The sequence below is a fragment of the Nocardioides panacisoli genome (assembly GCF_019448235.1).
Taxonomy (GTDB): domain Bacteria; phylum Actinomycetota; class Actinomycetes; order Propionibacteriales; family Nocardioidaceae; genus Nocardioides; species Nocardioides panacisoli_A.
The window spans coordinates 57,672-115,342 of record NZ_CP080409.1 but is presented as its reverse complement, the minus strand read 5'-3'; the positions used below and the strand labels follow the sequence as shown (position 1 = coordinate 115,342).

General features: G+C 70.1%; 46 protein-coding genes and 1 pseudogene (1 of these 47 only partly in view). 15 read left to right on the top strand and 32 right to left on the bottom strand.

Going from position 1 to position 57,671, the window contains the following annotated elements; genetic code table 11:
• Nucleotides 1-988, bottom strand: the 5' portion of a protein-coding gene (locus KUV85_RS00585; protein ID WP_219961283.1) for a lipopolysaccharide biosynthesis protein. It extends 566 nt beyond the left edge of the window; only the first 988 of its 1,554 coding nucleotides appear in the window; the start codon lies at nt 986-988; its stop codon lies beyond the left edge, outside the window.
• Nucleotides 985-2,418, bottom strand: a complete 1,434-nt coding sequence (locus KUV85_RS00580; RefSeq protein ID WP_219961282.1) for a hypothetical protein — start codon at nt 2,416-2,418, stop codon at nt 985-987. The genes KUV85_RS00585 and KUV85_RS00580 overlap by 4 nt, the downstream gene beginning before the upstream one ends.
• A gap of 376 nt (nt 2,419-2,794) precedes the next feature.
• Between KUV85_RS00580 and KUV85_RS00575 the strand changes: the two genes are divergently transcribed.
• The 5 genes from KUV85_RS00575 (at nt 2,795) to KUV85_RS00555 (ending at nt 7,386) form a co-directional block, all read left to right on the top strand.
• Entirely contained in the window at nt 2,795-4,159 is a 1,365-nt protein-coding gene (locus KUV85_RS00575; RefSeq protein ID WP_219961281.1) for a sensor histidine kinase, read from the top strand.
• A 9-nt stretch (nt 4,160-4,168) separates the two neighbouring features.
• Nucleotides 4,169-4,849, top strand: coding sequence for a LuxR C-terminal-related transcriptional regulator (locus KUV85_RS00570; RefSeq protein WP_219961280.1), 681 nt, complete (start codon nt 4,169-4,171; stop codon nt 4,847-4,849).
• A 103-nt stretch (nt 4,850-4,952) separates the two neighbouring features.
• Nucleotides 4,953-5,402, top strand: a complete 450-nt coding sequence (gene pssD / locus KUV85_RS00565; RefSeq protein WP_219961279.1) for a PssD/Cps14F family polysaccharide biosynthesis glycosyltransferase — start codon at nt 4,953-4,955, stop codon at nt 5,400-5,402.
• The gene (locus tag KUV85_RS00560; RefSeq protein WP_219961278.1) at nt 5,399-5,959 is read left to right on the top strand and encodes a glycosyltransferase; all 561 of its coding nucleotides are present in this window, start codon (nt 5,399-5,401) and stop codon (nt 5,957-5,959) included. The genes pssD and KUV85_RS00560 overlap by 4 nt, the downstream gene beginning before the upstream one ends.
• Nucleotides 5,956-7,386 carry an exopolysaccharide biosynthesis polyprenyl glycosylphosphotransferase gene (locus tag KUV85_RS00555; protein WP_219961277.1) on the top strand — a complete coding sequence of 477 codons (1,431 nt, stop codon included), beginning with the start codon at nt 5,956-5,958 and terminating at the stop codon, nt 7,384-7,386. Before KUV85_RS00560 ends, KUV85_RS00555 begins: the two co-directional genes overlap by 4 nt.
• Nucleotides 7,387-7,432: 46 nt before the next feature.
• Here KUV85_RS00555 and KUV85_RS00550 read toward each other — a convergent pair whose 3' ends face one another.
• Nucleotides 7,433-9,253, bottom strand: coding sequence for an aminotransferase class I/II-fold pyridoxal phosphate-dependent enzyme (locus KUV85_RS00550; protein WP_219961276.1), 1,821 nt, complete (start codon nt 9,251-9,253; stop codon nt 7,433-7,435).
• Between the two features lie 185 nt (nt 9,254-9,438).
• On the opposite strand from KUV85_RS00550, the gene KUV85_RS00545 reads away from it, so the two are divergent.
• On the top strand, nt 9,439-10,194 hold the full coding sequence (locus tag KUV85_RS00545) for a CDP-alcohol phosphatidyltransferase family protein (RefSeq protein WP_219961275.1): 756 nt from the start codon (nt 9,439-9,441) through the stop codon (nt 10,192-10,194).
• Nucleotides 10,191-11,099: a glycosyltransferase family 2 protein gene (locus KUV85_RS00540; RefSeq protein WP_219961274.1), complete on the top strand. Its 909-nt coding sequence runs from the start codon at nt 10,191-10,193 to the stop codon at nt 11,097-11,099. Before KUV85_RS00545 ends, KUV85_RS00540 begins: the two co-directional genes overlap by 4 nt.
• A gap of 18 nt (nt 11,100-11,117) precedes the next feature.
• Here the strand turns inward: KUV85_RS00540 and KUV85_RS00535 are convergent, their stop codons facing one another.
• The 4 genes from KUV85_RS00535 to KUV85_RS00520 form a co-directional block, all read right to left on the bottom strand.
• Nucleotides 11,118-11,753, bottom strand: coding sequence for a MazG nucleotide pyrophosphohydrolase domain-containing protein (locus KUV85_RS00535; protein WP_219961273.1), 636 nt, complete (start codon nt 11,751-11,753; stop codon nt 11,118-11,120).
• Nucleotides 11,750-12,415 carry a hypothetical protein gene (locus KUV85_RS00530; protein ID WP_219961272.1) on the bottom strand — a complete coding sequence of 222 codons (666 nt, stop codon included), beginning with the start codon at nt 12,413-12,415 and terminating at the stop codon, nt 11,750-11,752. Before KUV85_RS00530 ends, KUV85_RS00535 begins: the two co-directional genes overlap by 4 nt.
• Before the next feature lie 18 nt (nt 12,416-12,433).
• Nucleotides 12,434-15,991: a transcription-repair coupling factor gene (mfd, locus tag KUV85_RS00525; RefSeq protein ID WP_219961271.1), complete on the bottom strand. Its 3,558-nt coding sequence runs from the start codon at nt 15,989-15,991 to the stop codon at nt 12,434-12,436.
• Nucleotides 15,992-16,057: 66 nt separating this feature from the next.
• Entirely contained in the window at nt 16,058-16,957 is a 900-nt protein-coding gene (locus KUV85_RS00520; protein ID WP_219961270.1) for a LysR family transcriptional regulator, read from the bottom strand.
• Between the two features lie 71 nt (nt 16,958-17,028).
• Between KUV85_RS00520 and KUV85_RS00515 the strand changes: the two genes are divergently transcribed.
• A complete protein-coding gene (locus KUV85_RS00515; protein WP_219961269.1) occupies nt 17,029-17,991 on the top strand; it encodes an EamA family transporter in 963 nt (320 codons plus the stop codon).
• Here KUV85_RS00515 and KUV85_RS00510 read toward each other — a convergent pair.
• The 5 genes from KUV85_RS00510 to KUV85_RS00490 form a co-directional block, all read right to left on the bottom strand.
• Nucleotides 17,922-19,184, bottom strand: coding sequence for an ABC transporter permease (locus KUV85_RS00510; protein ID WP_219961268.1), 1,263 nt, complete (start codon nt 19,182-19,184; stop codon nt 17,922-17,924). The genes KUV85_RS00515 and KUV85_RS00510 overlap by 70 nt on opposite strands.
• The gene (locus KUV85_RS00505) at nt 19,181-20,062 is read right to left on the bottom strand and encodes an ABC transporter ATP-binding protein (protein WP_219961267.1); all 882 of its coding nucleotides are present in this window, start codon (nt 20,060-20,062) and stop codon (nt 19,181-19,183) included. Before KUV85_RS00505 ends, KUV85_RS00510 begins: the two co-directional genes overlap by 4 nt.
• A gap of 55 nt (nt 20,063-20,117) precedes the next feature.
• Nucleotides 20,118-20,777 (bottom strand): response regulator, encoded by a 660-nt coding sequence (locus KUV85_RS00500; protein WP_219961266.1) that lies wholly within the window; start codon nt 20,775-20,777, stop codon nt 20,118-20,120.
• On the bottom strand, nt 20,774-22,150 hold the full coding sequence (locus tag KUV85_RS00495) for a sensor histidine kinase (protein WP_219961265.1): 1,377 nt from the start codon (nt 22,148-22,150) through the stop codon (nt 20,774-20,776). Before KUV85_RS00495 ends, KUV85_RS00500 begins: the two co-directional genes overlap by 4 nt.
• A gap of 63 nt (nt 22,151-22,213) precedes the next feature.
• Nucleotides 22,214-22,987 carry an isoprenyl transferase gene (locus KUV85_RS00490; RefSeq protein WP_273543995.1) on the bottom strand — a complete coding sequence of 258 codons (774 nt, stop codon included), beginning with the start codon at nt 22,985-22,987 and terminating at the stop codon, nt 22,214-22,216.
• Between the two features lie 116 nt (nt 22,988-23,103).
• Here KUV85_RS00490 and KUV85_RS00485 point away from each other — a divergent pair, with 116 nt between their 5' ends.
• Entirely contained in the window at nt 23,104-24,132 is a 1,029-nt protein-coding gene (locus tag KUV85_RS00485) for an AIM24 family protein (RefSeq protein WP_219962827.1), read from the top strand.
• 72 nt (nt 24,133-24,204) lie between these two features.
• On the opposite strand, the gene KUV85_RS00480 is transcribed toward KUV85_RS00485, so the two are convergent.
• Genes KUV85_RS00480 through KUV85_RS00465 form a run of 4 tightly spaced genes read right to left on the bottom strand, consistent with a single transcriptional unit; the run spans nt 24,205 to nt 28,253 of the window.
• Nucleotides 24,205-25,263: an iron-siderophore ABC transporter substrate-binding protein gene (locus KUV85_RS00480; protein ID WP_219961264.1), complete on the bottom strand. Its 1,059-nt coding sequence runs from the start codon at nt 25,261-25,263 to the stop codon at nt 24,205-24,207.
• A gap of 49 nt (nt 25,264-25,312) precedes the next feature.
• Nucleotides 25,313-26,113 (bottom strand): ABC transporter ATP-binding protein, encoded by an 801-nt coding sequence (locus tag KUV85_RS00475; protein ID WP_219961263.1) that lies wholly within the window; start codon nt 26,111-26,113, stop codon nt 25,313-25,315.
• Complete coding sequence (locus KUV85_RS00470) at nt 26,113-27,189, bottom strand: FecCD family ABC transporter permease (protein ID WP_219961262.1); 1,077 nt, start codon at nt 27,187-27,189, stop codon at nt 26,113-26,115. Before KUV85_RS00470 ends, KUV85_RS00475 begins: the two co-directional genes overlap by 1 nt.
• Nucleotides 27,186-28,253 carry a FecCD family ABC transporter permease gene (locus KUV85_RS00465; protein ID WP_219961261.1) on the bottom strand — a complete coding sequence of 356 codons (1,068 nt, stop codon included), beginning with the start codon at nt 28,251-28,253 and terminating at the stop codon, nt 27,186-27,188. The genes KUV85_RS00470 and KUV85_RS00465 overlap by 4 nt, the downstream gene beginning before the upstream one ends.
• Before the next feature lie 110 nt (nt 28,254-28,363).
• Between KUV85_RS00465 and trhA the strand changes: the two genes are divergently transcribed.
• The gene (trhA, locus tag KUV85_RS00460) at nt 28,364-29,092 is read left to right on the top strand and encodes a PAQR family membrane homeostasis protein TrhA (RefSeq protein WP_219961260.1); all 729 of its coding nucleotides are present in this window, start codon (nt 28,364-28,366) and stop codon (nt 29,090-29,092) included.
• A 9-nt stretch (nt 29,093-29,101) separates the two neighbouring features.
• On the opposite strand, the gene KUV85_RS00455 is transcribed toward trhA, so the two are convergent.
• Together KUV85_RS00455 and KUV85_RS00450 are read right to left on the bottom strand one after the other, a co-directional pair.
• The gene (locus KUV85_RS00455; RefSeq protein ID WP_219961259.1) at nt 29,102-29,971 is read right to left on the bottom strand and encodes a DUF1353 domain-containing protein; all 870 of its coding nucleotides are present in this window, start codon (nt 29,969-29,971) and stop codon (nt 29,102-29,104) included.
• A 1-nt stretch (nt 29,972) separates the two neighbouring features.
• Nucleotides 29,973-32,033 (bottom strand): thioredoxin domain-containing protein, encoded by a 2,061-nt coding sequence (locus KUV85_RS00450; RefSeq protein WP_219961258.1) that lies wholly within the window; start codon nt 32,031-32,033, stop codon nt 29,973-29,975.
• A 112-nt stretch (nt 32,034-32,145) separates the two neighbouring features.
• Here KUV85_RS00450 and KUV85_RS00445 point away from each other — a divergent pair, with 112 nt between their 5' ends.
• The gene (locus KUV85_RS00445) at nt 32,146-33,555 is read left to right on the top strand and encodes a site-specific integrase (RefSeq protein WP_219961257.1); all 1,410 of its coding nucleotides are present in this window, start codon (nt 32,146-32,148) and stop codon (nt 33,553-33,555) included.
• 42 nt (nt 33,556-33,597) lie between these two features.
• Here the strand turns inward: KUV85_RS00445 and KUV85_RS00440 are convergent, their stop codons facing one another.
• From KUV85_RS00440 to KUV85_RS00410, 7 genes are all read right to left on the bottom strand, one after another.
• Nucleotides 33,598-34,863: a DUF6414 family protein gene (locus tag KUV85_RS00440; protein ID WP_219961256.1), complete on the bottom strand. Its 1,266-nt coding sequence runs from the start codon at nt 34,861-34,863 to the stop codon at nt 33,598-33,600.
• An 85-nt stretch (nt 34,864-34,948) separates the two neighbouring features.
• Entirely contained in the window at nt 34,949-36,178 is a 1,230-nt protein-coding gene (locus tag KUV85_RS00435) for an ATP-binding protein (protein WP_219961255.1), read from the bottom strand.
• A complete protein-coding gene (locus KUV85_RS00430; RefSeq protein ID WP_237690170.1) occupies nt 36,175-36,504 on the bottom strand; it encodes a M48 family metallopeptidase in 330 nt (109 codons plus the stop codon). Before KUV85_RS00430 ends, KUV85_RS00435 begins: the two co-directional genes overlap by 4 nt.
• Nucleotides 36,504-39,449: a type I restriction endonuclease subunit R gene (locus tag KUV85_RS00425; protein WP_219961253.1), complete on the bottom strand. Its 2,946-nt coding sequence runs from the start codon at nt 39,447-39,449 to the stop codon at nt 36,504-36,506. The genes KUV85_RS00430 and KUV85_RS00425 overlap by 1 nt, the downstream gene beginning before the upstream one ends.
• Nucleotides 39,446-40,735 (bottom strand): restriction endonuclease subunit S, encoded by a 1,290-nt coding sequence (locus KUV85_RS00420; protein WP_219961252.1) that lies wholly within the window; start codon nt 40,733-40,735, stop codon nt 39,446-39,448. Before KUV85_RS00420 ends, KUV85_RS00425 begins: the two co-directional genes overlap by 4 nt.
• The gene (locus tag KUV85_RS00415) at nt 40,732-42,711 is read right to left on the bottom strand and encodes an N-6 DNA methylase (RefSeq protein ID WP_219961251.1); all 1,980 of its coding nucleotides are present in this window, start codon (nt 42,709-42,711) and stop codon (nt 40,732-40,734) included. The genes KUV85_RS00420 and KUV85_RS00415 overlap by 4 nt, the downstream gene beginning before the upstream one ends.
• Nucleotides 42,712-42,829: 118 nt before the next feature.
• A complete protein-coding gene (locus KUV85_RS00410; protein WP_219961250.1) occupies nt 42,830-43,291 on the bottom strand; it encodes a hypothetical protein in 462 nt (153 codons plus the stop codon).
• 68 nt (nt 43,292-43,359) lie between these two features.
• On the opposite strand from KUV85_RS00410, the gene KUV85_RS00405 reads away from it, so the two are divergent.
• From KUV85_RS00405 to KUV85_RS00390, 4 genes are all read left to right on the top strand, one after another.
• A complete protein-coding gene (locus KUV85_RS00405; protein ID WP_219961249.1) occupies nt 43,360-43,698 on the top strand; it encodes a hypothetical protein in 339 nt (112 codons plus the stop codon).
• Nucleotides 43,699-43,785: 87 nt separating this feature from the next.
• Nucleotides 43,786-44,499 carry a hypothetical protein gene (locus KUV85_RS00400; RefSeq protein ID WP_219961248.1) on the top strand — a complete coding sequence of 238 codons (714 nt, stop codon included), beginning with the start codon at nt 43,786-43,788 and terminating at the stop codon, nt 44,497-44,499.
• Nucleotides 44,486-44,809 (top strand): hypothetical protein, encoded by a 324-nt coding sequence (locus tag KUV85_RS00395; RefSeq protein ID WP_219961247.1) that lies wholly within the window; start codon nt 44,486-44,488, stop codon nt 44,807-44,809. Before KUV85_RS00400 ends, KUV85_RS00395 begins: the two co-directional genes overlap by 14 nt.
• A 13-nt stretch (nt 44,810-44,822) precedes the next feature.
• Complete coding sequence (locus tag KUV85_RS00390; protein ID WP_219961246.1) at nt 44,823-49,409, top strand: sacsin N-terminal ATP-binding-like domain-containing protein; 4,587 nt, start codon at nt 44,823-44,825, stop codon at nt 49,407-49,409.
• Nucleotides 49,410-49,441: 32 nt separating this feature from the next.
• Here KUV85_RS00390 and KUV85_RS00385 read toward each other — a convergent pair whose 3' ends face one another.
• The 7 genes and pseudogenes from KUV85_RS00385 to KUV85_RS00355 all read right to left on the bottom strand — a co-directional run bounded on the left by KUV85_RS00385 (nt 49,442) and on the right by KUV85_RS00355 (nt 57,583).
• Complete coding sequence (locus tag KUV85_RS00385) at nt 49,442-52,387, bottom strand: DEAD/DEAH box helicase (RefSeq protein WP_219961245.1); 2,946 nt, start codon at nt 52,385-52,387, stop codon at nt 49,442-49,444.
• 74 nt (nt 52,388-52,461) lie between these two features.
• The gene (locus tag KUV85_RS00380) at nt 52,462-53,154 is read right to left on the bottom strand and encodes a hypothetical protein (protein WP_219961244.1); all 693 of its coding nucleotides are present in this window, start codon (nt 53,152-53,154) and stop codon (nt 52,462-52,464) included.
• A 252-nt stretch (nt 53,155-53,406) separates the two neighbouring features.
• Nucleotides 53,407-53,580 (bottom strand): annotated as a pseudogene (locus KUV85_RS00375) (DUF255 domain-containing protein); the annotation flags it as partial.
• Nucleotides 53,561-54,688: an ABC transporter ATP-binding protein gene (locus KUV85_RS00370; protein WP_219961242.1), complete on the bottom strand. Its 1,128-nt coding sequence runs from the start codon at nt 54,686-54,688 to the stop codon at nt 53,561-53,563. The gene KUV85_RS00370 and the pseudogene KUV85_RS00375, both read right to left, overlap by 20 nt.
• Nucleotides 54,688-55,503, bottom strand: a complete 816-nt coding sequence (locus tag KUV85_RS00365) for an ABC transporter permease subunit (protein WP_219961241.1) — start codon at nt 55,501-55,503, stop codon at nt 54,688-54,690. Before KUV85_RS00365 ends, KUV85_RS00370 begins: the two co-directional genes overlap by 1 nt.
• Complete coding sequence (locus KUV85_RS00360; protein WP_219961240.1) at nt 55,500-56,348, bottom strand: ABC transporter permease subunit; 849 nt, start codon at nt 56,346-56,348, stop codon at nt 55,500-55,502. Before KUV85_RS00360 ends, KUV85_RS00365 begins: the two co-directional genes overlap by 4 nt.
• Nucleotides 56,345-57,583: an ABC transporter substrate-binding protein gene (locus KUV85_RS00355; RefSeq protein ID WP_219961239.1), complete on the bottom strand. Its 1,239-nt coding sequence runs from the start codon at nt 57,581-57,583 to the stop codon at nt 56,345-56,347. Before KUV85_RS00355 ends, KUV85_RS00360 begins: the two co-directional genes overlap by 4 nt.
• Nucleotides 57,584-57,671: the final 88 nt, after the last annotated feature.

The following is a 57,671-nucleotide window of genomic DNA, read 5'->3' as shown; positions in this document are numbered from 1 at the left end:
AGGCCAGCACGATGCTCCAGGCGCTGGCCACCCGGTGCACCTGTCGCAGTGTGGTGGTGTCCTCACTGATCAGGATCGCGGTGAACTGCGGCTGGAGCACCTGCTGGATCGCCTGCACCGCGAGCTGGCCGAGCGGCACGAACCGTGTCGCCGCCGTGTAGACCGCTGCCGTCGCGGGAGAGATCAGCGCGGCGACCAGGATGATGTCGAGCTTCTGCATGCCCAGCTGGGCGACGCGGGAGATCCCCGGCAACCAGGTGAAGGACCAGAACTCCCGCGCCACGCCGGAGGTGTCCGCGTCGGTCACGCTCGCTGGGGGCGCCACCTCGCGGCGCCGCCGCAGGGTGCGCCGCAGTGCCGCCAGCGCCAGTGCCGCGGCGACCAGGTACGCCGCCGCCCAGGCCGCGGCGAGCCAGGCGAGGCCACCACCGAGCGCGAGCACCAAGCAGGCCAGCAGGAGCTGGAGTCCGGATCGCACCACGCGGTCGACCAGCACCGTGCTGCGGATCTCGCCGAAGGCCCGGGCCGCCGCGAGGGCGAGCTCGGCCGCTGCGGCACAGGGCAGCACCGGCGCGACCACACGCAGTGGCGCGACGCCTGCCTCCCCGAGCCCGGCCCAGGCCGCGATCGGCCCGGCGAGCACGAAGAGGGCGGCGCCGGCGACCGTGGCCGTGAGGAGGACCGGGACCGCCGCCGTCCGCAGCGTGGCCGCCACCGCCTCCGGGCGACCCGCGGCCTCGTGGCGCAGCAGGAATCGTCCCAGCCCGGCGCCGGTGCCGAGCGCGGCGACGCCCTCGACGATGAGGAACATCGAGGTCACCGCGAAGAACGTGCCGGCTACGTCGGCGCTCACGCCACGGGTGATGACCGCGACCAGCGCGAAGCCGGACAGCGCGGCCGCGACCGCGCCCAGCAGTCCGAGGAAACCGCCGCGGGCCACGCGGTCCAGGTGGGTGCGTGCCGGTGCCGCACGTCCCAGGGTGGTCACCGTCCACCCCAGCGCGCGGGTGACCGGCCGGCGTCGTACACCGCACCGACGACGGGGACGCCCGCGGCGCTCGCCACGGTCGTCGCCGCGTCGAGCTCGCCCAGGGTCGAGCAGCGCCGCACGATCCACGGCAGGACGCAGTCCACGTGCGCCAGGAGCTGGTGGGCACCGGGGTCGGAGAGGTCCGGGCCGGAGACGAGCACGAAGTCGGCGCGCTTGCGCAGCTCGTCGAAGATCGCCCCCATCGTCGGGCCGCCGACGAGGTCGGGCAGGTCCTCGGGGACCACCCCGGCGCCGACGTGCAGCCGGTGCAGGTGCGGTCCCTGCACCGCGAGGGCGTCGTCGATGCTGGCCTCGTCGCGAAGCACCTCGCGCAGTCCGAGGAGCCGCGAGGGCAGCACGGAGGCCGGGTCGGTCCCGGCCTGCGGGTCGAGGTCGACGTGGATGGTCTCCCACCGCGACCGTGCGAAGCAGGCCGCGAGCTCGGCGGCCTGCGTCGCCGTCATCGGAGAGCCCGCGCTCGTGCCCGCGGCGAGGCACACCAGGGGTCGCTGGGGTGCGGCGACCAACAGTCGCGCGCGGACCTGGGTGAGGTCGTCGGGCGTGCCGAGCACCTCGTGGTCCGCGGCCTCCAGGTCGGCGCGACCGTCGACGACGTCGCGACGGCGTACGCGCGCGGCGGTGAGGCCGACCGCCATCGCCACGCCGAGCAGGGCTCCCGCGCCGGTCGCCCACACGGTCGCGGGCAGCGGACCGGCCGCGGCCGCAGCCGCGGGGGTGATCACCTCACCCGGCTCCACCGCGGCCGAGCGCACCGTGGCCTGGTCGGTCCGCAGCTGCGCCAGCTGGGCGCTGAGCACGTCGATCTGCTGCTCGACCCGCGCCCGGGCCGGCGTGCTCGGCGTGAGCGACGCGAGCTGGTCGAACGCGGCGGCGAGGCTCTTCTCCGCGGTGCGCTCCTGCTCGGCCAGGTGCGCACCCTGGTCGAAGAGCGCCGAGGTGGTGCGCGTGGCGCGGTAGTCCAGGTAGGAGTCGGCGAAGGCCTGGGCCCGCGCCGTCGCCACCTGCTGGTCGGGGTGGGTGACGGTGATCCGGATCAGCTGGGTGTTGGCCGGCACCACGGTCGAGACACTCGCCAGGACGTCGTCGGCCGTCACCCCGGTCTCCTTGCGGGCCACGGCCTCGGCCACGGCGTCGGCGGTGACCAGTTCCGACTCGGTGGTCAGGTTGACCAGGTCGTCACCAGTCCCCGGGCTGAACGGGTTGCCCTCGCTGGGATGCACCAGCACGACGGCCTCGGCCTCGTGCATCCGGTCCGCCGAGCGGCCGTAGACGTAGCCCGCGCCGGCACCGGCGACCCCCAGGAGCAACGTCAACACCGCCCCCCAGCGGATCCACCGGGCGGCGCCGGAGCTCACGGACGATTCCATGCTGTCCCCCTACTGAACGTGAGGGCGACATGGTGACCACGACGGCGGCGGCCACGGGTCGCCCGTCGGGAGAAACCCCACAAATTGGGGACAACCCGCCGGGGCACCGGGCGCAGGGCGCACGCATCCGGCCGAGAGGGAGAACAACGATGCCGGCCGTCCCCAGTTATGGGTATGACCCCCATAAGTGGTGACAGATCGCCGATATCGTCCTAATATCTCTCGGGTGGACAGGGGAAACCCGCCACGGGGGGAACAGAAGACCACGGCTCAACTGGGAGTGATCCACCGGCGATTCGGGCCACGCCGGGCACTGCGGAACGTCTGTGTCCGCGGTCTCCGCACCCTTCGTCAACGGCGGAACAAAGTCATTCTCATGGCAGGAGCGCCCGTAGCGCTCCTGATCACCATGCTCGTGTGGGCGAGCCAGGAGACGACCACGGGTCTCTCCGATCCGGGCCCGGTGTGGATGTGCTTCAACCTCGCGGTGCTCGCGAGTGCGGTGATGCTCATCTGCCGGTGGTTCCTGCTCGGTGAACCCGGATCGGCCTGGGCTGCCGCGGCGCTGCTGTGCATGGGGGTCTACCTCCAGCCGCTGCTCGCGCCGCCGTCGAGCTCGTGGTCGACACCACTCTCGGTGGTCGACCTGCTCGCGATCGTGGCGATCGTGGCGATGGTGCGCGCCGGCGTACGCCGCGTGCCGGCGATGGGCTGGCGCCAGCCGCTCATGGTCGGCATCGGCGGCGGCCTGGCACTGGCCGGGATCCGGGACCTGTGGGAGTGGTTCGGCCCGACGGTGCCGGTGTGGGCCACCTTCACCCTCATCGCCGCCGCCTTCCCGGTCGCGGCGGGCGTGTGTGCCAACGCCGCGCCGCACACGCTGCGGAGCATCCCGCGGACGAAGGCACGCGTCTTCATCGCGCTGAACCTCTTCGGGGTCTTCTGCTACCACCTGCTGCCGCACGCGGCGCTGTCGCCGCCGGCCGCGACGATGACCGTGGCGCTGTCGGTCGGCATCGGCTCGGCGCTGCTCGTGGTGCTCTCCTCGCAGTTGCTCCACGACGCGTTCCGGATCCACGCACGGCGCCTGGTGGCACTGACCGATCGGGCCGCGAGCGCGGAGACCGCCGCCCACCAGGGCGAGGAGATGCTCCACGAGTTCCGTGCGACCGTCGCCGGCATCGACTCCGCGACGCGCCTGCTGTTGCAGTCCTCCATCCACCTGCCGCCGGAGCACCGCGACTCGCTCCAGCGCATGCTCGAGGCCGAGCTCACGCGGTTGCAGGCGATGATGCAGAGCGATGCCGCACGGGCCGCGGCGGAGATCGAGGTCGTCGAGCTCGACCAGCTGCTCGAGCCGCTCGTCGTCGCCCAGCGCAGCCAGGGCGCCACCATCGAGGTGGCACCGACCGGCCTCACCGCCACCTGCTCGGCACTCGAGCTGGCCAAGGCGGTCCACATCGTGCTGTGCAACGCCCGCCAGCACGCTCCCGGCGCCACCGTCACGATCACGCCCGAGGCGGACCACGAGACGGTGACGTTGCACATCCGCGACGACGGACCGGGCATCGCGCCCGACGTCCGGTCGACGCTGTTCACCCGCCGTGGCAAGGCCAAGGACTCCTCCGGTGAGGGGTTGGGCCTGTTCTCCGCCCGTCAAGCCATCCGGCAGCAGGGGGGCGAACTGGTGCTCGAGCACTCCTCGAGCGGCACCTCGTTCGCCATGGTCCTGCCACGTTGAGGAGTCAGCATGGGACGACACACCGGTAGCCGCATCACGATCGTGGAGGACCACGTCCTCTTCGCCGAGACCCTCGCGGTCGCACTCCAGGTGGAGGGACACGAGGTACGCCGCATCGCCCTGGAGGGCGAGCACCGCGACGTGTCGAGCCTGTTGCCGCTCGTGCTGCGCACCCGACCGACCATGGTCCTGCTGGACCTGGACCTGGGCAGCCACGGCAACGGCATGCGCCTGGTCGAGCCGCTCGTCGCCGAGGGCATCACGGTCATCATCATGACCGGCAGCGGGGAGCCGGCGCGGTGGGGCGAGTCGGTCGCGCTCGGGGCGCGCAAGGTGATGTCGAAGGCGACGCCGCTCAACGACGTCCTCGCCACCATCCGCCGCATCAACGAGGGCCTGCCCGTGACCACGGTCGAGGAACGCGGCCAGATGGTGCGGGCATGGCACCGGGAGCGCCACGAGGTGCGCGATGCACGGTCCCGGATGGAGCGCCTCACCCGGCGCGAGTCCGAGGTGCTGGCGCACCTCATCGAGGGACGCCAGGTGCGCGAGATCGCCCGCCACAGCGTCGTGTCCGAGGCGACCGTGCGCACGCAGGTCAAGTCGATCCTGGCCAAGCTCGAGGTGTCCTCCCAGGTCGCCGCCGTGGGCGTCGCGCGACGCGCCGGGTGGGTGGCAACGCCCCACTGAGTCGGCCTTTTCGCCGATTTCGGGCATGCCTGTCCGCACCGCCGATTCCTAGGGTTCAGGTCATCGGCAATCCCGCCGTCGCGCGAACGTTGGGACCTGGGACATGAAGATTCTGCTGGTCTGCTCCTCCGGGGGCCACCTGGCGCAGTTGATGCGCCTGGAGCCGTGGTGGGCTCCCCACGAACGACGGTGGGTCACCTTCGAGACCGGGGACGCGACGAGCAAGTTGCAGGGCGAGGACGTCACGTGGGCGCACCACCCGACGACCCGCAACGTGCCGAACCTGGCGCGCAACACCGCCCTGGCCTGGCGCCTGCTGCGCACGTGGCGGCCGGACGTGATCGTCTCGACCGGCGCCGGCGTCGCGGTCCCGTTCTTCTGGCTGCACCGGATGTTCGGCGCGACCACGGTCTACCTCGAGGTCTTCGACCGCATCGACTCCCCCACGCTGACCGGGCGGCTGTGCCAGCCGGTCACCGACCTGTTCCTGGTCCAGTGGCCCGAGCAGCAGCGGCTGTACCGGTCCTCGGTCCTGTTGGGCGGTGTGTGGTGATCGCCGTGGAGTGGGACCGGCCGGGCACCGACGTACGCCGTCCCCTCGTCGCGGTCTTCGTGGGCACCGACCACCACCGCTTCGACCGGCTGCTGTCGTGGGTGCGGGACTGCGCCGCCGAGGGCTGGGCGGAGTGGTTCGTGCAGCACGGCGCGACCCCGTGGCACCCCACGGCCGGCACCGGGGGTCAGGACTACCTGGACCAGGCGACGTTGGACGGGCTGCTGGAGCGTGCCGCCGCCGTGGTGACGCACGGGGGGCCGGGGATGATCATGGACGCCCACCTGGCCGGCCACGTGCCGGTGGTGGTCCCCCGCGACCCGCACCACGGCGAGCACGTCGACGACCACCAGGTCCGGTTCACCGAGCGCCTCGCGCTGGGTGGCGGCATCCACCGCACGCTCACGGAGACCGACTTCCGCCGCGAGGTGCACGCCGCCATCGGCGCGGGACACGCCTCGGTGCTCGACCGCGGCCCCGACGCCACCACGTGTCGCCGCTTCGGCGAGCTCGTGGCGGCCACCCAGCAGCGACGACTCACCCACGCGGGCCGATGACCCTCGCCGGCCTCGGACCCCAACTGCTGCCGGGTGCGCCGGCGGTCCCGCGGGTCTCGATGCCGCGACCGTCCCGGCGCCTGCGCACCAGCGGGGTCCGCACGCGGTCGACCGAGCGGGTCCTGGCCGACGTGGTCGCCGCCGCGACGGGCAGTGTGGTGCTGGTCTGGCCGGGCTGGGTCGCGGCCGTGTCGGCGACCGCGGTCGTCCTCACCGTCTCACTCGTGATCGGCTGGGTCGCCCTGGTCGCCAGCGTCGGCGGCTACCGGGACCGGCTGGTCGACGCCTGCCGCGGCGAGACCCGCACCGTGCTGTGTGCGGGGGTCCGGCTGACCGTCCTCGCCGCCGCGGCCGCCTGGTTCCTGCTGCCCACGGTGCCCCGCCCGGCCGTCATCGGGGCCGTCGCGATGACCGTTGCCGTGTCGACCGCGCACCGACTGGTCGTCGGTGCGACCGACCGCGCCCGGCAGCGCACCGGCCGCGCCACGTCGCGGGTGCTGGTCGTCGGCCACGACACCGCCGCACAACGCCTCGTCCGGGAGCTCTCGCGCAACGCCCGCGGCCCCGTGGGAGTGGTCGGGGTGTGCGGCCCCGACCCCGAGCTCATCCCCGTCCAGGCCGAGTCCCTCGAGGTCGACGGCGTGATCGTGCTGCCGTGCCCGCACCTCACGCCGGCGGCGACCCGCCGGCTGGCGTGGCGCCTCGCCGAGGACGACCGCCACCTGCTGCTGTCCCCCGGCCTCACCGGGGTCGGCGTCCAGCGCGCCTCGGTCGCGACGTTGGAGGAGCTGCCGCTGGTGCACGTGCGCCACACCGAGCTCACCAGCGTGCGTCGCACCGTGGCGCGGTGGTGTGGCCGTGTCGCCGCGGCGAGCGCGCTGGTGCTGCTCTCACCGCTGCTGCTCGCCGTCGCCGTCGCGATCCGGTGGGACTCCGCCGGTCCCGCGGTGTTCCGGCAGACGCGCGTGGGCCAGCACGAGGTGCCGTTCACGATGTACAAGTTCCGCACCATGCGCACCGACGCGGTGCAGCAGCGCGACGACCTGGCCGACCTCAACGAGAACGACGGCGTGCTGTTCAAGATGCGCCAGGACCCCCGGATCACCCGGCTGGGTCGCTTCCTGCGCCGCTACTCCCTCGACGAGCTGCCGCAGCTGCTCAACGTCGCGCGCGGCGACATGGCACTGGTCGGTCCCCGGCCGCCGCTGCCCGAGGAGGTCGCGCAGTACGCCGACGACGTGCACCGGCGCTTCGCCGTGGCGCCGGGCATCACCGGCCTGTGGCAGGTCTCGGGCCGCTCCGACCTCGACTGGGACGAGAGCGTGCGCCTCGACCTGTCCTACGTCGACAACTGGTCGCCGCTGCTGGACCTGAAGATCCTGCTGCTCACCGTGTCCGCCGTCTGCGGCCACCGCGGCGCCTACTGACCGCCGTTGAGCCCCGGATCCGCCGATCCGGGGCTCAACGGACCGCTCAGCGGACCGAGGCCAGCACGCCGCGGAGGGCGCCGATCATGACCTCGTTGTCGACCTCGTCCCGCACCGCGATGCGCACGTACGCCGCCCCGTCACCGAAGCCGGGCTTGCCCCCGCAGTCCTTGACCAGGATGTCGTGCTCGTTGAGCAGCCGGGTGACGACGCTGCGGCTGGAGACCCCGTCGGGCAGCCGGCAGAGGAGGTAGTTGGCCTGCGAGGGCACGACGTGGAGGTCGCGGATGTCGTCGAGCGCCTTGGCGAAGCGCTCGCGTTCCGCACGCAGCTCCGCGCAGGCGTCGACGTACTCACCGCGGTGGCGGCCGATGACCTGGAGGAAGTGCTCCCCCATGGAGTTGATGTTCCACACCGGCAGCCGCTCCACGACGCGGCCGAGCAGGTCCGCGTCGCGGGTGGCCATGACGCCCAGCCGTGCCCCGGGAACCCCGTAGCTCTTGCTGATGCTCTTGAGGACGACCAGCGAGGGGTGGTCGTCCAGGACGCCCTGGCGCAGCAGGCTGGTGCAGTGGGTCGGGTCGGTGAAGTCCACGAAGGACTCGTCAAGCACGATCCGCTTGCCGGTCTCCTCGGCGAGCTCCAGCAACGCCACCACCTCCTCGGCGGTGAGGCAGCGCCCGGTCGGGTTCTCGGGGTTCACCAGCACGAGTGCGTCCACCCGCGCCAGCAGCTCGGCATGGTGGTCGAAGCCGGTCTCGAAGTCGGCGCCGCCTGCCTCCTTGGTCACCACCTGGGCATGCGGGAAGCGCTTGAGGTACTCCTCGAAGGTCGGCACGGTGACGCCGACGCGTCCGGCGTCGAGCACCTCGCCGAGCGTGGCGATGAGCTCGGCGGCCCCGTTGCCGACGGTGAAGCAGGCGGGGTCGCCGTCGAACATCTCGGCCGCGAGCTGGGCCTGCACCTGCAGGCTGGAGGGGTAGTCGGCGAGCAGGTGGCGCATCGAGCGGCCGAAGTCCTCGTACATCGCCTCGGTGGGGAACCAGGGGTTGACCAGGTAGCAGTAGTCCAGCACCTGCGGGAACCGCCAGAACCCGCCGTGACGGCGCAGGAAGTATTCGTAGCGCTCCTCGTGCGGGGCGAACAGCGTCTCGGCGATGCGGTAGTCCTGCAGGTCGTCGATCTCGTACCAGCGCTCGTCCACCGGCATACCGACCAGGCCGCCGTGGTCCAGCCCGGCGATCACCCGGAGCACCTGCTCGTAGTACTCGTTGACGCCCACGGACCGCACGTAGGCCTGGAGGAAGGGGAGGTACTGGTCCTCGAGGAAGCGACGGGAGAACTTGTAGATGTTGACGGTCTTGTAGAGGTCCTCGGCCGAGCGTGGGTCGACCCGGTGGGCGGGCACGAAGGACTCGATCTGCCGGTCCGGCCCGAGGGTGACCATGGTGCCGTTCATCCAGGACTCGCGCGCCGCGACCGCCACCACGTCCGGCGCCGGGTGGTTCACCAACCGCTCGATGATGCGGGCGTCGTAGATCAGGTCGCTCTCCAGCAGCAGCGTGTCGTCGCTGACCAGCTCGGCCGCGGCCAGGTGCAGGGAGTGGATGTTGTTGGTGGTGGCGTAGTCGGGGTTGTCGACGTAGTGCACCGGCACGCCACGGTGCTCGGTCCCGACGGCCTCGCGGACGCCGTCCGCGCGGTGCCCCACCACCAGCACGATGCGCTCGACGCCGTGCTCGACCAACGCGTCCATGCTCCGGTGCAGCAGGGTGCGCCCGTGCACCTCGACCATGCCCTTGGTGCGGTCGCCGGTGAGGCGCCCGAGTCGGCGCCCCATCCCGGCAGCGAGGATCACAGCTTGCATGAGAGGCCCCCGTGGGGTGGTGGGTCGATGGCTGACTCCCGTGACGCTAGGTCCGCCCGAGGACGCCGAACATCGCCCAAATCGGTGAGTACAGCGCCACGGGCGGTCGGGTTCGATGGCGTGGTGGCCCTGCGACGACCAGCGGCGCAGCGCGGCCACGGACACCACACGGAGGCGATTGGGCGATGAGTGCTGAGGCCCCTCGGATCGGCCAGCCACTGACGGAGTTGTGGACGCACTTCGCCGTGGACCCGCTCGGGCAGCCCCTGGCCCGGCGCCTCGCCGGCATGGGGGCGGTGACCCCCAACCGGCTGACCGCGGTCGCGCTCACGCTCGGCGTCGCGGCGGCCGCGTGCTTCGCCACCGGACGCCTCCGCACCGGCGGTGTGCTCTTCCTCCTCCGGTTCTTCGTCGACTGCCTCGACGGTGCCGTCGCCCGCCTCCAGGGCACGTGCAGCACGCGAGGCGCGTTCTTCGACCTCGGCGCCGACGTGATCGGCGTGACGGCGGCGTACGCCGCGCTTGGGTGGTACCTGGTGGACGCCGGACACCTCGCGTTGCCGTGGCTGCTCGTGCTGCTCGGCCTGCTCGGGATCTACAACTGGCAGCTGGGCTACCGCAAGCGCCTCGCGGCGCGCGCCGGCCTCGGCACCGGCGGCTCCGCACACGCGTGGAGCCCGTCGTGGACGCCGCTGCGGCAGTGGGTCGGCTACTGCGAGCGTCACTCGGTCTCCGCGGTGCCGTGGGCGGTGGAGGCGGAAATCGCGACGCTGGGCCTCGCCCCGCTGCTGGTGCCGACGGCGCACCTGCCGTGGGCGATCGTGGTCGCGCTCGCCTTCTACGTGGTGGCCGACCTGCTCAACGCCCGCCGGATCTGGCGCATCGCCGACCACCTGGACCAGCACCCACCGAGCGTGGCGACCGAAGGAGTGGCCCCATGAGCCGACCGAGGATCGACGTGGTCATCGCGACCCGCAACCGTCCCGAACTGCTGCGCCGCGCCATCGCCGGCGTCCTCGCGCAGGACGTGGACCGTGACCTCACCTGTCACGTGGTCTTCGACCAGTGCGAGCCCGACCAGGGCATCGCCCACGAGTCACCCGGCCGCTCGGTCCGGGTGCTGACCAACACCCGTTCCCCGGGTCTGGCCGGCGCCCGCAACAGCGGGATCCTCGCCGGCGACGGCGACCTGGTCGCCTTCTGCGACGACGACGACGTCTGGGCGCCGGGCAAGCTGGCCGCACAGGTCGCGCTCCTGGACGCCGAGGGCACCGACTGCTGCGTCACCGGCATCACCGTGGAGTACGACGGCCACGCGGTCGACCGGGTCCCCGAGCCGCACGAGCTCGAGCTCGCCCACCTCGCCCGGCACCGGGTCATGGCGGCCCACCCCTCCAGCGTGGTGGTCCGGCGCCCGGCGCTCCTCGGCCCGATCGGCCTGGTCGACGAGGAGATCCCCGGCAGCTACGGCGAGGACTTCGACTGGCTGCTGCGCGCGGCCGAGGTCGGCCGGGTCTCGGTCGTGCCGCGACCGCTGGTGCGGGTCCACTGGGGCGGGTCCCAGTTCTCGCGGCAGTGGCAGACCATCGTGGACGCCATCGAGTACTCCCTGGACAAGCACGCGGTCTTCCATCGCGACCCCCACGCCCTCGGTCGGCTCTACGGGCGGCGCGCGTTCGCACTGGCCGCGCTGGGCCAGCGCGCCGAGGCGCGGCGAGCGGTGGTCTCCACGCTCCGGGTCGCACCCCGCGAGCCGCGCGCCTACCTCGCCGCATCGGTGGCACTGCGGATGGTCAGCGCCGAGCGGCTGCTGGACCTGGCCCACCGGCGGGGCCACGGCATCTGAGCCGGGACCCGCGTCGCGTCAGAGGCGACGGCGTACGGCGTCGCGCAGCGCCTGCTCGGGATCGGTGCCGGCGTGGCGGGCCTCGGCCACCAGCGCGAGCAGGCGTTCGCCGAGGTCGTCGCCACCGTCCACGGCGGCGTCGCGTCCGGCACGGTCGAGCCGGTCGAGCACCTTGTCGGCGTAGAGCAGGGCCGGGAGGGTGGGCGGCAATCCTTTCGTGATCGGGTCCCCCGCCCCGGGGGCCTCGGTGCGCTCGGTGGCCTTGGCCCGCTCCCAGAGGTCGTTGACCGCGGCCGCGTCCAGCGGGGCACCGTCCTCGGAGGCGGTCGCGCCGGCCGCGAACACGTGGGGGTTGCGGCGGCGCATCTTCGCGGTGATGCCGGCGGCGACCTCGTCGAGGTCGAAGCGGCCGGCCTCCTCGGCGATCACGGCGTGGAAGACGACCTGCAGCAGCAGGTCACCGAGCTCCTCGCGGAGGTGGTCCCAGTCGCCGCTGGCCTCGCCGGCGTCGATCGCCTCGACGGCCTCGTGCGTCTCCTCCAGCAGGTAGCGCGTCAGCGACCGGTGGGTCTGCGCCGCCTTCCAGGGACACTCCGCCCGCAGCCGTCGCATGACCTCGAGGAACTCCTCGACGGCCATGCCGTCCGCGGTCATCCCGCCACGCCGGCCTCGGGCCGCGCGCCACACAGCTGTGCCTCGGGCAGCGAGGCGAGGTAGTCCGGGCTCAGCTCCTGGCCGCGGGTGGCCTCGACGCCGACGGGGGTCGAGAGGTCGCCGGCGCCAGTGATGGCGCCGTCCTCGACGGTGATGCCGAAGCGCGGGTTGACCGTCACGTCGATGCCGGCCTCGGTCGAGCGCCGGGCGAGCTCACCGAGACCGCTCTGGGCCGCCGCCTGGGGGTCGGCCTCGTCCGGGTCGCCGATCTCCTGGAGCACCGCGCGGAGGCGGGCGTCGGCGTCGAGGAACTCCGCGAGCTCGCGCTGCTCGTCCTCGGTCATCTCGGCCCAGCCCGGCACCTGGTCGGTGTCGACGGGGTCCTCGACCGAACCGGCGAGGCCGAGCTCGTCGGCGATCGCGGCCTGGGTCAGCGCCCCGAGCACGTCGCCCTGCATCTGGCTGCGGGGGCGCGTGTAGCGGGCGTCGCCGGTGGCGGCGTTGGACGTGCACAACGCGTCGGTCAGCACGTCGACGTCCTCGAGGGTGATGGTCTGGTCCGCCACCTCGGCGGCGACGCCGCCCGTCTGCGGTACGCCGTCACTGCTGCAGGCGCTCAGCGCGAGGCCGAGTGCGAGCACCCCGGCTGCCGGCCACTTCACCGAAGACACGATCGCGGATCACTCCTTGGGGTCGATGATGGCGTCGATCACACCACGGGCCCATTCAAGCAGGGCGATGCCCTCCAGCGGACGCCCCACCTTGCCCGGCGTGGGCGGACGCGGCACCAGCACGGTCTCGGTCTGCGGCTTGGCGAGCGCCTTGGGGTGGAGCCGCTGGAGCCGGACGGTGCGGGAGTCGGGCAGCACGACCGGCGCGAAGCGCACGTTCTTGCCGACGGTGCTGATCTCCTTCAGCCCCGCCTGCCGGGCCCGGGCACGGAACCGGGCGACCAGCAGCAGCGCGGCGACCGGCTCGGGCTGCTCGCCGTAGCGGTCGGTCATCTCCTCGCTGAGCTGGTCGACGTCGGCGTCCTCGCGGACCTCAGAGAGCCGCTTGTACATCTCCAGCCGCAGGCGCTCGCTGGGCACGTAGTCGTGCGGCAGGTGGGCGTCGACCGGGAGCTCGACGCGGACCTCCTCCAGCTGCTCCGGTGCGTCGTCGCGGAAGTCCCGCACGGCCTCGCCGACGAGGCGGACGTAGAGGTCGAAGCCGACGTCGGCGATGTGGCCCGACTGCTCCCCGCCCAGCAGGTTGCCGGCGCCGCGGATCTCCAGGTCCTTCATCGCGATCGCCATGCCACCGCCGAGGTCGGAGTGCTGCGCCAGCGTGGCCAGCCGCTCGTGCGCGGTCTCGGTGAGCGGCTTCTCCGGCGGGTAGAGGAAATAGGCGTAGGCGCGCTCGCGGGAGCGGCCGACCCGCCCACGCAGCTGGTGCAGCTGCGAGAGCCCGAGGGTGTCGGCCCGCTCGATGACCATGGTGTTGGCGTTGGAGACGTCCAGGCCCGACTCGACGATGGTGGTGCACACCAGCACGTCGAAGCGCTTCTCCCAGAAGTCGACCATCACCTGCTCGAGCTGGGCCTCCCCCATCTGGCCGTGCGCGGTCGCGACGCGGGCCTCGGGCATGAGCTCGCGCAGCCGCGCCGCGGCCTTCTCGATGGAGCTGACGCGGTTGTGGATGTAGAAGACCTGGCCGTCGCGCAGCAGCTCGCGGCGGCAGGCGGCGACGACCTGGCGGTCCTCGTAGGCGCCGACGTAGGTCAGCACCGGGTGCCGCTCCTCGGGCGGCGTGGTGATGGTCGACATCTCCCGGATACCGGTGATGGCCATCTCCAGCGTCCGCGGGATCGGCGTCGCGCTCATCGCGAGCACGTCCACCGAGGTGCGCAGGCGCTTCATCTGCTCCTTGTGCTCGACACCGAAGCGCTGCTCCTCGTCGACGATGATCAGGCCGAGGTCCTTGAACCGGGTCTCGGGGTTGAGCAGCCGGTGCGTGCCGACGACGAGGTCGACACTGCCGTCGGTGAGCCCCGCGAGCACGGCCTGCGCCTCGGACTCGGTCTGGAAGCGGCTGAGCCCCTTGATGGTGACGGGGAAGCCGGCCATCCGCTCGGTGAAGGTCGCCAGGTGCTGGCCGACCAGCAGCGTGGTCGGGACCAGCACGGCCACCTGCTTGCCCTCCTGGATGGCCTTGAACGCCGCCCGCACCGCGATCTCGGTCTTGCCGTAGCCGACGTCGCCGCACACCAGTCGGTCCATGGGGACGACGCGCTGCATGTCGCGCTTGACCTCGTCGACGGTCGTCAGTTGGTCGGGGGTCTCGTGGAAGGGGAAGGCGTCCTCGAGCTCGTGCTGCCACGGGCTGTCGGGGCCGAAGGCGTGGCCGCGGGTGGCCTGTCGGGCGGCGTAGAGCTTGATCAGCTCGGCGGCGATCTCCCGGACGGCCTTGCGGGCGCGGTTCTTGCGCTTGGTCCAGTCGCCGCCGCCCAGGCGGTCCAGGCTCGGCTGCTCGCCGCCGACGTAGCGGGTGATCTGGTCCAGGGTGTCGGCGGGCACCATCAGCCGGTCCGCCGGCTGCCCGCGCTTGGAGGCGCCGTACTCGATGACGAGGTACTCGCGGGTGGCTCCCTGCACCTCGCGTTGGCGCATCTCCACGAAGCGGCCGACGCCGTGCTGCTCGTGGACGACGTAGTCGCCGGCCTTGAGCTCCAGCGGGTCGATCTGCTTCTTGCGGCGGGTGGGCATGGCGCCCTTGTCGCGGGTCGCGGCCTTCTGACCCAGCACGTCCTCGCCGGTGAGGATCGCCAGCCGGCGGCCCTCGTCGACCAGGCCGTGGGTGAGGGTGCCCTGCACGACGGTGACGACGTCCGGTCCGGGCACCGTGCCGGCCGGGAGGTCCTCGACGAGCCGGGCGGGGACGTCGCGCTCCCCCAGCGCCTCGACCATGCGCTCCGCCGGGCCGTGGCCGGGGTGGACCACCGCGACGGTCCAGCCCTCCGCGCGCCACTTGGCGATCTCGCCGAAGGCCCGCTCGACGTCACCGCGGTAGTTGGGCGCCGGCGTGAAGCCGGTGCTGGGATCCGTGGCGTCCGCCGCGGCGTCGAGGGAGGGCTCTGCCTCCGCGGCGTCGCCGGCCAGCCCGAACGGGCTGAGCGTCCACCACGACTGACCGCGGTCCAGCGCGTGGGTGCGGACGTCGGCGAGCGTGCGGTACGACGCCGCCTGCAGGTCGATCGGTGCGTCGCCGCCGCTGGCCGCGGCCGCCCACGAGGCACCGAGGAACTCCTCGCTGGTGGCGACGAGGTCGTGGGCACGGGCGCGGGCGCGCTCGGGGTCGAGGACGACGACCTGGGTGTCCGGGGGCATCAGGTCCACCAGCAGCTCGAGCTCGTCGACCAGCGCCGGGATGAGGGCCTCCATGCCCTCGACGGCGATGCCCTCGGCGAGCTTGTCGGTGATCTCGACCAGCTCGGGGTGGGCCCGTCCCAGCTCCGCGGCCCGCCGGCGTACGTCGTCGGTGAGCAGCAGCTCCCGGCACGGCGGTGCCCAAACGCGGTCCAGCGCGTCGATGGTGCGCTGGTCGGCCACGGCGAAGGACCGGATCTCCTCGACGTCGTCGCCGAAGAACTCCACGCGCAGCGGGTGCTCCTCGGTCGGCGGGAAGACGTCGACGATGCCGCCACGGACGGCGAACTCGCCACGGCGCTCCACCAGGTCGACGCGGGTGTACGCCGCGTCGAGCAGGCCGGCCACGACGTCGTCGAGGTCCACCGAGTCGCCCACGGCGAGCTCGACCGGCGTGAGGTCACCCAGGCCCTTCACCTGCGGCTGCAGCAGCGATCGCACTGGTGCGACCACGACCGACAGCGGGCCGGTCGAGCCCGTCGAGGGCCCGGGGTGGCACAGGCGCCGCAGCACCGCCAGGCGACGGCCGACAGTGTCGCTGCGCGGGCTGAGCCGCTCGTGCGGCAGGGTCTCCCAGCTCGGGTAGTAGCCGACGGTGGCGGGGTCCACCTGGTCCTCGAGCTCGGCGAGGAGCTGCTCGGCCTCACGGGTCGTGGCGGTGACGGCGAGCACCGGGCGCCCCGCACGGGCCAGGCCGGCGGCGACGAACGGCCGCAGCGACTCGGGACCGGTGAGCTCGCGGGCGGTCACGGCGCCGCCGGCGGCCTCGGTCAGGGCAGCGGACAGGTCCGGGTCGGCGAGGACGGCGTCGGCGAGGCCGGCAAGGGTCACGGGTCACCTTCAGGGGCAGCATGAGAACCCCCGGTCGAGCGCGACAGGGGGCCGAACACGGCCAGATTACCCGGCGCCGACGACACCGCCGACCCGGACGAGCGCGTCGAGCACCCGACGTACGACCAGTCGCTCGGCCCGGTCGGGGCGCGCCGTCGCGTAGACGTGTCGCCCGGTCGCGATGCCGGCCAACGGCCGCAGTGCGACACCGCCCTCGTGGGAGGGCGTGGTGAAGCGCGGGAGCACCGCCACGCAGTCGCCGGACGCGACCAGTGCCTCGACCAGTCGGTTGTCCCGGATGCGCTGTCGGACCGTCACGGCACGACCGGTCACCTCCTCGACGGCAAGCCGGACGGTGTCGAAGGGGAACCCGACCGGCACCCCGATCCACTCCTCCTCGACGACGTCCTCGGGACGGACCGTCGTGCGCCCCGCGAGTCGGTGGCGGGGCGCCATCGCGATGTCGAGGGGCTCGCGGGCCAGCTCGACGGTGACCAGCCCGGCCTCCTTCCCGGGTGGCCGGAGCAGCGTGTGCGCGACGACCAGGTCGTGGTCCGCGACGAGGTCGGGGTAGGACGACTCGGCGAGGTCGACGTCGGTCACCGCCAGTTCGATCGGCAGGCCGGCGAGCTCGCGCAGGACACCCGGCAGCAGGAAGGCCGCAGCGCTCGGGAGCGCGGCCACGGTGACGGTGCCGACCGGTTCGCCGCGGAACTCCTCCCACCGTGCCTCCGCACGTGCCAGCGCATGGGCGACGTCCCGGCCCGCCGCGGCGAGCACGCGCCCGGCGTCGGTCAGCCGTACGCCGCGCCCCACCGGCTCGACCAGGGCGAGGCCGAGCGTTCGCTCCGCGCCCTTGAGCTGCTGGGACACCGCCGAGGGCGTGCGGTGGGTCGCCGCGGCCACGGCGGTGATGCTGCCACGGTCGGCGAGCTCGCGGAGAAGGTCGAGGTGACGCACGTCCATGTAGATACGCTACAGAAACACTTGAGCACTTTTCGCTTGTCCTTGATTGTCTGGCGACCCACCATCGAGGCGTGCCCACTCCTCACCGCATGCTTGCCGCCGTCGTCGCCGTCTGTTGGGGCCTGAACTTCATCGCCATCGACGCCTCGCTCGACCACTTCCCGCCGTTCTTCCTCGCCGCCCTGCGGTTCGCCGTGATCGCCGTCCCGACCGTGCTCCTGGTGCCCCGACCGGCGGTGGCGACGCGGTGGCTGGTCGGCTACGGGCTGGGGTTCGGGACGTTCCAGTTCCTCTTCCTGTACTGGGGCATGACCGCGGGCATGCCGACCGGCCTGGCCTCCCTGGTCCTGCAGGCCTCCGCGCCGTTCACGGTGCTCCTGGGCACCGTCCTGCTGCGGACACCGCTCACCTCGCGGGCTGCCGGTGGGGTCGGCCTCGCCTGCGCGGGACTCGCGACCGTCGGGTGGCAACGGGCCGCCGGTCCGGCGGACCTGGTCCCCTTCCTGCTCGTGCTCGCGGGCGGGCTCGCCTGGGCGTTCGGCAACCTGTGCACGGCGCAGGCCCGGCCGCCGAACCCGTGGCACCTCGCGCTGTGGATGTCGGTGGTCCCGCCGGTGCCGCTGCTGGCCCTCGCGCTCACCGTCGAGGGACCGGCGCGGATCGGATCGGCGCTGACCACCTGGGAGGCCGGCACCACGCTGCCGGCCGTGGTGGGCCTTGCCTACACCGCACTCGTGGCGACCGTTCTCGGCTCCGGGCTGTGGTCCTGGCTCATGGCGCGTCATCCCGCGTCGGCGGTGGCGCCGTTCTCGATGCTGGTCCCCGTGGTCGGCATGAGCTCGGCGTGGCTCCTGCTCGGCGAGCGTGTGGCACCCGGCGAGTTCGCCGGTGCGGTCGCCGTGGTCAGCGGCGTGCTCATCGCGACTGCCCACCGCCGTCCCCGGGAGGACTCACGCGTCGCCGGTCACCCCTCCAGCCGCCAGGCCTGGCGCAGCGAGAGCTTGCCCCCGGTCTGCAGCAGGGCACGCCGATAGATCCGCTCCCCGACCAGCACCAGCGCACCGGCCGCAGCGACCAGCAGCGCCAGCGCGGCGACGGGCTCCCACCAGGCCGCGGTGCCCTCGACGAGGCGCTGCGGCATGACGATCGCCGACACCGGCGGCACGTAGGAGGCCAGGGTGGCCCAGCGACCGTCGAGGAAGGCGGAGCCGAGGAACATCACCACCAGCAGGATGGTCAGCGGCGCCGAGGTCGACTGCAGGTCCTCGATCCGGCTCGCGAGGGCACCGGCCACGGCCCACAGGCAGGCGAGGGCGAGGAACCCGACCACGAAGAAGACGAGGAACCAGCCGACCTCGCCGGAGAACGCCGGCACCAGGTCGGCGTACTCGGTGAAGGACAGGCCCACCATCGCGACGGCGACGTAGAGCACCATCTGCCCGAACGCCAGCGCCGTGTTGCCCAGGACCTTGCCCGCGAGGAGCTGGCGCAGCGGCACGGCGGCCGCGATCATCTCCACGATGCGCGACTGCTTCTCCTCCACGATGCTCTGCGCGATCGTCATCCCGAACATGATCGAGGCGACGTAGAACAAGAAGGCGAAGGCGAAGCCGAGGAGGCCTCGGAACTCCGACTCGGCCGCGTCCCCGGAGACCTGGGCGGTGGCGAGGTCCGCGCCCGCGGTGAGCTCGTCCAGCGAGGTGCCCGCAGCGTCGGCGTTGGCGGCCATCGCCGACTCCCGGACGACCTCGGCGAGCAGCTGCTCCAGGGACCGGTCGGCGACGTCCTTGGTCACCAGCTCCCAGGAGCCGTCACCGGTGCGGTGGAGCCAGCCGTCGACGTCGTCGTCGGCGACGAGGTCCCGCGCACCGTCGCCGGAGACCTCGCGGACCTCGAGCACCACGTCCTCGTCGCGCTCCGCGGCGAGGGCGTCGGCGGACTCGACGAGGGCGACCGCGGCGGGGTCGCTCACGGCGACCTCGTGGGAGGTGGTCCGGCTCTCCAGCACCACCTGGAGGGCGATGAGCCCGATGATGAGGCCGAGCATCACCACCGAGCCGATCAGGAAGGACTTGTCGCTGAGCTTGGCGAAGATCTCGCGCCGGGCGACCACGGCCCAGAGGCCGCCCTCGCCACCGCGCTCGCCAGCGGGGTCCTCGGCCGGCGCGGTGCCGGCGATGCCCTCGGTGCCGTGGAGGTCGTCGGTGGTGTCGGTCGGGTGGTTCATGCCGTGACCTCTCGATAGATCTCGCTGAGTCTCGGGACGACGCGGCTGAAGTCGCGCACCTGTCCGCGGTGGGTCGCCTCGGTCAGCACCTGCTGCTCGGCGCCGGGCCGGAGCACCTCGATCAGTGCGGTCGGGCCGTCGACGTCGGCGACGTGGATGCCCTCGGCACCTCGCAGCCAGCCGGTGTCGCGGTCGAGCTCGACGCGGTAGCGGACCGGAGCGCCGGCGCGGAGCTCCTCGCCCGTGCCGGCCGCCGCGACCCGGCCGCCGGACATCACCACGAGGCGGTCGCAGATGCGGTCGACCAGGTCGAGCTGGTGGGAGGAGAAGACGACGGGTACGCCGCCGCGGGCCTGCTCGCGCAGCAGGTCGGCCATTGCGTCGATCGCGGTCGGGTCCAGTCCCGAGAAGGGCTCGTCGAGGATCAGCGCCCGAGGCCGGGGCACGAGTGCGGCGATGATCTGGACCCGCTGCTGGTTGCCGAGCGAGAGCTTCTCCAGGTGCTCCTTGCCGCGGTCGGCCAGGCCGAAGCGGTCGAGCAGGGCCTGCACCTCGGTGCGCGCGGCCGCTGCCGGCATGCCGCGCAGCTGCGCCAGGTACACCAGCTGGTCCAGGATCGGCTGCTTCGGGTAGAGGCCGCGCTCCTCGGGCATGTAGCCGAAGCGACGACGGTCGGCGCGGGTCAGGGGGCGTCCGTCCCAGCGCACCTCGCCACCGTGCGGCGCGAGCACGCCCATGACCATCCGCATGGTGGTGGTCTTGCCGGCGCCGTTGCCGCCGACGAAGCCGGTCAGGCCTCCTGCGGGGACGTCGAAGGTGACGTGGTCGACGGCGACCAGGTCTCCGAATCGTCGGGTGAGTTCGCGTACCTCGAGCATGCGACTCACGCTAGGCGGGTCACGGCCCGCCCGGATCCGCCGCGCGGCGGAGATCTCACTCCGCCGCGGGGACGAGCCGGTGCCGGTGCGCCCACACGACCGCCTGCACCCGGTCGCGCAGGTGGAGCTTGGCCAGGCAGCTCGAGACGTGGGTCTTGACCGTCGCCGGGCCGAGGTGGAGCCGGGCGGCGATCTCGGAGTTGCTCAGCCCCTCCCCCACCAGGACGAGCACCTCCCGCTCGCGCTCGGTGAGGCCGGCGCGCTCCAGGGCGTCGGTCGCGGGCGGCTCGGCGGCCCGCTCGGCCGTCATCCGCTCGATGACGCGCAGCGTCACCTCCGGGGCGAGGAGTGCGTGCCCGTCGGCGGCGCGGCGTACGGCGGCGACGAGGGCCTGGGGGTCGGCGTTCTTGAGCAGGAAGCCGGTGGCGCCGGCCTCGAGCGCGGCGAAGAGGTAGTCGTCGCGGTCGAAGGTGGTCAGCATGATCACCCGGGCCAGACCCTCGGCGACGATGCGGCGGGTGGCCTCGATGCCGTCGGTGCCGGGCATCTGCACGTCCATCAGCACGATGTCGGGACGGTGGGCGGCGGCCTGTGCCACGGCGTCGGCGCCGTCGACGGCCTCCCCGACCACCTCGATGTCGTCCTCCACCGACAGGATCAGGCGGAAGCCGGAGCGCACCAGGTGCTGGTCGTCGGCCAGCAGCACACGAGTCATGCCTGCACCGCCCGGGATGCGGTGTCCCGGCCGGCGTCGGCGGAGGTCAGCGGCAACCGCACCCGGACCCGGAACCCACCGACGGCGCGGGGCCCGATCTCGACCTCGCCCCGGACCGCAGCGACGCGCTCGCGGACACCGAGCAGGCCGAGTCCCGAGCCGGTCGAGCCGACCCGCGGGCGGCCGTTGTCGGTGACCTCGACCTCGGCGTACGGCGACCGGCCCGCACGCACGATCCGGAGCACCACCGTGGCGTGGTCGGCGGTCGAGTGGCGTCGCACGTTGGTCAGCGCCTCCTGCACCGTGCGGTGCACGGCGTTGCCCAGGGCGGCCGGGAGCCGCTCGAGGTCCTCGGGGGTGTCGGCCACCACGTCGTAGTCGACCGTGAGCCCGTGGTCGTTGCTGGCGGCGATCAGCGCGGCGACGTCGCGCAACGTCGGCTCGGGTGCGCGCGACTCGTCCGGACCGTCGCCGCCCGTGCGGGACGGGTCGCGCAACGTGCCGACCAGGCTGCGCATCTGGTCGACCGCCTCCCGCGAGGACGCCTCGACGTGGCCGAGCGCCTCGGCGACGGCGGCCTCGTCGCGGCCGAGGACACGGCGGCCGGCCGCCGCCTGGATCCCGATCACCGACACGTGGTGGGCCACGACGTCGTGCAGCTCGCGGGCGATCCGGAGCCGCTCCTCCACCACCGCGTGCCGCTGCAGCTGGTCGGACTGCTCGGCGATGGTGGCGGCCTGGTCGGCCAGGTCGGCACGCTGCCGGGCACTGCGCCAGGCGACCTGGCCGCCGATCACCGCGCCGCCGAAGTAGAGCAGGTTGACCAGCGAGGTGATGAGGACACCGGCCGTCACCGGCCCCAGCGGGCCGGGACGCTCACCGTCGAGGTCGGCGTTGGCGCGGAAGTCGTCGACCCAGGTGCCCAGCGCGAACATCCAGGCGAGCCACGCGAACATGAACAGCACGATGGCGCCGACGACGACGGCGACGTGGCGGCGGCTCCGCGCCCAGGCCACGCCGGAGAAGATCGCGACGAAGTAGACGATCTGCAACGACAGCTGCGCCATCACCTCCGGCATCCACAGGCCGATGACGAACATGTGGGCCGAGGCGAGCAGCGCCACGACCAGCGGCCAGCGGCGGCGCAGGACCAGCAGCGCGGCACCGGAGGCCACCGCCAGCCACTGCACCCACCGCGGCTCGTCCACCTCCGTCAGGCCCCCGACGCTGCGGACGAGCTCGAGCATCACCATCGCGACGACGAACATCGCACCACCGACGACCCAGTCGCGCGGTGCCACCCCGCCCCGGCGCTCCCAGTCGTCGTCCAGCGCGAAGAAGCCGCTCAGCCGCTGGGGGATCGTCGTGTCCACGGCCCCACCGTAGGCGGAGAGCGGACGGCGCGGATCCCCCGCGCGACGGAGGCACCCGCGCCCTCAGGTGCCGAAGCGGCGTTCGCGGTGGGCGTAGGCGCGGATGGCGCGGAGGAAGTCCACGCGCCGGAACTCGGGCCAGTAGGCCTCGCAGAAGTAGAACTCCGACTTCGCGCTCTGCCACAGCAGGAACCCGCCGAGGCGCTGCTCGCCGGAGGTGCGGATGACCAGGTCCGGGTCGGGCTGTCCCTTGGTGTAGAGGTGCTCGGCGATGTGCTCGACGTCGATGAGCTGGGCCAGCTCCTCCAGGGTGGTGCCCTTCTCCGCGTGCTCGGTGAGCAGCGAGCGGACGGCGTCGGCGATCTCGCGCCGGCCGCCGTACCCGACGGCGACGTTGACCAGGAGTCCGTCGACCTCCTCGGTGCGGGCGGCCGCGAGCTTGAGCCGCTCGGCCGTCGCGGCCGGGAGGAGGTCGAGCGCACCGACCAGGTGCAGTCGCCAGCGCCCCGCGTCGGCGAGCGAGTCGACGACGTCGGCGATGATCTCCAGCAGCGGCTCGAGCTCGTGGAGGGACCGGTTGACGTTGTCGGTGGAGAGCAGCCACAGCGTGACCACCTCGATGCCGATCTCCTCGCACCAGCCCAGGAAGGGTTCGATGTTCGCCGCACCGGCGCGGTGGCCGTGGGCGGTGTCGCGGCCCACGGCGCGGGCCCACCGGCGGTTGCCGTCGAGCATCACGCCGACGTGTTGCGGGAGGTTGTCGGGCAGCCGACGCACCATCCGGGCCTCGTAGGCCGGATAGAGCACCCGCCGCAGTCCGCGCTTCCAGTCCGCCACGGGCCCAAGGTTAGGACACCGGGTGCGCGAGGTGCTTCCGCGGCGTTGGGTGAGCCTGACACGATGAGCCCGGCACCCATCCGGAAGGCCCTAGACACCCAGAGAGGTAGTTCCCGATGATCCCAGCCGACTGGCACCCGGACCCGACCGGCAAGCACGAGCTGCGCTACTGGGACGGCAACCAGTGGACCGAGCACGTCGCCGACGCAGGCGTCCAGGCGACCGACCCGCTCGACGCCCCCGGCCCGGACACCGGTGCTGCCCAGGAGGTCTCCTACGGGCACGACCCGCACGGCGGCGATCCGGCGTACGCCGCGAGGTACGGCGGGGAGCAGGTGGCCGAGGACACCGCGACCGCTCCGGTCGCCGAGGACACCGCGACCGCGCACGAGGCGACCGAGACGCCGGTGGCCGAGGCGGCTGCTGCGGCCGCGCCGGTCACGGCCGGGCACCAGCCGACGGCGAGTGCGGGCGGCATCTCCGGGGACCTGATCGACGGTCGCTACGGGGAGACGACCAGCTCGGCCCCGGGTCCGATGCTGCAGAACGACAAGATGCTGCGCGTCCGCCTCGCCGAGCCGTTCATGGCGCGCCAGGGCGCGATGGTCGCCTACCAGGGGCCGGTCACGTTCAACTACCAGGGCGGCGGTGCCGGGAAGTTCCTGAAGAAGGCGTTCACCGGTGAGGGCCTGTCGCTGATGCGGGTCGAGGGACAGGGCGACGCGTTCCTGGCCGACACGCAGAAGCGGGTCCACATCCTGCGGCTCGCCAACTCCGGCATCTCGATCAACGGCGACAACGTGCTGGCGTTCTCGGCCTCGCTGGACTGGAACATCGAGCGGGTCAAGGGCGGCAGCATGGCCGCCGGCGGCCTGTTCAACACCACGCTGCGCGGCACCGGGTGGGTGGCCATCACCACCGAGGGCGACCCGGTGGTGCTCGACGCGGGTGAGGCGCCGACCTTCGCCGACGCCCAGGCGCTGGTGGCGTGGTCGATCGAGCTGCAGACCTCGATCAAGTCCACGATGACCGCGGGCTCGCTGGTGGGTCGCGGCTCGGGCGAGGCCTTCCAGGTCGCGTTCAACGGCCGCGGCTTCGTCATCGTGCAGCCGTCCGAGGGCGGCGTACCCCCGCACACCCACTGAGGCTCGTCCCGCACGCACTCGGCGCCCGCTCCCCTCGGGGGCGGGCGCCGGTGCGTGCGGCGGGTGACCCGGTCAGGACAGGTCCGCCACCGCACCCTCGAGCTGCTCGATCAGGTGGGGCAGGCCCCACTGGAGCGAGAGTGCGTTCGGCGGGCTGACCGAGGAGACGTAGGACTGGCCCACGACCTGGGCGACGGTGCCCTCCTGGACCTGCTCCATGGACTGGTACGGCGCGGAGCCCTCCAGTGTCTGCTGGTTCTCCTCGGAGTCCATGTAGGTCAGCAGCACGTCGGAGGTGAGCTGGTCGGCCTTCTCGAAGGAGAACCCGATGAAGAACGCACCCTCCTCACCGGTCTCGGCGAACTCCTCCACGCTCGGCGCGGTCGTGAAGCCGAGGTCCTCCAGGAACGCGGCCCGCGGGTCGGCCGGGGTGTAGGTGTAGAACTGCGTCGTGTCGCCGGCCAACGTGGCGATGCTGACGCCCTCGAACTCGGGGTGTGCCTCGGCCTGCTCGGCCAGGTCCCCGTCGATCTCGGTGACCAGCTCCTCGGCCTGGTCGGCCTTGCCCAGCGCCTCGCCGGTGATGCGGATGACGTCGCGCCACGGCGTGGACCACGGCACCTCGGGGTAGGCGACGGTCGGGGCGATCTTGGCCAGCTTCTCGTACTGCTCCTCGGTGATGCCGGAGTACGGCGCGAGGATCAGGTCCGGGGTCTCGGCGAGGATCTCCTCGTACGCCGGGTCGCCGGCGTTGGTCGAGGGCAGCAGGGTCGGGGTGTCGGCGTCCTGGGCGGTCAGCTCCTCCTCGACCCAGGGCAGGACGCCCTCCTCGTTGCCGCCGTACTCCTGGATCTCGATGGCGCTGGGGATGGTGCCCAGGGCCATCGCGGCCTCGGAGGATCCCCAGCCCAGGGTCACGACCGAGGTGGGCTCCTCGCTGATGGTCGTCTCGCCGAAGGCGTGCTCGAGGGTGACCTCGCTGAACTCGCCGCCACCGTCGGCGGCGGTGTCGTCGCCGCCACCGGAGTCGCTGCCGCAGGCGGCGAAGGCCAGCAGTGCGGTGCTCAGGATGGTTGCGGTTCCGACGCGCGTGGCACGGCGTCGGTAGGTGCGGGCAGTGGACACCGGCATCCCCATTCTCGTCGATTCGTCGCCGGAGCGACCTTTGGTAAGCCTAACCTTAATACACGCGGGACGGTGGGCCGCATCGTGGGACGACCATCGGCCCCGCGGTCACCGGATCGGGCGCCACGACGGCATCCAGGCCGAAGGCATCGCGCACGGTGGCCTCGGTCAGCACCTCCCCCGGCGCGCCCTCGGCGTGGATGCGTCCGTTGGTCATCACGACCATGTGGTCGGCGTACCGCGCCGCGAGGTTGAGTTCGTGCAGCACCATCACCACGGTCGTGCCGCGCTCGCCGTTGACCTCGCGCAGCAGGTCCAGGATCTCGACCTGGTGGGCCACGTCGAGGTACGTCGTCGGCTCGTCGAGCAGCAGGACCTCCGGCTGCTGGGCGAGCACCATCGCGATCCACACGCGCTGGCGCTGCCCGCCGGAGAGCTCGTCGATGCGACGCTCGGCGAGGTCACTGATGCCGGTCCGGGTCATCGCGTCGGCCACGATCGCGTCGTCCTCGCCGACCCAGCGACTGAACATGCCCTGGTGCGGATAGCGACCCCGGGAGACGAGGTCGGCGACGGTGATGCCCTCCGGCGCGATCGGCTGCTGCGGCAGCAGGCCCACGTGTCGCGCGACGGCGGCGTGGCTCATCCGGTGCAGCTCCTGCTCGCCCAGCAGGACCCGGCCGGCACGGGGACGCAGCAGGCGGGAGAGCCCGCGGAGCAGCGTGGACTTGCCGCAGCCGTTGGCACCGACGATGGCCGTCACGCGTCCGGTGGGGACGGCGAGGGTCAGGTCGTGCACGACGTCGTGCCGGTCGTAGCCGAGCACGAGGTTCTCCGCGGTCAGTGAGGTGGTCATCAGCCCCTCCGGGCTCGCTGGGACAGGGACAGCACCCAGATCAGGTACGGCCCGCCGATGAGGCCGGTGATCACGCCGACGGGCACCTGGGCGTCGTCGAGTGCGTTCTGGGCCACCAGGTCGGCGACGACGGCGATGGTCGCCCCGACCAGCGCGCTGTGCCACAGCGCCACCCGGCCGTCGCCGACCAGGCGCCGGGCGATCGGCGCGGCAGTGAGCGCGATGAAGGGCACCGGGCCCGCGGCGGCGGTGGCCACGGCGGCGAGCAGCACGCCGACGCCGATGGCCACGATCCGGATGCGGACCGCGGCGACCCCGAGCGCCGACGCGACGTCGTCACCCATCTCGAGCATGCCCAGCCGGGAGGCGAGCCACAGGGCGGCCGGCACGAGCACGACCAGCGCGATCGCCGTCCGGGCGATGACGTCGTAGTCGGCCGACCCGACGCTGCCGGCCATCCAGGCGATGGCCGCCTGGGCGTCGCGGACCTCGGTGCGGGTCAGCAGGTACCCGATGGCGCTGGTGCACGCGAAGGCGAGCGCGATCCCGCACAGCACGAAGCGCTGGCCGGTGAGCCCGCCCCGCCACGCGACGAGGAAGTTGAGCGCGGCGACGGTGAGGGCGCCGACGAAGGCCAGCGCCTGGACGGCGATGCCCGAGGTCAGGCCGAGCGCCAGCGTGCCGGTGACGGCACCGACGGTCGCGCCCTGGGAGATGCCGATGATGTCGGGGCTGGCGAGCGGGTTGCGCAGCACGCTCTGGAACAGGGCCCCGGACAGGCCGAAGCCGATCCCGATCAACGCCGCCAGCAGGATGCGCGGCAGCCGGAACTCCAGCAGCACCAGGCGCGAGACCTCCTCGCCGCCGCCGAGCGCGACCGCCAGCACCTCCCCCGGCTCGAGGGTGATCTCGCCGAAGTTGAGCGCGACGACCACCGACCCGACGGTGACGGCGAACAGCAGCACGGCCACCACCAGGCGGCGCGTACGGCGCCGCCGCTCGGTACGCCGGATGCCGTCCAGCGCCGCGGCGTGGCGGTCGGTGCCGACCTCGTCGCCGGCCAGGGTGGCGGTCACAGTCCCCCACCTCCCTTGCGACGGATGAGCACGATCAGCACCGGCGCGCCGACCGCGGCAGCGACCAGCCCGGCCTCGAGCTCGCTCGGCTGCACCACCAGCCGGCCCAGCACGTCGGCGGCGAGCAGCACGACCGGCCCGAGGAGCGCGGAGATCGGCAGCATCCGGCGGTGGTCCAGGCCGACCATGGCTCGCGCGGCGTGGGGCACCATCAGCCCGACGAAGGCGATCGGCCCGACGAGGCTGGTCGCCGCGCCGGCCAGGAGCACCGCGGCGACCAGGGTGAGGGCGCGGCCGCGGCCGACGTGCTGCCCCAGGCCCCGCGCCATGTCCTCCCCCAGCGCCATGGCGTTGAGGAAACGTGCGGCGCCGGCGGCGAGCAGCAGCCCGACCACGATGAAGGGCAGCACCGTCACCAGGGTGTCGGGGGGTCGGTTGACCAGCGCACCGACCTGCCAGAAGCGGTACGCCGCCGTCACCTGGAAGTCGGTGAGGAGGACCATGGTGATGACCGAGGTGGACGAGGCGGTGACCGCGGCCCCGATGAGGGCGAGCTTGACCGGCGTCGCACCGTCGCGCCCGACCGAGGCGGCGCCGTACACCACGGCGGCGGCGGCCGCGGCGCCGGCGAAGGCGAACCAGACGAAGCCGGCGGGCTGGCCGATGCCGAACACGGCGATGGCCACGATGACCGCCAGGGAGGCACCGGCGTTGATGCCCAGCAGTCCGGGATCGGCGATCGGGTTGCGGGTCAGGCCCTGCAGCAAGGCGCCCGACACCCCGAGCGCGGCGCCGGCGGCGAGCCCGATCAGCGTGCGGACCAGGCGCTGGTCGCGCACGACCGAGTGCAGGGGGTTGCCCTCCTCCGGCGCGACGAGCGCACGGACCACGGTGCCGAACCCGATGTCGCGCACCCCCCAGGCCAGGCTGGCGACCGACACTGCGACGAGGGCGGCGAGCAGCACGACCGCGACCAGGCCGACGCGTCCCAGCGAGGCGCCGAAGGAGCGGCCCGCACGCGGCGCTGCCCGCTCGACCTCGGGGGCCGGTCGCGTGGTGGTCATGGGGTCCTCTGCAACAGGTCGACTTACTTAGGGTTGCCTATCCTCGCATGCGATCCGCGGGAAGGGACAACCGCCGTCCGCACGGGGCCGCCCCCGGTAGGCTCCGGGGCATGAACCAGGCGCTGCAGCACGCGAACGAGGCCGTGCGGGCGAAGGTCGGTCACCTCCACGACCGCTACGAGGAGGTCAAGCCCAAGCTGCGCGGCTGGCTGCACCTGGGCACCACGCCACTGGTGCTCGCCGCCGGCATCGTGCTCATCGCCCTCTCCCCGACCGCGACGACCCGCATCGGCTCCACGCTGTACGCCGTCTCGGCGATGCTGCTCTTCGGGGTCTCCGCGATCTACCACCGCGGCACGTGGTCACCGCGGGTCTGGTTGTTCCTCAAGCGCTTCGACCACTCCAACATCTTCCTGCTGATCGCCGGGTCCTACACGCCCTTCAGCCTGATCCTGCTGGACGGCTGGGAGCGCATCACGCTGCTCTCGGTCGTGTGGGGCGGCGCCCTGAGCGGCATTGCACTGAAGGTGCTGTGGCCCCACCACCCGCGGGGCCTGTCCGCACCGATCTACATCGCGCTCGGCTGGGCGGCGGTGTTCTTCATCCCGCAGTTCCTCGACGGCGCCCTGGCCCTCGGCGTCGGCATCGGCGTCGCCGTGTTCGTGCTGATCTGCGTCGGCGGCGCGCTCTACACCTTCGGCGGCCTGGTCTACGGCCTGAAGTGGCCCGACCCCTCCCCGCGGTGGTTCGGCTTCCACGAGGTGTTCCACTCCTTCACGATCCTCGCGTTCGCCGCGCACTACGTCGGCGTCTCGCTCGCGACGTACTCGCTGCGCTGAGCGGCTCGTTCAGGTCCAGAAGAGGGCGACCACGAGCACCGCGGCCGCGGCCACCACGACACCCGCGGTGACCACCAGCGCCAGCGGGCGGCGTACGGCGAGCCACTCCGCGGCGCGGTAGGCCACCAGCAGCAGCGCGAGCACGACCGTCACGTGGAGCAGCAGCGCCAGCGCCACGCCCGTGACCGCACCCGCGACCGCGAAGCGGCCCCACGCCAGGCACAGCAGGAGCGGGACCACGACGGCACCGGCGGCGCCCCCGGCGAGCTCGACCCACCAGGCCGCCTCCCCCATCCACGGCAGCGCCACACCGCGGTCGAACAGGTCGAGCGTCGCCAGGACGCCGAGCACGGCCACCACCAGCAGCGAGCCCACCATCGCGAGGCGGTAGCGCCAGTGGCGGGCGGGCGTCCAGGTCGCCGAGCCGCCCCAGATGGTGGCCAGGGTCACCGCGGACCAGACCAGCCAGCGCCGCACCACGCGGGTGCCGGAGTCGCGCATCGCGGACCGGAAGACCCGGTCGGCGCCCACCCGGTCGATGACGTGGCCCTCGACCGACACGTAGTGGGGCGGCGAGCCCGGGGCGTCGTGGACCAGGCCGTCGTGGACCAGGGCTGCGGGCAGGTGTCGACCCGACCGCGGGACGAGCCAGGTGAACAGCGTCGGCACCGAGGCGAGGTCGGTGCGGAAGGTGTCGAGGTCGTCCGGCACCACGATCTCGCCGTACTCCTCGTCGCGGTAGGCCAGCCGACGCAGCATCCGGAACCGCTCCACACCGGCGTCGAGCTCGCGTTGCAGCACGATCCGCGGCTCGCTGCCGGGGCCGTCCTCGGCGTCGTGGAACCGATCGGGCTGCTCCGGCTGCGGGCGCAGGTCCACCTCAGCGCCCTCCCGCTCCCGGCAGGTCGGCCGGGTCGGTGACGGGCCGCTCGCACACGAAGCCGCGGCAGACGTACGCCGCCGGCTCGCCCGCGACCGCCGTCCGGCCGCGGAGCAGGGGGACGTCCTCGTTGCCCTCCTCGGCCACCACGACCGCGGCGCCGGGGATCCGGCGGGCACCGCGGGCGAGCGCATCGCGGGCGGCGCCGGCGGGGCCGACCACGGCCACCTCGAGCGGCCCGTCGACCATGGTCACGGCGGCCGCGAGCGACCAGCCGGCGAAGCGCGGGGCGCGCTCGGCCAGGCGGCCGATGCTCGCCAGCGCCTCCTCCGCCGCCTGGCGGTAGCGCCCCTCGCCGGTCAGCGCGTGGGCGGTCAACAGCGCGTGGATCATGCTGCTGGTGCCGCTGGGCGAGGCGTTGTCGCCGGGGTCGCGCGGCCGGCTGATGAGGCGCTCGGCATCGGCATGGGTGTCGTGGAACCCGCCGTCGTCGGCGCGGAAGCCGTCGAGCGCACGGTCGAGCAGGTCCGTGGCCCGGTGCAGCCACCGCGGGTCGCCCGTCGCCTGCACCAGGGACAGGAAGCCGCCGGCCACGCAGCCGTGGTCCTCCAGCACGCCCGCGTGGGCGCCGACGACGCCGTCGCGGGAGACCCGGCGCAGCGCCGTCCCGTTGGTCGAGCCGCCCCCGTCGGTCGAGCCGGCCCCGTTGGTCGAGCCGCCCCCGTTGGTCGAGCCTGTCGAGACCAGGTGCACCTCGACCAACAACTCCCCGGCGGCGACCGCGGCGTCGACGTACGCCGGCTCCTCCAGCAGCAGCCCGGCGTCGACCAGGCCGCTGATGGCGAGTCCGTTCCAGGCGGCGACGACCTTGTCGTCGCGCGCGGGACGGGTGCGCTCGGCGCGGGCGGCGAGCAGGCGGGCACGCACGTCGGCCAGCCGCTGCGTGTCCTCGGGCGGGTGCCGCAGCTGGAGCGTGGAGCTGCCGTGCTCGAAGGTGCCGGCGTCGGTGACGTCGAAGACGTCGGCTGCCCAGGCACCGTCCTCCTCGCCGAGCACGTCGCGCAGCTGCTGCGGGGTCCACACGTAGAAGGTGCCCTCGGCGCCGTCGCTGTCGGCGTCCAGCGCGGAGGCGAAGCCGCCCTCGGGCGTGGCCAGCTCGCGCAGCAGGAAGTCGGCGGTCTCCCGCGCGACCGTGTCGCCCAGGTCGCCGCGGGTGCGGCTGAGCCGGGCGTAGAGCCCGAGCAGCTGGGCGTTGTCGTAGAGCATCTTCTCGAAATGCGGCACGACCCAGCCGCGGTCGACGGAGTAGCGGGCGAAGCCGCCTCCGAGCTGGTCGTAGAGGCCACCCCGGGCCATCGCGGCCACGGTGCGGTCGAGCATGTGGCGTGCCCGACTCTCGGTGGTCGAGCCTGTCGAGACCCGCCGCAGGAACTCCAGCACCATGCTCGGCGGGAACTTCGGCGCGGACCCGAAGCCGCCGGCCATCGGGTCGAACTCGTCGGCGAGCGTCGCCACCGCGCCCTCGATGACCTCGGCCGTGACCGGGCTCGCCGGGAAGGCACCGACCGAGTCCAGGTGCTCGCGCACCTGGGCCGCGGCGCGGCGTACGTCCTCGCCACGGTCGGTCCACGCCTCGGTGAGGGCGCTCAGGACCTGACCGAAGGCGGGCTGCCCGTGCCGCGGCTGGTCCGGGAAGTAGGTGCCGGCGAAGAAGGGCGCACCGTCGTGGTCGAGCACGACGGTCATCGGCCAGCCGCCCTGCCCGGTCATCGCGGTGGTGGCGTTCATGTAGACCGCGTCGACGTCGGGCCGCTCCTCGCGGTCGACCTTGACGTTGACGAAGTGCTCGTTCATGTACGTCGCCGTGCCCGGGTCCTCGAAGGACTCGTGGGCCATCACGTGGCACCAGTGGCAGGAGGCGTACCCGACGGAGAGCAGGATGGGTACGTCGCGTCGCCGCGCCTCGGCGAACGCGTCGGCGCCCCACTCACACCAGTCCACGGGATTCTGAGCGTGCTGGAGCAGGTACGGGCTCGTCGCCGAGGCGAGTCGGTTGGCCATCAGGGCAGTGCTCCGATCCAGTGATGCTTGTATCAATATGGGCCCGATGATACAAACAGTTGATACGAACTCTCTCGTAGCTCCTCGTCGCCAGCGTAGGAGGTCGGTCGCGATGGCAGCAGCCCGTAGGAAGTCGACCCTGCTTGCGCAGGGCAAGGAGCGCCGCCTCGACGGCACCGGCTGGCCGTGGCGTGTCCGCCTCTACGCTCCCCCGCCGGGCGGCACGAGCTACCAGGTGAAGTTCAAGGCCCCCGCCGGTGAAGGTGAGCCTTGGAAGCCAGTTCTGCGTCGGGCCAACACCGAGGCCGAGGCGAGGAAGATCTTCGCCCAGGCGGAGGAGGCACTCGACCACGAGCAGGCAGCGCCGGCCAGCGCGAAGGTGCGAGCGACCCGCACCATCGAAGCGCTCGCGGCGGAGTACATCGCCGACAGCAAGCGCCGGGGCAAGGCGCCCCGCACGATCCAGGGTCGCGAGTCCCGGGTGAATGCGCATATCATTCCGGCGATCGGCCACGTGCCCGTCGCGAAGTGGCGAGTCGAGCACAGCCAGCAGGTGCTCGATCGAGCCTCCAAGACGGTGCATTCCGCCCGAGGGCGCGAGGACGTGCGCGGCGTCCTGGCGGCGATGCGCAAGCTGGCGTGGCGCCTGGAGTGGCTGGATCGCCGGTTCGACCCGCTCGACGGTCTTGAGATCGGGCGGTCGGCCGTGTTCCAGGGGACGACGACCCAGTACGTCGACCCGCGTCTCCGACCAGAGACCCGCCAGGTGAAGGCCATAGCCGACGCCGCGGACAAGTTGTGCGGGCCGGAGGGCACGGACCCGCTACTGACCCGGCTGCCGCTCTTCGACACCAAGATCCGCGTCGCCGGCTTCGGCGGACTCCGGCTCGGCGAGCAGAACGGCCTCCGAGCGATCGACGTCTTCTTCGAGCACGGCTACGTGCAGGTCAACGGCAGCTGGATCACGCCGCGCCATTCACCGGGCTTCCGCGGCCCTGTGAAGAATCACGTCATCCACGAGGTCCCCCTCCCCCGCTCGGTGATGCAGGACGAGCTGCTCCCCCGGGTGAAGGACCTGCTCGGGCTCCCCGCCAACGCAACGCTGCAACGCGTATTGAACGCCCAGGAGGAGGAGCGTCAACGTCGCGCCCATCTTGCCGCGCGCGAACCAGACAAGACCGTCGCCTGGTGGAACTATCCAATCGCACCCGAGGACGAGCAATGGGTCTTCGTCGACACCGTCACCGGCCTCCCGGTGAAGCCCGAGCTCCACAACGAGCGCTGGCACCGCATCCGCAGGTGGGTTGACGACAACGACCCCGACAACGCCTGGCCCAAGACAATCGTCTACCGCAACCTCCGCCACCACGCCGCGACCAAGTGGTTCCACGAGGAGCTCGGGGAGTCCTGGGAGGTTGTCGCCCAGTACCTCGGCGACAAGCTCACCACAATCCTGAACCGTTACGTCCGTACCGGCGAAGACGCCCTCCGCGACTCGGTTGCGAAGCTCACAAAGCGTTGACGCCTTGCGGAAGCAGGAGGGGACGGCGAGAACATCGTCTCATCACCAGTAGATGGCCACGACCTCGACGTCAATCAGCTTCGCCGCGTCGGCGTTCGCCCGGCCACCCGGCGAGTCGTCGTGTGTGCTTGTCGCAGTCGCACCATCGGCACCACCTGGCATGACAGGGAGGCCAGCGTGCTCTCTGGCGTTCCGACGGGCATCAAGGTCCTGCGCAGGCGTGGGCGCGAGCCCAGGGTTGCGTTCAACGAGGAGGTCCCGAACCTCAGCAAATGCCTGCCGCTGAGCGGTGGGCGATGCCTCGTTGGAGACTCGCGCTGCGATCTCTATGAGCTCGACGGTCTCTGCGGAATGGATAGCATCATTGGCCGCCGGGGCAATCTCGTCGGCGTAGATTGCGAGAGCCCGCAGGAGGGCGAGGTGTACCTGCCCAGCAGGAAGACCGGGCAGCCCGGACGTGCCGGCCTTGCTCAGTGCGTCGATCTGCTGGACCAAAGTTGGCGCGACGTCGCCGAACAGATGGGCGACCTTGACCGGGGTCCAGGTTTCGTGGAGACCAGGCCGCGCAACGCGGCACAGGAGTTTGAACTGGGCCGACGAGAAGAGCACTCGCCGGATGTCCTTCCAGTAGCCGATGTGTTCCGTAACACCGACGACTTCGAGCGGACGGACTGGAACCCCGTGCTCGGCGGCCGCACGGGAACGGACCACATAGTCCTGCCCGCTCATTGTTGCCACCGAGTAATTGCAGGCCCTCGCCCTGATGGGAATCAGCCCCGCTAGTAGACGATCAAGGACCTTCTTCACCGGCTCGATCTCGTCGAGCATGGCAAGCCCAGAGGGGCCCGCCATTTGCGGATACTCGGCGGCCATTGCGGAAAACTCCGACACCATCGTCCCGAGCTTGAACACGGGGTCAACTTCGAGCACGACCTCCAGCTCGATCAGCTGTCCCCGCAGCAGGCCATCCCCTCGCCACCCGCGGAGGGCACCATCCTGGGACGAGCCGTCGCATGCGAGAACCACAGGGCCGGTCGCATCGTCGTGTAGCGACATCGGCAGGCACGCATCGTCGCGGAGCTCGTTGAACAAGGTCTGGACCACCGCCTTGCGTAAGCTCTCGACCGAACTGGAGTTCGCGGTTTGATAGCGGGTCGCGCTCTCAGCCTTGGCAGCCACTGCATCCACCGAGGCCTTCGCCGAGACTTCGGCTTGCTCGGAGACGGACCTGCCGCTCGTTACATGCTCCGGAATCGTGTCTCGCTGAGACACGAGCAGGCTCGTGAGGCTGACCTCGTCCAGGTACACAAACTCGCGAAGTGGGCGGCCCTTTTCGACGACCTTCCGTGCGCGCTTCGCGCGCCATCGATCACGGAGCCGACGCCACCAACTATTACGAGCCACTCGTGACTCTCTTCGCCTCACGCATCGGCCGCCGGGCGACACGTTCGAAAGCCTGCGCGACGTCTTCATCAACAATGGCCATGCGACCATCGGCCGCTGCCAAGAGGGCAGCCTCCGTCCAGAGCGACGCAAGTCCTGCCGCTGACCAGCCGTCGCTCGCGGCGGCCACAGACTCCAGCGGCAGCGTCCCTTCGGTCTTCATCTGGCCCGCGCCAAGTTGCAGGATCTCTAGCCGATCTTCAGCGGTCGGCATCCCGAAAGCGATTTCCCAGTCGAACCGGCCGGGTCGAAGGAGCGCTTCGTCAACACTCTCGATCCGGTTCGTGGCCGCGATGACGATGAGATTCGAGCCGCTCTGATCGAAGCCGTCGAGCTCCGTCAGCAGTTGCGCAACGAGTCGCCTGGACGCCTCGTGAGATTCCTCCGTGCGGCGCTCGGCGATGCTGTCGATCTCGTCGAAGAAGATGATCGCGCTCTCCTTCTTCGCTGCAGACCGGAAGATCCGGCGAATCGCCTCCTCGCTGTCGCCGACCCACTTGCTGACGATGGACGGCCCGCTGATCAGGTAGAACGAGGCTCCGGACTCGTGTGCGATGACCCGTGCGAGGTGCGTCTTTCCGGTCCCAGGAGGACCGGTGAAGATGATGCCCTTCACAGGCCGGGCACCCAGAGCCGACAAACGCTCGCGGTTCTTCAATTGGGTCTCGATCAACTCAACTGCGCGCTGCCGAACGTCGTGGTAGCCGGCGAACGAGGCGAATGTCGGACCATCGGCGCCGGAAGTGACGAGGTACTCGTCAATGCTGTCGTCTCCGACGCCCTCATCCCTGTACCGGACCGGACCCGGTTCAAGTACCCGGAGCACGCCGTCGACCTCGCTGAACTGGACCGTGTTTCCGACGGCGACCTCGACAGACGGATGACCGGGGACGAACCGAATCCCAGCCCCGTACTCGATCAGTAGTCCGTCGTCGAGAATCTTCCGGATAATTGCCACCTCGGGAATCTCGGGCCAGGCACTGGCAGGAACTACCTCCCAACTGTCCTCGCTCACGAAGACAACAGATCCCCGACGAATATCGGCCAGCTGTCCCAGCGAGAATCGGGCAGTGCCGCCGTTCGATGTACGGCCGAGGAACGCCTCGCCCCCATCGAGCACCTCAAGCACCTTGATCAGATGCCCGTCGGAACGCCCCTCGACGTTCCCCGCTTCACTCACTTGCGCACCTCCCGTACGGGACTTGATGCCTCCAACTCCCGCCAGTCGGGCACGAGGGCGGTCATCATGGCCCTGAACGCTTTGCCGTGGGAGCGGTAGCGCAGGTGGAGCAACTCGTGGGCGACGACGTAGTCCTGGAACTCCTCGGGCATGTCGACGAGATCTCCAGCCAGAGTGACCACGCCGTCAGGGGCGCAGGAACCCCACTTGTTCTCCAGCTCAGCGATCACGACTCGGGTGGGGTTCACGCGGATCTTCGCCGCCCAGGCCATCGCCTTGCGGGTGAGTACCTGGTCAGCGGTCAGGCTCATCTTGGGGCGTGCCATCAGACCTTTTCCAGCACGTTCATGACGTTCTCGATAATCTCGTTGCACGCCTTCGCGGGTACCTTGTTGTCCAGCAGCGGCTTGTAGAGGCCGCTTCGAAGACGCCGACGCTCGTCGGCATTCAGCTTCCAGTGCGGGAGCTGGTCGACCGCAACATCGATGTTTGTCGCGATCCACTGGATGTCCACCTTCAAGCCCTCCAGCGCCGGCTCCTTGATCAGTGCCGCGTAGATGCCGAAGGCACGATCAGACAGCCCAGCCTGCTTTGCGAACTCACGCAACCGATCCTTCTCCTCGGCGATTGCCCTCAGTTCGTCGAGAGCAGCGAGCCCGTTGACCCTGCGCTCTTCGAGGTTCTCGATGACGCGATCCGCCTTCTCCTTGATGCTCTGGAGCGCGACAGCCGCGGCGGTGTTGTCCTCCATCTCCTGCCGCAGTCCACGCAGGAGGTTGTAGACCTTTTCCTCCGGTGGTCCGTCGTCCTCGCTGATGGCCTCGAGTGTCTGCACGTCGAAGGTGGCAACTTTGGTAAAGCGCCCGAGACCTTCCTGGGTCGCGCTCTCCGCGATCAACCGCTTGGTCTTGTGCTCAAGGTCCGCGGTGAAGCCGCCCGCGTCGGAGTATGCGTTTCGCACAGCGGCGTACAGCACGGAGAGCCGCTTGTATGTTGCGATGTGATCGCGCAGCTCTGCCGACGGCGACAGGATCTCCCACAGTGCCTCGATGTCGCGGTACGCGTCGAAGAATTCCTTCCGAGCGTCCTCCGTCAGGAACTTGCCGTATACGAGGCTCTCCAATTGCTCGTCGGCTCCCTGACCGCCCTCGACCTGGAGGTACTCGGTCGAGGCCGCGTCGATCTTGACGAGCAGATCGGCCAGCAGCACGTCGAGGTCTTCGAGCGCGCCCTCGACGTCGGATGAGTCGAAGCGCAACGCCTTATGGAGCTCTTTGAGGATGCCGACGAAGTCCACCACCAAGCCGACCTTCTTCTGGACTCCCTCGCTGTCGACGTAGGGGCGGTTCACGCGCGCGAGCGCCTGGAGCAGCACGTGGTCGCGCATCGGCTTGTCGAGGTACATCGAGTACAGCACCGGCGCGTCATATCCGGTCAGCAGCTTGTCGGTGACAATCAGGATCTTTGGATGCTGGTCAGCCTTCTTGAACTGGCGGCGCACCTCTTTCTCCCGGTCATCCGAGAGCTGGAGATCGTGGACATCCGGCCGCTCGACGACGTCGTTAGCATTCTTGCTGTAGACGACCTCGGACCATTCGGTCGGCAGCAGCTCGTCGAGCGCGCGCTTGTACTTGGCGCATGTTTCCCGGTCGACAGCGACTAGGAACGCCTTGTATCCGAGCGGATCGACGTTCTCCTTGAAGTGGTTGGCAACGAACTCGGCCACCTGCTTCACACGGGCGTCAGCTCCGAGAAAGGTGCGCAGGCCGACGGCGCGCTGGAGCACCTTGTTGAGTTCCTCGATGTCGGTGACGTCCTCGTCATCAGCGAGGGCGTAGAACTGCTCGTCAAGGTCCTCGGGCTCCATCGACATCGTCGACGGAGCAAGCCTGTACTTGATCGGCAACGTCGTCTCGTCCTCGATTGACTCGATGATCGAGTACTTGTGCAGATAGCCCTGCTCATCTTGTGCTCCGAAGATCTGGAACGACCCGGCCCCACCGCCCTGCGACCCTCCAACTGGCGTCCCGGTGAAGCCGATGATCGTGGAGTTCGGCACAGCGGCCATCAGGTAGGAGCCGAGGTCGGCAGCGACCGATCGGTGAGCTTCGTCGATGAAGACGAAGATGTTGTCCCGGTCAGAGCTGTCCTTCCGGATCGTCTCGAACTTGTGGATCATCGAGACCACGAGCCCTCGGAAGTCTGAATCGAAGATGTCCTGGAGGTCATCCCGGCTGTTGGCACGCCGGACCGGGATGTCGTTCGCCTGCATCTCACCAAGGAGCCTGTCAACCCACTCCTTCAGCTGACCCTCCAACTCAGTGCGGTCGACGACAAGGACGACGGTCGCGTTCTTGAAGCGGTCCTTCTGACTCAGGATCAACTGGGCTGCGGTCAGCAAAGTGAAGGTCTTGCCCGAGCCCTGGGTGTGCCAGATCAACCCACGGTTCCTCGAGGAGTCGGCGCAGCGTTCGACAACGGCGTCGACAGCCCCCCGCTGGTGCTCGCGGAGGACGGACTTCCGCGTCTCGCCGTCCTCGACGTAGAAAAGCACCCACTCGCGAAGCGTGCGCAGGAAGTCGCGTGGCTCGAAGAACGCCTGCACCGCGTCGCGGTAGGACTCATCGCTGGTGTGCTTCCACTTGAAGAGCATGCGGCGATTGACGTTCCAAGTGACGCCGTACCAGTAGTCGATCAGGTGCGTCTCGTTGTGGAGTTGTGCCTGGGTGACAAGCTCGGGCGTCTCCTTCTCGTAGCGCCGAAGCTGGGTAACCGCCTTCGTCAGGGCGTCGCGATCCTTCGGGTTCTTGTGCTCGACGATGGTCACCGGGATGCCATTGACGACGAACATGACATCGGCGCGGTTGCCCTTGGCGCGTGCCGGCGGCTCGATCTTCCACTCCCAGGTGACCTGCAGCGCGTTCCGGTCTGGGAAGGCGTAGGCGACGACCTGCACTGGTCGCTGCCGCTGCTCATTCTCGTCGCGCCACTGTCGCTCTCCGCGCAGCCACCGCAACACTTCGCGATTGCCCTCGATCGTGGCCGGGAGCGCCTCGATACTCTCGACGATCGCACGGGCCTGATCCTCGGTCAACCAGGAGTTGAACTCGCGCAGCTTGTCCTCCAGCACCTCGGGAAACAGCATGTTCGCCCGGCCGCGCCGCATGCCCTCGGCTTCCTCGGGCGTGAGCTGCTCCCAACCGACAGCCGAGGCGTGCTTCACCATCGGGAACTGCACCGACTTGGCCTCGGAGATCTTGATCTGGGTCATGCAGCGCTCCCTTCGAACGTCGGCAGCGCACTCAGGTCGAGGTCGTCGACCGAGACCTCGCCGGTCATCACCTTGTGCAACAGCGACTTGAAGAGCTGGTCGAGTACCTCGCGCTTGCGACGATGCAAGTCGATCTTGCGATCGAGGGCGTCGAGCACGTCCACGATCTCCTGCTGCTCCTCAAGTGTCGACGGCAGCGGAAGTGGCAGCGCGTCGATCGTTCCGGTGTTGAGGTTGTACTTGCCGTCCGAGGCCGGCGTCGCTCGCCCCGCGACCAGTGACGTCCCGAGCGTCGAACCATAGAAGTACGCGACAAACTTCGGTAGCGCTCTAGCCTTCAGCCGTGCGCGGATCAGGTAGGACGCGAACAGTGCAGACTCCGGAGCGCCGGCGTAGACCGCACAGGAGCCGAGGCGGTCGATGACGCCATTCGTCCGAATGAACAACAGGTCGCCGTTCTCAAGCAGGTACTTCTTCGCCTGCGCCTCAGGGAGGTCGCAGTACTTGAGCTCGGAGTCGTTCACACGACCCGGTTCGATGTTCGGAATTCTGAGGACTGGGTATTCCTTGGGGTCCAAGGTGCAGTGGACCGATGTTCCGTACTGGAGGAACTCGCGGACCTCGCCGAGTTCGACAAGCTCCCAGCTCCCGGGGATCGGCCCGACTTCGGTCTCCTTCTGCGACTCCCCCCGCAGCCCCCGCGAGAACAACTGGCGCATAGCCGCGGTCTTCAACTGTTCGGTTGTCGCGATCAGCCGCGCGTTGAGTCGTCGCGCCCTCTGGACGTGCCGCAGAGCGTCGGCGATTGCGACCTGCTCAGGGAGCGGCGGGTGCGGGACGTCCAAGGCCTTGAGGCGGCCCGAGGACAGGTTGGGAATCGTGGTCTTGTTGCCGGCGCCCCCGAAAATGCCCAACTGCGTGAAGGCCGCCTGGAGAAAGTAGACGTAGAATCGGGGATCGACGTCATCGACCTTCGGGCGGAGACGGTGCAGGTGATTCTGGAAGGACATGGGTTCCTGCCCGCCTTCCCAGACGGCAGCACGACCGATTTCGCCCCCCTCGCACACGAGCAGGTCCCCAACCTTCAAACTCTTCTCGATCAACTCGCGCTCAGGAATCGCCATCTGATCGACGACGGCAACATCGATCTCGTCCCACAGAACATTCGAAGTACGAAGGAACGGCACCTTGTTCTCGCCGGCTCGCGCTGCCGCCGACATGGTCTTGCCTGCACCTACCGCGAAGAGTTCCCCCAAGGGCTTCGTCGCCCAGTCGGTCGCGCTCACAGCTTCACCAGCATGTTCGCGAGCGCCTCATCGATCTGTCGCGCAGCGCTGTCCAACTCGACAAGTTCGCTCAGCAGCTCCGGGACGGTGCGGTGATCCAGAGCACTTGCCTGCTGAATCCAGCGACTCGGGCTGAGGTTGTAGTCCGCATCTGCGGCCTGCTGGAGGTCGATTACTGCGACCTCGCCCTCTACAGGCTCGCCCGTGTTGAAGAGCCTCGCGAGATCGGCGACGTCCTCTTCAGCGAGGTGATTCTTGGGCTTGCCCTTCGTGAAGCGCTTGCTGGCATTGACGAGCGTGATCTGGCCCTTCTTGGACTCGGGCTTGCGCTTGTTGAGCACCACGATCACGCCCGCGGCCATGGTGTTGTAGAACAGGTTGTCCGGCATGAGGATGACGCCCTCGATGAGGTCCTGGTCGACGAACCACTTGCGGATGTTGCGTTCCTTGTCCTGGTTCCTGGAGCCGGAGCCGCGGGTGACAGCGCCGGTGTCGAGAACCACGGCGGCACGCCCTCCGTCCTTGAGGACTGTCGACGTGTGCTGGACCCACGCCCAGTCACCCTTGCCCGAAGTCGCTCCGCCATGCCTGATGAAGCGGTCGTACGGGTCGTCCTCGAAGATGCTGGCCCCAAAGGGCTGGTTCCACATCGGATTGGCGACAACGAGGTCGAACTGGTCGAGTGAGCCAGACGGGGTACGGAACTTCGGATTGATCATGGTGTCGCCACGCCGGAGGTCGATGTCCATGTCGTGGATGATCGCGTTCATCCGCGCGACCGCGTAGCTCTCGGCCTGAAGTTCCTGCCCGTAGAGCTTCAGGGGAACCTTCGCGGTCGGATCAAGCTCGTTGGCAACGAGTTGGAGTTTGATGAGAAGGCCGGCCGATCCACAGGCGTAGTCGTGGCACGCCTGGCCGGGCTTCGGGCGCAAGATCCGGGCCATGAGGAAGCCCACCTCGGTCGGCGTGAAGAACTCGCCGGCGCTCTGGCCGGAACCCTCGGCGAACTTGCGGAGGAGGTACTCGTATGCGCGACCGAGGAAGTCGGGTTGCACATCAGCGAGGCCGAGGCGGTAGCGCGGGTCCGAGAAGGTCTCGACGACACCGTTGAGTTTGCCGGGGTTGATGTCTCGCTCGCCGTTGCGCTCGGCCGCGAAGTCGACGACGTCGATGACGCCAGCCAAGGTCGGGTTGTAGCGGACGACTGCACGCACCGCCTTGGTCAGGTGCTCGCCGACGTCGCGGGGGCGGGTCGAGCGACCACGCTCGTCGTCTGGCCAGTCATATTGGGCCCGGCCGCTGATGACTGCCCACCGAGCTTCGGGCGGGAGGTAGAAGCGGAGGAGACTGTGATCGTTGTCGGCGATCTCGATCGCAACCTCGCGGTCGCCGTACTCCTCGGCGAGGCGGTCGATCTCGTCATCGAAAACGTCGGATAGGCGCTTCAGGAACAGCAGCGGGAGCAGGTAGTCCCTGAACTTCGGCGCATCCCTCTCGCCACGGATCGAGCAGGCCGCGTCCCAGAGCATCTGCTCCATCGGCTTGGTGGTCGGCGTCGCCGACTTGGCCTGACGGCCACGACGACGGGTCACAACCGCGCCGCCGACGACCGGAGCATCGCCGAGGTCGACGCCGGCCTCTTCGGCCAGTGCAGTGATCTTGGCCAGTTGGGCCCTCTGTGGCTTGTTCGCTCCGCCCTCCCACCTGTTGACCGTGGCGAACGAGACACCGAGGCGCTCGGCCAGCTCAGCCTGAGTCAGGTCGAGCGCAGCACGGATCGCCTGGAGGGTTGAGGGGACGGTCGCAGTGTCTGTCATGTTTGTTATGTTTGCATAGTGATCTAGCAAAATCAACCACACGGAGAGTGATCTGAAGTTCAAGATCAACGAGGCGGCTCTGAAGGCGGCCATCGCGCCAGCCGTGAAGAACATCGCAGAAGACAGGACCCGGATCGGCTCGTCCCCGACGAGGGTCATGACCTGGACGTCACCAAGCGAACCATCGTCGCCCTGTTCGAGCGGGACGGCGGGAGCATCTCCGCACGCCACCTGACGAAGTACGCCGAGAGGGTCCGGCGCGGTCAGCGCATAGTATTCAAGACCGAGGCTGAACGACCGCGGCGACGACTCTCGACATCGGCTCGGAGAGCCTAGTCCGCCAAGCGGGACGGGTCGCGGTTGATACCCAGGTCAGGCACGCTCCGGACAACCGTGATCGGCCAACCGTTCCGTCAGTGCATGAGGTGCATGACGAATTGGCGGTGTTGTCAGCGCGCACGGCCGGTAAACGCCGATCGAGGCTCATCGGCACAGAGACGCCGGCGCGCACCTTAGCGATGATCTTGACGACCTTTGGGTCGTCGATCGCAACAGGCTCGGCGCCCTCGCCGTCGAGCGCTGCCCAGAGCAGGTCACGCCAGCTCGCCATCACGCTCCGGCGTCCAAGCATCGACGCCTTCGACGCTCGGCCGTCGGTGTCGAGGCGGACGACGACGTAGTCCGCGTAGTCGCCGCCGGTGCTGCGGGCAACCTGCCCGATCGCGATGCGCCCGAGCATCTCCGATCCGGTCGCGTCCCCGCGTGGCCACAGTTGGGCGTTAAGCACGAGCACCTGAGAATGATCCCGTGCGCGATGACCTGACCGACCGCGCGATGCGTGATCGCGCGTTCGCGGTAGCCGTGTCTCTGATCGCCGCGCTGGAAGGCATCGCCTCGCCTGGCTGCGCCCTGGTGTTGCCGTGTCTGGGAATCGCACGCGCCGAGCTCGTCGATTACGGGCAACGGCGAATCCCGCGATTCGTGCGATTCCACGTCGCCGATCGCGACACCGGACTCGCCGACCTCGACGGCCGATTGGACGCCCTCCTTGGCGATTCGGAGGACCTGCAGCACACAGCCTGCGGATCGAGGCGGCACGCCGCTGGGTGCGTCGCGCGATCGAAGCCAGGCGGCGATCCCGGATGACCCCCGCCGATCTCTAGCACCGCCGCGAGCCTCGCAACAACCACCGCTGCGGACCGGACCGGCGGAATCAACGCCGGAGGCCGACTGGTGAGCGGCCGTTACCAAATCGTGACCGCCCAAGTGCGCTTGGTGAGCGGTTTGGTGAGCGAACTGGTGAGCGCCCCGGGCTTCGGTGCTGCCATCGACCACCGGAAAGGACTCGCCATGGACAACCCAGCGACACAGGCGGCACGTCGATGCCCGGTCTGCGACTCACCCCTCAAGCAGCGCAAGCGCGGCCGACCACGTACCTACTGCAGCGACTCGTGCAAGCAGGCCGCCTACGAGGAGCGGCACGACGTCGACCCTTGGATCGAGCGCGAACGGGCCTCGGCCAAGTCCGCCGACGACCTGTCAGCTCCATCGCCACACCACGCGGCTCCCGTCCTGTCTTTCGAGCTAGAACGTGAGCTTGCCGGCAAGGCGCAGCGCGACCGCCGGACGACGTACACATCCAAGGACGTCCTGCGAAAGTTCTGTAGAGCCAACCCGTCGTACTGCGTTGAGGTTGTCGTCGCCGACCCGACGCTCTGTGCCGCCGTACTCGGCCATCTGAGCGACCTCATCCGCGAGTTGAAGTACCCGACAGAGGATCCCGGATGGGCTGTCTGCTATCAGGCCATCCTCGAACTGCGAAGCGGGGTCGACGTCATCACTGGCGCCACCCCGGTCGGCCCGGTGCCCACCACGCCGAGTTACAACCAGGGCGACCCGGATCAAGAGCCACAGGACCCGCTCGAGGTGGATCATGAGCCGCATTGATGACCGAAATGTTCGAAGCCTCGACCCCGGCGTCGATCCGCGGCACGTGTTCCTCCACGCGCGCGACGTGATGGCGCGCTACGGGTGGGGCAAGACGAAAGGCTACCAGAACCTCAAGGACCGCGACCTCATCCCGCCGCCCGTGATGACGCACCCCGATCGGTGGCGCCTTGACCACCTACTGTCCTGGGAGGACAAGCGCATGGAACTCGCCAATGCGGCTCTCGAAGCTCTCGTTCGCCTGGACAGCGAAGGAACCTCCCTGAGCCAGATGCTGCCGCAAGCCAAGCGACGGCGTCGGTCCGCCTGAGTAGATTGCCGACGTGGGCGAAGACACGTGGTGGTTCAGCGAGGCAGAGGCAGCTGACGCTGCCCGCGAGGTTGTCCACCATGATCCCGACACCCCTTGGGATCGCATGCCTGCGCCGGTCGACGCAGCGGCCGCGTCGGCCAGCCTCACTGCGCTGGCAGCCGAGTTCCAGAAGCTCCCTCCCAGCATCCGTGGTGCTCTGGGGCGCGCATCGGGCAACGCTGCCCAACTGTCGGATGACCGCCTCCAAGGGCTCGCTGAGCTGCTGCAGAACGCAGACGACGAGGGCGCGGACAGTGCCTACTTCCTGGTCGACAACGACAGACTGCTTTTGGGCCACAACGGCAACGACTTCACGCTGCCAGACGTCTGGGGCCTCACGATCCCCTGGCTGAGCGAGAAGACCAGCAAGGCCGAGAAGCTGGGGCGATTCGGCATCGGGCTCAAGACTCTGCAGTCGCTCTCGGAGACCCTGGAGGGCCACAACGGGCACTTCCACATCCGTCTCGGGCGGAGCACCCTAAAGCCGGCGGAACACGACGACCGTTGGCCCAACAAGCCGGCGTCTGCGACGACCGTGTTCGTAGTGCCCTTCCAGCATGGCGCCACCACCCAGGACGAGGTGGCGCGATGGCTCCAGTCGTGGGGAGACGCGGGCTTGATCTTCCTTCGCACCCTTCAAGAGGTCACCCTGCTCGATCCGGACGGGCAAGCCGTGGCTCGGCTCGCCATCGATCGCACCGACGCGGAGACCCTGAACTTTGAAGGCGGCGAGGCAACCCGAATGACGGTCACCGCGGAGGACCGGTCCTGGGTGCTCTATACGCGCAACGCCAAGAGCCCGGTGGGCCACCGAGCCGGCAAGTCGCACCATGACACGACGCCGGTGTCCGTGGCGTTCGCGAGGTTCGTCGGGGATGAGGGGCATGCCCACGTCGGCCTGCCGGTGCGATCGGTCGGCCTGCCCTTCCGTTTTGCAGGACAGTTCGATCCACTCGCCAACCGCCGCGACCTCGCCGACAGTCAATGGAATCTTCACCTGGTAGAACTCGTGGCCGATCTCTGGCGGGACGCGATTCTCGACCAGTTTCGCTTGGATGCGAGCAACGCTTGGGCGTCTGTTCCGCTCGACGAGGAGTACGCGTCGAACGCGATGGCGACTGGGCAACTCAACGACGCCTTCAGCGAGTCTCTGATGACTCGAGCTCGTCTTGCGTTGGCGGAACGACTCCGACTCGTTGGCGACGAAGGCAGCGCCCACCCGTTGCGAGATCTCGCCTTCGAGACACCCGCCCTCACCAACATCCTGACTGACAACGACATCCGCGGACTCGCTGGCGCGGCCGATGTCGTCGTTGTCGCGAACCGGTCGCACGACGGCAGGTGGCGTGACGTCATCGCCGAGCTCGACAACCTCGGGGCCGAGACGCCGGTCGTTGTCGACGTGGCCAGCGCCGTTCAGCTACTGAACGCCGACGATCGAACGGTTGAGTTCATCGCCGATCTGACAGCCGCCGTTGTCGAAGTAGCTACGCGTGACGAGGAGGAAGACGAGGATCTGGAGGTGGAGCTCATCGACTCAAGTTGCCTCGTCCTCGATGACGGCCGACGCGTCAGCCCCGCGGATGCGTCGGACTTGGGCGTGCTCCTTCCCGAGGACGCCGCGCCACTTTGGTCAACGTTGGGGTTCGGCGCCCACCTGCATCCTGACTACACGGCACGTCCTGGGTGGCCGGGAGTGGCCGAGTGGCTGCTCAACAACGACACCCTGCGACGGACAGCCACCAACGACGACGCCCTACGTGTGCTGGCCGCGGCGGGGCGGATGGGCATCGAGCTGCCGGACCCCCTCAGCGACGATCAAGCCAACGCGCTGCGTGCGGCACTGGAGTCCGTCGACGAGTCGCTGCGCCCGGGGTTGGGCGTGGGGATCGGCCGTGCGATCCGCCTTGAAGCGACTGTGTACGGTACCGACGGCAAGCCGAAGCGCATCCATGCCCGGCCCGCAGACTCGTACTTAATCGAGCGGGAGAAGGGCACCTGGTCGAACGCCGCTAAGCGGACCCCCGACTTGGTCTGGCTCCACCGCCGCTACCTGAAGGACCTGCGCACCCCCGCAGGACGAGCCGGACTCGGCCCGCAAAAGCTGTTCCGGCTGCTCGGCGCAGAGAACGTACCTCGCTTGCAGGAGTTCCCCGACGACGACCTTCACTACAAGCAGTTCGTCTACTACGGGCGGGGCCTGTTGCGGGATGCGCCGGGCTCGCCTGCCCGCCGGAAGAGGCAGATGGACGAGGTCGGAGCTCAGTGCACCCGCAATGACCACGCTGCACCAGACCTGGACAAGGTGTTGGCGAGCATCGCAGCCGAAAGGAACGGTGCGCTGCGCCGCCAGAGGGCTACCGCGCTGCTCGGCTGTCTCGCGCGCAACTGGGACCGTCTGGAGCCGTACGCGAAGGTGTCTGCCGTCGTGCCGTACAACGGGTGGATCGACAAGGGCGAGGTCGACGCGTGGTGGATCAGCCAGGCGGCATCTGTCCCGTGGCTTGGAAACGGTCGCGGAAGACAAGCTGCCCCCGGTGAGCTACGCCTCAAGACCCAGGCGAACGAGGCCTTGCACGGCTCTGATCCCGCTCAGTATCTGGCAGATGCATACGACGATGCCGCGTCTCGCGACGTGCTTGCCGCTCTCGGAGTTGCGGGCAATCCGACCGTCGCGGCGCTGATCGCCCAGCTGATAGCGATTCGAGAAGCTCACCTCTCGGGGCAGTCGTTGACACCCGACACGACCGGCGACCGCCCCCTGGCCGTCACAGAGGCGGCCGACCTCGCAGCACCGCTATATCAGGCGCTCGCGGCCGAGGTCCGCGGCACAGGCGCTCGGCGGACTATCGGCAACAGACAGGCAAGCGGGGTGCGGGCCGACTTTGATCGCGGCCACGGATTGATCATCACAAGCCACGGCTGGCGACGAATCTCGGCAACCCGGTCGGGTCCCCCGATATTCGGAGACCTCGCGGCATTCGTCCCCGCAGTGGCCGGTGCCGAGCCGCTCTGGGCAGCGTTGGGAGTCCAGCCACCCGACGCGGACGACGCGAAGCGCGTGATCAAGAAGCTTGCAGGACGTCGGGTCATGGACGCTGACGAGCGGCAGATCATGCTCGAAGCGCTGCGGATTCTCGCCCGAACACCTGCCGAGAGCGTTGGCCGCCTACGCCGTCAACCGGTCTACGTTGGAACCGGATGGATGAGCAACCGCCCCGTCTACGCGGTTGAGAATCCGCTGCTGGCGGAAGCGCTCAAGACGAAGGTGCCCATCTGGCAGCCGGGTGGCCCGCTGACGCAACTCAAGCCTCTGATCGAGCCCCTCGCTCTCACGTCGATCGACGGCACTCAGGCGCGTGTGCTCGGTGAGGGTTCGGCGACATACGACCTGGATCTCACTGAGACCTTCAGGCGAGCAGTGCGCAACCTCCAAACAGATCTGACGGTCAGCGCACCGCGGACAGCGGAGACCATCAGCGTCACGTGGGAAGAACTCGCCGAGTTCCAAGTCGCAGTGCTCCCCGAGCTTCGAGTCCATGTGGCCATCCCCGACAGCGCCGGCCATCAGGTGCCGGTCCCCTCGTGGCTCGACGTCAGCCGTGGCACGCTCCTCGTCGAATCCCCCGAGGCGGCTCATCGACCACGCTGCGCTGGCTACGCACTCGCATCGCTCTTCGGCTCTAGCCCTCGAGAGATCGACCAAGCATGGGTGGTCGCATGGGCAGACGCGGAAATAGGCGCACAGGCCGAGCTTGTCGTTTCCGCAGCCGAGCGTGCGGCCGAAGAGAAGCTCCGACGGGAGAAGAGCCAGGCCGCCTTGATCTCCCTGCCCTCGTCGAACGAGGCAGGGCCTAGGAAGACGTCACGGAAGCAGAGGAATGGCGCTAAGGCCGTTAATGGCACGTCAGCGCCTCATCAAACCCCACAGCCGGCACGCACGCTCGTGGACACGGAAGCGCTGGTCCTCCGGACGGCTGGGAACCTCATCCTCGGCAGGCCCCGGGGTGACGAATCAGCGAACGCCGCAGGGGCAACCGGTTCCTCTTCCGGCGGCAAGTCGAAGCTGACAGAACCGAAGTATGACCAGCCCAAGCAGGCAAGGACGGGCGGCAGAGGTCCGCTAAACTACACGGCTCAGGAGCGCGAGAGCGCCGGACTGGATCTGCTCCGCATGGTGCTTGACAGCGACGGCCTCGCCCTGACCGACGTGCGTCACCAACCAAACGTCGGCGCCGACGCAGTCGACGACCGTGGGCGGTACTACGAGTTGAAGGTCCACCAAGGGCCGATCCCCGACACAGTGAAGCTGGAGAACAGCCAGATCGAGCGCGCAATGGCCGTGACGGATGACTATTTCCTGGTACTCGTTGGCAATGTCGAGGCGGGGCAGGGGAACCCGGAGGTCCGGATCATCCACGATCCGCTCCACCACCTGAAGGTTCAGCCCCAAGGCGCCGTCCACCTCACCGGAGTCTTGACTGCCGAGGTGGCTCGGTCGTGGACGTTCGAGCCCAGTGCCGACCCAGGCGACGAGGAGCCGAGCGACTCCGAATAGTTCTGCACGTCTTCGAGGCGATCGAAGCCGCACTACATCGGGCGGCCGCGCTCGAGCCGAGCCCCGGCACGATGGATCACACGCTGGGTCTCGTCGCGGACCTCGATCAGACGTGGCCCAACGAACGACAGGACTTGTTGGATGTGGCGGAAGTCGAATCCATCCGCCGGACGGAAGACGTACCAGACTTTCGTCGACTCATCGAACTGGAAGCCGAACTCGTCCTTTAGCCGCTGACGTACCTCGAAGCCGTCGTAGACGCGCACCTCGACCTGGGCGTCGGCGTCACTGACGGCAATCGGCAACGCTCGCCAGTCCACGGGCCGCGCCATGGCCATAACCGCGCCGAGGAAGCTTGAGGGGTCCTCGGAACTGACGAGGTAGCAGAGCGAGGACTCGGCGCGCGTCGTTGCGACGTAGAACAGCCTGCGGTCAGCATCGGTAAGGCTGTCGACGGTGTCACCGAAGACCTCGAAAAGCTCCACCGTCGGGTGGATCAGCGGGTATGACTTCTTGTCGGCGTCGGCGACGATCACGAAGTCCGACTCCCGCCCCTTGTACTTGTGGGATGTCGTGACCTCGAGCCGCTTGCCATCGTCCTCCGAGAAGTGCCCTCGGAGATGGGTGAGGTAGCCGTCCAGCTTCCGCACGAAGGCACCTTGGCCAGTGTTGGTGAACCAGGGAACGGTATTTCGTCTGAACAGGACTGCGACGGTGCCCTCCGTCTCGTTGAGGCCACTCTTGATCAAGCGGAGGAGTGCAGGTGTGCCGACGTCACCCTGGAAGACATGGCGCTCGGTGGGCGAGGGCTCGAAGTCGGTCAGCCGGGCGATGTGGATGCTGCCGGATCGCGATTGGAACGAGCGGGCAGGTTCGCCGAAGCCATCCATAACCGCGTTGCCCGCCGACACAATCCGACCACCGGAGCGGTAGTTGGTGACCAGTTGGTGGGTCACCGCTTTCGGGAAGTCAGTCTCGAAGTTCTCGAAGAACCGCAGGTCAGCTCCGGCGAACCCATTGATGGCCTGCCAGTCATCACCGACGCAGCAGAGCGAGGACCCAGGTGCCTGTACGCGGATCGCCTGAACGAAGTCCATAAACATCTCGGAGAAGTCTTGGAACTCGTCGACGTGGATGAATCGAAGATCGCGAAGGTCGCCGTGCTCCTTCCCGCCTGCCCGGGTCCAGGTGGCGCGCCCTCGGCGTACCTCTGCGGCGGCCCGCCACATGACGCCACTGAAGTCCTCGAAGCCGTCACGCCGAGCTCGGTTGAGGTATTCCTCGAGCACGTCGCCTGCCAACTCCAGGAACGCAACCACCCCGTCGCCGGGATCTTGTAGCGCATACATGCGCTGCCGGATGTCGTCAGGGCTGAGGTTGTGCTGCCGGGCCCGATTGACGAACCCACGCAAGGTCTTGCTGAAGGTGTCGATAGCTCTCTGGCGAACCCGCTCCCAGATCTCGTCCTCACTAAGCGAGCGATGCGGGATCTCGGCATGGTCCAGAGCCGCGAGCACCTGATCGCGGAATCCCTCCTCGCCGAGCGAAACGATCTGCGACGGATCGTACTCGAGGAACACCACGTCGCTCTGCTGCGCCCAGAACTCGCGCTTCGTGTCGGCGTTGCGCTGGTACTGGGGGTCGTCGGTGATTCCGAAGTACTCGATGACAACGCGGGGCTTCCAGTTGACCAGCACCGTGAAGTCGGGTCGGTAGTTGAAGCCTCCCCGGGTGAAGTTGCGCTCGTATTTGTACTCGACACCGTGCTCGAACAACGTGTTCGCAATCAGTCTCTCGCCGAATGACTTCACGTACTCGCCACCGAGCGTCACTCGCGTTACCTCGGCCCGGCTGGCGAAGAACTCCTCGCGACTCATGTGCAATCCGCGCTGCTGGATCCGCTTCCAGTCGTCGGTGAAGTGACCGAGCATGGCCCGCCGCACGTCGTCCTTCCGCTCGACGATCAGGTCGTTCACGACGGCTTGGACCTTCCTCGACTGGGCGAGCGATTCGGAGTCATCGAAGACAAGTTCCTCCTCTGGCCGTAGCAGCGCGTACGCGAGCGCATGGAAGGTGACGACGTGCGGCAGGCGAGCACCCTTCGGGAGCGCCTCCCCTAGGCGCTTGCTGATCTCCTCGACTGCTTTGCGATTGAAGGCAACCAACAGGATCCCGCCGGGATCGACCCGGCAGTGCAGCTGGAGGAACAAGGCCCGAGTGACAATGGTGCGGGTCTTCCCACTACCTGCCCGGGCAACGAGCCGTAGATCGTGTGAAGTTGTCGAGACGGCTCGGGCCTGTTGGATGTCGAACTTGTCATCGTGGAGGACTTCGCGAGCCCAGTTCTGAACGAACGCGGCCTTCCAGTCCTCGAAGTCGCTCCGCGCGACGTGCCCTCCTGTGTCCCACGAGTCGAACCAGGCATCAGCCCCGAGGAAGTCTCGCCGCAGCTCAGCGTCCGCTTCGCCGCGGTAGCGAGCAAGCACCCGAGCCCGTTCGGCTCGCCGTCGGGCTTCCGACTCGGCCTCAGCCGCGCGGCGCGCCTCTTCAGCCGCCAGCCGCTCGGCCTCGGCAGCCAGCCGCGCTGCCTCGAGCTCGGCCGCTATCCGTGCCCGTTCCTCGCGTTCCTCGGCCGCGCTCTGCGCCCTTGCGGCCGACGCCAGCAGCGCACGCGCCACCCGTACCCGATCTTCCGGTCGAGCCCAACGGCGCGCCGTCTCGCCGACGCCTGCTGTGGCACGGGGAGCGATCCCTGCTATCCCTGCCACAAGGTTCGCGTGTGCATGTGACGGTAGGTACTGCTTGAGCACGGAGTAGGCGCGTTTGCTCTTCTCCCCCAGCACCGAATCTGGCCTGGACGCGCCCCCGTTGATACGCGCCAATGCTCCGCGATCGCGCTCCATCCAGGCCTCGATGATGTGGATGACCGCCATCAAGACGCGCTTGTTGACGTCCTGGTCAGCGGCCGCGTCATCCACGACCAGCACGCTATCGAGGAGGCCAGACTCTTTGCCGGCCTTTGGCGGAGCAAGCTTCCGCTCGATCCCGCGCCCTAGTTGCGATTGGGTCGGCTCGAAACGACGCGGGCGATGGTCGACAGGTCCCCAACCCATTCCCCCGCCTCAGGAGCCACCCACGACGCGACCTCGATAGAGGCCTCAAGATCCTTCGTGAGGTTCCTCCGGTGGATCGGTTCGTGATGGGCGGCGCGGTTCCGAACCAACAGGAGGTTCTTCAGGTGCCGATCGACCTCCCGCTGCTGTTGCAGCTTGTCGGCCGGCCCCGCAGGGAACGCGCGATACAGCGCCGGCGTCCAGAGCGCCGTGAGGTATCGGGATGCCGTGAGGTAGCGCCAGAAGCCGAGGCTCAGCTCGGCAACCACCTTGCCGTGAATCTCGGGCTGGCTGCCGAAGCGAGTCGCGCGATCGCGCGCCCTGTGGATGTCGATGCGCCCTCGCTGGTCGAGTGGAGCGCGGTCGAACCACGACGGCCAACCTCTCGCGTCGCCCATTTCGACGAGCGCGCGGTCCATGGCGTTGCGTACGACGACCTCAACCATTCCTGTCGTATGCATGACGGCGGCAGAGGCCGCCATGTTCCACTCGTACAGCGCGAACGCGGCCGGTACGTCGCCGCCGCTCCACCGCAGGTACGAGCCGAGGCGTTCAGCCGAGAGCAGACGCGCCAGCGCCGCGTAGTCTCGGGCAGGCGCCGGGTCGCCCGAGCCTCCACCTGCGTTGGCCACACCCGACTCTTCCTGTATCCTCTTCCTCGAAGACCCCGGAACGATCACTGGCCCAGGCCACATCGCCGGGGTTTCGCCATTGCCGGGACTCTACGTCACGTCGGGGACAGATCAGCTCAGCGCCGGTGATACGAACTCTTGATACAAACTCGCCCGGACGAGGCGTCCAACAACGTCCTACAGCGAACCCAAATGGCGTGATTCACGCTCAAGTCAAGCGTGAATCGGCGTCAGTAGCCGAGACCTCAGCGCGACTCCGACCACGTGGCACCAGTGGCACGCGGCGTACCCGACGCTGAGCAGCACCGGTACGTCACGGCGGCGCGCCTCGGCGAACGCCTCCTCGCCCCACTCCCACCAGTCGACGGGGTTGTCGGCGTGCTGCAGCAGGTAGGGCGACGTGGCCTCAGCCAGTCGATTCGGCATGGGCACCTCCCGGCGCCACGGTATCCAGCGAGGTCGACGACGTCGCGTCCCGGTCGGGGCCGGCCGGCACGGCCCACTGCGGGCCGGCTCCCTCGGGCAACCCCACGCCGACCCGGTGCCCGGGGGTCACGTCCTCGCCGGCGGGCAGCTCCACCTCCAGCGGTGACCCGTCCTCGGCCACCAGCGAGACGATGACCCGCGTCCCGACGGGCCGGCGGCGCACCACCCGGGCCGACACCCCGGGGCCACGGGTGCCCCCGGCCGCGGCGACGCACAGTGCCTCACGTCGCAGCAGCAGCGTGGCCGCCCCGCTCCGCGGCGCCCCCGCGGCGACGGGGACGCGTCCCCACGCCGAGTGGTGGGCACCGTCGCGGACGGTGCCGGGCACCTCGGTGAAGCCGCCGAGCAGCCGTGCGACCGCGAGGTCGGCCGGGCGACGGTGGAGCTCGGGCATCGGGGCGTGCTGGTGGACGGTGCCGTCGATGAGCACGACGGTCGACTCCGCGAGCGCGGCCTCGTCCAGGTCGTGGGTGACCAGCAGGACCGTCGGCTCGAGCGCTGCGCGGACCTCGTCGAGCAGGTCGTGCATCGCGGCACGCAGTTCGCGGTCCAGTGAGCTGAACGGCTCGTCGAGCAGGAGCACGCCGCGCTCGGCCGCCAACGCCCGCGCCAGGGCGACCCGCTGCTGCTGGCCGCCGGAGAGCGAGGCGACGTCGCGGCGTTCGAACCCCTCCAGGTGCACCAGGCGGAGGTAGCGCTGCGCGCAGCGTCGCGCCTCCCGCCGCCCCGCGCCGGCCAGGCGGGGCGCGAAGCCGACGTTGCCGGCGACGTCGAGGTGGTCGAAGAGCAGCGGGCGCTGGAACATCATCGTCAGGTCGCGCCGCTCGGTGGCGTCCCCGGCGACGTCGCGCCCGTCGATCAGCACGCGACCGGTCGCGGCGTCCCGCAGTCCGGCGGCCACCCGCAGCAGCGTGCTCTTGCCCGACCCCGAGGGCCCGACCACCGAGACCATGGCGCCGTCGGCCACCTCGACCGAGACGTCGGTGAGCGCGTCGGTCGCCGCTCCCGGGTACCGGTGGCCCACGCCGTGGATCTCCAGCCTGCTCATCAGCGCATCCTCTCCTCGACCGGCATCGGGTCCGTCTCCGCGGCACCACCGCGGCGGCGTACGACGGCCGCCACCGCGACGACCAGCAGCACCGGCGGCAGCAGGGTCGCCAGTGCCATGGCGGCGACCGTGGCGTCGGTGCCCGACCCCGCGGCGGTGGACCCGAGCAGCACCGGGGCGGTGACGAACCGGCCACCGCCGACCAGCAGCGTGACGACGTAGTCGCTCCAGCCGACGAGGAAGGCCAGCAGTGCCGCGACGACGATGCTGCCGCGCATCGCAGGCAGGACCACCTGCCACCGCGCCTGTCGCGGGGTGGCGCCGAGGGCGCGGGCCTGTGACTCGAGCTCGGGCGACGTCCTGGCGTAGCCGACGGCGGTGGTGTAGGCGGCGTACGGGACCGCCACCACGGCCAGCAGGACCACCACCGAGACCAGTGCGGGCAGGCCGATGCGGATCAGCACGACGTCGAGCCCCATCGCCACCGCGAACGGGGGCAGCACGACGGGCACCAGCAGCACCGCCACGACGAGCCGGGGGCGTGCGGTCAGGCGCCACCCGAGCGCGCGGCCGGCCACCAGGCCCACCGGGGTCGCGACCGCGGCCACCGCCACGGCGAGCGCCAGCGAGCGGAGCAGCGCCGGGGCCAGTCCCGCGGCGCCGGCATCGCGCCAACCGCCCGTGCCCCACGCCTGCGGCAGGAGGTCGGGGAAGCTCCAGCGCTCGGCCCCTGCCCACAGCAGCACCGGCACCAGCGGCAGCACCAACCAGCCCAGCGCGAGCACCACGCCCACCGCGTGCGTACGCCGGCTCATGCGCGCACCCCCTCGGTCAGCGCCCGCAGCCGCGGGAGCGCGGCGAGGGCCGGCACGGTCACGCCGAGCGCGAGGGCGGCGCCGGTCACCGCCGCAGCGGCCGCCGCCGGCCGGTCGGCGAGCTCGATGGACCCGAAGAGCCGGAAGGCCAGCACCGGCAGCGGCTCCGGGACGGCGCGACCGAGCAGCCAGGCGACCTCGTAGGAGCCGATCGCGTACACCAGCGTGACCAGCGACGCGGCGCCCACCGCGGGCGCGGCCGTGGGCAGCAGCACCCGGGTGAGGCGTTGCCACGGACGGGCGCCGAGTCCGGCCGCGACCTCCATCCGCGCGCGGTGGCCGGGCGCCACGGCGGCCAGCACCACCAGCGCCACGAAGGCGGACTCCTTCCACGCCAGCTCCAGCACCGTCGCGACCGGCCACGGACCGCCCACGAGCGCGGGCCAGGCACCACCGGTCGCCGGGGCGAGGAGACGGGCGCCGAGTCCCCCGTCGCCCAGCAGCAACAGCACCGAGGTGGCACCCACCAGGTGTGGGACGGCCAGCGCGACCAGGCACGCGATCCGCACCACGGTCGCGGCACGGCCACCGGGCAGCATCACCACCGCCAGCAGCAGCCCGACCACCGCTGCCAGCAGCGTCGCCGGCACCGCGATCAGCAGGGACTCGCCGACGCCGGCCGCCAGGTCGGGGGCCGCCGTACGCCAGCCGGTCAGGCCGGGCGTCGGGCGGCCGTAGAGCGGCATCAGCCCCAGCGAGGTCGCGACGACGGCGAGCATCCCGGTGCCCGCCACCACGGTGATGGCCACGACCCCGGGGACGGCACCGGTCGGGCGTGGCCTCATCGGCGCCCCAGGACCTCGCGGCGCCACCCCTCGTCCAGCGGGTTCACCCAGTCCGAGGACAGCTCGGGCTGGGCGTTCTCGGCCAGCTCGTCGTACGCCGGCACCACGGGTGAGTCGGGCAGCTGCGCGAAGGCCTCGGCGTCGGCACCGTCGAGCAGGTCAGTGTCGAGCACGGTGAACTGGCCCCACACCTCGGGGTCGGCCTTGGCGGCCTGCTGCTCCGGCGACAGCGCGAGGTCCGCGACCGCCATGGCGCCCGCACGGTCCGGTGAGCTGGCCGGGATGGCGAGGAAGCTGGCGTTGCCGACGGTGCCGTCCTCGAGGTCCAGCACCCGCGTGGTCTCGGGGAAGGTGCCCTCGCGCACGAGCTCGGTGAGGGTCGCCGGGCCGTAGGTCATGGTGAAGTCGACCTGGCCGTCGGCGTAGAGCCGGTCCAGGGCCGCTTGGTCGCGCGGGTGGGTGCGGCCCTCGCGCCACAGCGACGGCGACACCTCGCGCAGGCGCTGCCACAGCGCGGGGGTGAGGTCGTCGAAGGCGGCCCGGTCGAAGCCTGCCGGCACGGCCTCGGCGCCGCCGGAGAGCGCGTAGAGCGCCTGGCGGACGAAGACCGAGCCGGTGAAGTCCGGCGGCGCCGGATAGGTGAACCGGCCCGGGTGCTCCTCGGCCCAGTCCAGCAGCCCGGCGACGGTCTGCGGCGGGTCGCTGACGCGGGCCGCGTCGTAGGCGAAGGTGAACTGCGCCTTGTGCCAGGGCGACTCGCAGCCCTCGACGGCCACGCCGAAGTCCTCGGCGACCAGCGGGTCGTCCTGCGCCACGAACTCCCGGTGGGGCAGGTCGTCGGCCCACCCGCACAGCCACGCGCCGGCCTCCTGGCCGGTGGCGAAGTTGTCGCCGTTGACCCAGACCAGGTCCACGGTGCCCTCCTCCTCGCCGGCGGCGTTCTCGGCCAGCAGGCGCCGCATGGCGTCCTTGGTGTCCGCCACCGGCACTCGGCGCAGCGTGACCCCGAGGTCGGCGGCCGCGGGAGCCAGCACGTCGTCGACGTAGGCGTTGCCGCGCTCGTCGCCGCCGTACATCCACAGGTCGACGGTCTGCCCGTCGGCCTCCGCGAGCACCTCCGCCCACGGCCGGTCGGTGGCCTCCGGGCTCTCCGCGGCCGGTGCCGCACAGGCGGCGGTGACCAGGCCGGCCAGCGCGAGGGCGGCGGCGCCGGTGGCCGGACGGCGGGTTCTCATGGCGGCGGGACTCCTCGGGGTGGTCGGCGCGGGAGCGCGGCGTCGTCGCCACGGGAACACGGTGGGGGTCACGGGGACTTCCCGTCAC

Excerpts from the sequence above, each read along its gene's own strand:
- KUV85_RS00580 (WP_219961282.1), bottom strand. The coding sequence starts at position 2,418 with ATGGAATCGTCCGTGAGCTCCGGCGCCGCCCGGTGGATCCGCTGGGGG.
- KUV85_RS00575 (WP_219961281.1), top strand. The coding sequence starts at position 2,795 with ATGGCAGGAGCGCCCGTAGCGCTCCTGATCACCATGCTCGTGTGGGCG.
- KUV85_RS00570 (WP_219961280.1), top strand. The coding sequence starts at position 4,169 with ATGGGACGACACACCGGTAGCCGCATCACGATCGTGGAGGACCACGTC.
- pssD (WP_219961279.1), top strand. The coding sequence starts at position 4,953 with ATGAAGATTCTGCTGGTCTGCTCCTCCGGGGGCCACCTGGCGCAGTTG.
- KUV85_RS00555 (WP_219961277.1), top strand. The coding sequence starts at position 5,956 with ATGACCCTCGCCGGCCTCGGACCCCAACTGCTGCCGGGTGCGCCGGCG.
- KUV85_RS00550 (WP_219961276.1), bottom strand. The coding sequence starts at position 9,253 with ATGCAAGCTGTGATCCTCGCTGCCGGGATGGGGCGCCGACTCGGGCGC.
- KUV85_RS00545 (WP_219961275.1), top strand. The coding sequence starts at position 9,439 with ATGAGTGCTGAGGCCCCTCGGATCGGCCAGCCACTGACGGAGTTGTGG.
- KUV85_RS00540 (WP_219961274.1), top strand. The coding sequence starts at position 10,191 with ATGAGCCGACCGAGGATCGACGTGGTCATCGCGACCCGCAACCGTCCC.
- KUV85_RS00535 (WP_219961273.1), bottom strand. The coding sequence starts at position 11,753 with ATGACCGCGGACGGCATGGCCGTCGAGGAGTTCCTCGAGGTCATGCGA.
- KUV85_RS00520 (WP_219961270.1), bottom strand. The coding sequence starts at position 16,957 with ATGGACGTGCGTCACCTCGACCTTCTCCGCGAGCTCGCCGACCGTGGC.
- KUV85_RS00510 (WP_219961268.1), bottom strand. The coding sequence starts at position 19,184 with ATGAACCACCCGACCGACACCACCGACGACCTCCACGGCACCGAGGGC.
- KUV85_RS00505 (WP_219961267.1), bottom strand. The coding sequence starts at position 20,062 with ATGCTCGAGGTACGCGAACTCACCCGACGATTCGGAGACCTGGTCGCC.
- KUV85_RS00500 (WP_219961266.1), bottom strand. The coding sequence starts at position 20,777 with ATGACTCGTGTGCTGCTGGCCGACGACCAGCACCTGGTGCGCTCCGGC.
- KUV85_RS00485 (WP_219962827.1), top strand. The coding sequence starts at position 23,104 with ATGATCCCAGCCGACTGGCACCCGGACCCGACCGGCAAGCACGAGCTG.
- KUV85_RS00480 (WP_219961264.1), bottom strand. The coding sequence starts at position 25,263 with ATGCCGGTGTCCACTGCCCGCACCTACCGACGCCGTGCCACGCGCGTC.
- KUV85_RS00475 (WP_219961263.1), bottom strand. The coding sequence starts at position 26,113 with ATGACCACCTCACTGACCGCGGAGAACCTCGTGCTCGGCTACGACCGG.
- KUV85_RS00465 (WP_219961261.1), bottom strand. The coding sequence starts at position 28,253 with ATGACCACCACGCGACCGGCCCCCGAGGTCGAGCGGGCAGCGCCGCGT.
- trhA (WP_219961260.1), top strand. The coding sequence starts at position 28,364 with ATGAACCAGGCGCTGCAGCACGCGAACGAGGCCGTGCGGGCGAAGGTC.
- KUV85_RS00450 (WP_219961258.1), bottom strand. The coding sequence starts at position 32,033 with ATGGCCAACCGACTCGCCTCGGCGACGAGCCCGTACCTGCTCCAGCAC.
- KUV85_RS00445 (WP_219961257.1), top strand. The coding sequence starts at position 32,146 with ATGGCAGCAGCCCGTAGGAAGTCGACCCTGCTTGCGCAGGGCAAGGAG.
- KUV85_RS00430 (WP_237690170.1), bottom strand. The coding sequence starts at position 36,504 with ATGGCACGCCCCAAGATGAGCCTGACCGCTGACCAGGTACTCACCCGC.
- KUV85_RS00425 (WP_219961253.1), bottom strand. The coding sequence starts at position 39,449 with ATGACCCAGATCAAGATCTCCGAGGCCAAGTCGGTGCAGTTCCCGATG.
- KUV85_RS00415 (WP_219961251.1), bottom strand. The coding sequence starts at position 42,711 with ATGACCCTCGTCGGGGACGAGCCGATCCGGGTCCTGTCTTCTGCGATG.
- KUV85_RS00410 (WP_219961250.1), bottom strand. The coding sequence starts at position 43,291 with ATGCTCGGGCGCATCGCGATCGGGCAGGTTGCCCGCAGCACCGGCGGC.
- KUV85_RS00395 (WP_219961247.1), top strand. The coding sequence starts at position 44,486 with ATGAGCCGCATTGATGACCGAAATGTTCGAAGCCTCGACCCCGGCGTC.
- KUV85_RS00370 (WP_219961242.1), bottom strand. The coding sequence starts at position 54,688 with ATGAGCAGGCTGGAGATCCACGGCGTGGGCCACCGGTACCCGGGAGCG.
- KUV85_RS00365 (WP_219961241.1), bottom strand. The coding sequence starts at position 55,503 with ATGAGCCGGCGTACGCACGCGGTGGGCGTGGTGCTCGCGCTGGGCTGG.
- KUV85_RS00360 (WP_219961240.1), bottom strand. The coding sequence starts at position 56,348 with ATGAGGCCACGCCCGACCGGTGCCGTCCCCGGGGTCGTGGCCATCACC.
- KUV85_RS00355 (WP_219961239.1), bottom strand. The coding sequence starts at position 57,583 with ATGAGAACCCGCCGTCCGGCCACCGGCGCCGCCGCCCTCGCGCTGGCC.